At 70.3% G+C, this 55715-nt stretch carries 53 protein-coding genes and 1 tRNA gene (2 of these 54 only partly in view); 32 read left to right on the forward strand and 22 right to left on the reverse strand.

Going from position 1 to position 55715, the window contains the following annotated elements; translation table 11 throughout:
• Positions 1-61: the 3' end of a GNAT family N-acetyltransferase gene (locus ABEA82_RS18095; RefSeq protein ID WP_345662564.1), read on the forward strand. It extends 458 nt beyond the left edge of the window; the window shows 61 of its 519 coding nt (coding positions 459-519); its start codon lies off the left edge, out of view; its stop codon occupies positions 59-61.
• A 61-nt stretch (positions 62-122) separates the two neighbouring features.
• On the opposite strand, the gene ABEA82_RS18100 is transcribed toward ABEA82_RS18095, so the two are convergent.
• On the reverse strand, positions 123-908 hold the full coding sequence (locus ABEA82_RS18100) for a dioxygenase family protein (RefSeq protein WP_345662565.1): 786 nt from the start codon (positions 906-908) through the stop codon (positions 123-125).
• Between the two features lie 90 nt (positions 909-998).
• Here ABEA82_RS18100 and ABEA82_RS18105 point away from each other — a divergent pair, with 90 nt between their 5' ends.
• Positions 999-1532: a MarR family winged helix-turn-helix transcriptional regulator gene (locus tag ABEA82_RS18105; RefSeq protein ID WP_345662566.1), complete on the forward strand. Its 534-nt coding sequence runs from the start codon at positions 999-1001 to the stop codon at positions 1530-1532.
• A gap of 153 nt (positions 1533-1685) precedes the next feature.
• Here ABEA82_RS18105 and ABEA82_RS18110 read toward each other — a convergent pair whose 3' ends face one another.
• Together ABEA82_RS18110 and ABEA82_RS18115 are read right to left on the reverse strand one after the other, a co-directional pair.
• The gene (locus ABEA82_RS18110; protein ID WP_345662567.1) at positions 1686-3233 is read right to left on the reverse strand and encodes an MFS transporter; all 1548 of its coding nucleotides are present in this window, start codon (positions 3231-3233) and stop codon (positions 1686-1688) included.
• Between the two features lie 241 nt (positions 3234-3474).
• On the reverse strand, positions 3475-4119 hold the full coding sequence (locus ABEA82_RS18115) for a TetR/AcrR family transcriptional regulator (RefSeq protein ID WP_345662568.1): 645 nt from the start codon (positions 4117-4119) through the stop codon (positions 3475-3477).
• A 621-nt stretch (positions 4120-4740) separates the two neighbouring features.
• Here ABEA82_RS18115 and ABEA82_RS18120 point away from each other — a divergent pair.
• The 3 genes from ABEA82_RS18120 (at position 4741) to ABEA82_RS18130 (ending at position 7981) form a co-directional block, all read left to right on the forward strand.
• The gene (locus ABEA82_RS18120) at positions 4741-5985 is read left to right on the forward strand and encodes a M6 family metalloprotease domain-containing protein (RefSeq protein ID WP_425588539.1); all 1245 of its coding nucleotides are present in this window, start codon (positions 4741-4743) and stop codon (positions 5983-5985) included.
• Positions 5986-6099: 114 nt separating this feature from the next.
• A complete protein-coding gene (locus tag ABEA82_RS18125) occupies positions 6100-7815 on the forward strand; it encodes an IclR family transcriptional regulator domain-containing protein (protein ID WP_345662928.1) in 1716 nt (571 codons plus the stop codon).
• A gap of 90 nt (positions 7816-7905) precedes the next feature.
• Positions 7906-7981 (forward strand) — tRNA-Arg (locus ABEA82_RS18130).
• 80 nt (positions 7982-8061) lie between these two features.
• Here ABEA82_RS18130 and ABEA82_RS18135 read toward each other — a convergent pair.
• The 3 genes from ABEA82_RS18135 to ABEA82_RS18145 form a co-directional block, all read right to left on the reverse strand.
• The gene (locus ABEA82_RS18135; protein WP_345662570.1) at positions 8062-8694 is read right to left on the reverse strand and encodes a hypothetical protein; all 633 of its coding nucleotides are present in this window, start codon (positions 8692-8694) and stop codon (positions 8062-8064) included.
• Between the two features lie 4 nt (positions 8695-8698).
• Complete coding sequence (locus tag ABEA82_RS38690; RefSeq protein WP_425588531.1) at positions 8699-8866, reverse strand: hypothetical protein; 168 nt, start codon at positions 8864-8866, stop codon at positions 8699-8701.
• Between the two features lie 400 nt (positions 8867-9266).
• Positions 9267-10169, reverse strand: coding sequence for a LysR family transcriptional regulator (locus ABEA82_RS18145; RefSeq protein WP_345662571.1), 903 nt, complete (start codon positions 10167-10169; stop codon positions 9267-9269).
• Positions 10170-10357: 188 nt separating this feature from the next.
• On the opposite strand from ABEA82_RS18145, the gene ABEA82_RS18150 reads away from it, so the two are divergent.
• Positions 10358-10663: a DUF1330 domain-containing protein gene (locus ABEA82_RS18150; protein ID WP_345662572.1), complete on the forward strand. Its 306-nt coding sequence runs from the start codon at positions 10358-10360 to the stop codon at positions 10661-10663.
• A gap of 563 nt (positions 10664-11226) precedes the next feature.
• Here the strand turns inward: ABEA82_RS18150 and ABEA82_RS18155 are convergent.
• The 3 genes from ABEA82_RS18155 to ABEA82_RS18165 form a co-directional block, all read right to left on the reverse strand.
• Positions 11227-11502 carry a hypothetical protein gene (locus ABEA82_RS18155; RefSeq protein WP_345662573.1) on the reverse strand — a complete coding sequence of 92 codons (276 nt, stop codon included), beginning with the start codon at positions 11500-11502 and terminating at the stop codon, positions 11227-11229.
• A gap of 105 nt (positions 11503-11607) precedes the next feature.
• Positions 11608-11979 (reverse strand): hypothetical protein, encoded by a 372-nt coding sequence (locus tag ABEA82_RS18160; RefSeq protein ID WP_345662574.1) that lies wholly within the window; start codon positions 11977-11979, stop codon positions 11608-11610.
• 273 nt (positions 11980-12252) lie between these two features.
• A complete protein-coding gene (locus ABEA82_RS18165; protein WP_345662575.1) occupies positions 12253-12948 on the reverse strand; it encodes a DUF4190 domain-containing protein in 696 nt (231 codons plus the stop codon).
• A 414-nt stretch (positions 12949-13362) separates the two neighbouring features.
• Here ABEA82_RS18165 and ABEA82_RS18170 point away from each other — a divergent pair, with 414 nt between their 5' ends.
• From ABEA82_RS18170 to ABEA82_RS18180, 3 genes are all read left to right on the forward strand, one after another.
• The gene (locus ABEA82_RS18170) at positions 13363-14412 is read left to right on the forward strand and encodes an NADP-dependent oxidoreductase (RefSeq protein WP_345662576.1); all 1050 of its coding nucleotides are present in this window, start codon (positions 13363-13365) and stop codon (positions 14410-14412) included.
• Between the two features lie 46 nt (positions 14413-14458).
• On the forward strand, positions 14459-14884 hold the full coding sequence (locus ABEA82_RS18175; RefSeq protein ID WP_345662577.1) for a MerR family transcriptional regulator: 426 nt from the start codon (positions 14459-14461) through the stop codon (positions 14882-14884).
• A 105-nt stretch (positions 14885-14989) separates the two neighbouring features.
• Positions 14990-15214, forward strand: coding sequence for a cold shock domain-containing protein (locus tag ABEA82_RS18180; RefSeq protein WP_345662578.1), 225 nt, complete (start codon positions 14990-14992; stop codon positions 15212-15214).
• 258 nt (positions 15215-15472) lie between these two features.
• Here the strand turns inward: ABEA82_RS18180 and ABEA82_RS18185 are convergent, their stop codons facing one another.
• Entirely contained in the window at positions 15473-16159 is a 687-nt protein-coding gene (locus ABEA82_RS18185; protein WP_345662579.1) for a response regulator, read from the reverse strand.
• Positions 16160-16401: 242 nt separating this feature from the next.
• Here ABEA82_RS18185 and ABEA82_RS18190 point away from each other — a divergent pair, with 242 nt between their 5' ends.
• Positions 16402-16713, forward strand: coding sequence for a hypothetical protein (locus tag ABEA82_RS18190; protein WP_345662580.1), 312 nt, complete (start codon positions 16402-16404; stop codon positions 16711-16713).
• Positions 16714-17336: 623 nt separating this feature from the next.
• Here ABEA82_RS18190 and ABEA82_RS18195 read toward each other — a convergent pair.
• From ABEA82_RS18195 to ABEA82_RS18220, 6 genes are all read right to left on the reverse strand, one after another.
• Positions 17337-17462 (reverse strand): hypothetical protein, encoded by a 126-nt coding sequence (locus ABEA82_RS18195; protein WP_345662581.1) that lies wholly within the window; start codon positions 17460-17462, stop codon positions 17337-17339.
• A gap of 1107 nt (positions 17463-18569) precedes the next feature.
• Positions 18570-18860 carry a peptidoglycan-binding protein gene (locus tag ABEA82_RS18200; protein WP_345662582.1) on the reverse strand — a complete coding sequence of 97 codons (291 nt, stop codon included), beginning with the start codon at positions 18858-18860 and terminating at the stop codon, positions 18570-18572.
• 430 nt (positions 18861-19290) lie between these two features.
• Positions 19291-20751 carry an amino acid permease gene (locus ABEA82_RS18205; RefSeq protein WP_345662583.1) on the reverse strand — a complete coding sequence of 487 codons (1461 nt, stop codon included), beginning with the start codon at positions 20749-20751 and terminating at the stop codon, positions 19291-19293.
• Between the two features lie 442 nt (positions 20752-21193).
• Positions 21194-22822 carry a helix-turn-helix domain-containing protein gene (locus ABEA82_RS18210; protein WP_345662585.1) on the reverse strand — a complete coding sequence of 543 codons (1629 nt, stop codon included), beginning with the start codon at positions 22820-22822 and terminating at the stop codon, positions 21194-21196.
• 108 nt (positions 22823-22930) lie between these two features.
• Positions 22931-23236, reverse strand: a complete 306-nt coding sequence (locus ABEA82_RS18215; protein WP_345662586.1) for a putative quinol monooxygenase — start codon at positions 23234-23236, stop codon at positions 22931-22933.
• A 25-nt stretch (positions 23237-23261) separates the two neighbouring features.
• Complete coding sequence (locus tag ABEA82_RS18220; protein ID WP_345662587.1) at positions 23262-24248, reverse strand: carbohydrate kinase family protein; 987 nt, start codon at positions 24246-24248, stop codon at positions 23262-23264.
• A 249-nt stretch (positions 24249-24497) separates the two neighbouring features.
• Here ABEA82_RS18220 and ABEA82_RS18225 point away from each other — a divergent pair, with 249 nt between their 5' ends.
• The 7 genes from ABEA82_RS18225 (at position 24498) to ABEA82_RS18255 (ending at position 32251) form a co-directional block, all read left to right on the forward strand.
• Positions 24498-25514, forward strand: coding sequence for a sugar ABC transporter substrate-binding protein (locus tag ABEA82_RS18225; protein ID WP_345662588.1), 1017 nt, complete (start codon positions 24498-24500; stop codon positions 25512-25514).
• Between the two features lie 164 nt (positions 25515-25678).
• Positions 25679-26692, forward strand: a complete 1014-nt coding sequence (locus ABEA82_RS18230) for an ABC transporter permease (protein WP_345662589.1) — start codon at positions 25679-25681, stop codon at positions 26690-26692.
• On the forward strand, positions 26689-27519 hold the full coding sequence (locus ABEA82_RS18235; protein ID WP_345662590.1) for an ATP-binding cassette domain-containing protein: 831 nt from the start codon (positions 26689-26691) through the stop codon (positions 27517-27519). Before ABEA82_RS18230 ends, ABEA82_RS18235 begins: the two co-directional genes overlap by 4 nt.
• Before the next feature lie 77 nt (positions 27520-27596).
• Positions 27597-28619, forward strand: a complete 1023-nt coding sequence (locus ABEA82_RS18240; protein ID WP_345662591.1) for a LacI family DNA-binding transcriptional regulator — start codon at positions 27597-27599, stop codon at positions 28617-28619.
• 239 nt (positions 28620-28858) lie between these two features.
• Positions 28859-29410 carry a SigE family RNA polymerase sigma factor gene (locus ABEA82_RS18245; protein WP_345662592.1) on the forward strand — a complete coding sequence of 184 codons (552 nt, stop codon included), beginning with the start codon at positions 28859-28861 and terminating at the stop codon, positions 29408-29410.
• Positions 29407-30765, forward strand: a complete 1359-nt coding sequence (locus ABEA82_RS18250) for an outer membrane protein assembly factor BamB family protein (protein ID WP_345662593.1) — start codon at positions 29407-29409, stop codon at positions 30763-30765. Before ABEA82_RS18245 ends, ABEA82_RS18250 begins: the two co-directional genes overlap by 4 nt.
• A 304-nt stretch (positions 30766-31069) precedes the next feature.
• Positions 31070-32251 carry a beta-ketoacyl-[acyl-carrier-protein] synthase family protein gene (locus ABEA82_RS18255; protein WP_345662594.1) on the forward strand — a complete coding sequence of 394 codons (1182 nt, stop codon included), beginning with the start codon at positions 31070-31072 and terminating at the stop codon, positions 32249-32251.
• A 107-nt stretch (positions 32252-32358) separates the two neighbouring features.
• On the opposite strand, the gene ABEA82_RS18260 is transcribed toward ABEA82_RS18255, so the two are convergent.
• Positions 32359-34533, reverse strand: a complete 2175-nt coding sequence (locus ABEA82_RS18260) for an ATP-binding SpoIIE family protein phosphatase (protein WP_345662595.1) — start codon at positions 34531-34533, stop codon at positions 32359-32361.
• A gap of 582 nt (positions 34534-35115) precedes the next feature.
• On the opposite strand from ABEA82_RS18260, the gene ABEA82_RS18265 reads away from it, so the two are divergent.
• Positions 35116-35385: a hypothetical protein gene (locus ABEA82_RS18265; protein ID WP_345662596.1), complete on the forward strand. Its 270-nt coding sequence runs from the start codon at positions 35116-35118 to the stop codon at positions 35383-35385.
• 53 nt (positions 35386-35438) lie between these two features.
• On the opposite strand, the gene ABEA82_RS18270 is transcribed toward ABEA82_RS18265, so the two are convergent.
• Positions 35439-35846 carry a hypothetical protein gene (locus ABEA82_RS18270; RefSeq protein ID WP_345662597.1) on the reverse strand — a complete coding sequence of 136 codons (408 nt, stop codon included), beginning with the start codon at positions 35844-35846 and terminating at the stop codon, positions 35439-35441.
• A gap of 31 nt (positions 35847-35877) precedes the next feature.
• Positions 35878-37800: a CocE/NonD family hydrolase gene (locus tag ABEA82_RS18275; protein ID WP_345662598.1), complete on the reverse strand. Its 1923-nt coding sequence runs from the start codon at positions 37798-37800 to the stop codon at positions 35878-35880.
• Between the two features lie 194 nt (positions 37801-37994).
• Between ABEA82_RS18275 and ABEA82_RS18280 the strand changes: the two genes are divergently transcribed.
• Together ABEA82_RS18280 and ABEA82_RS18285 are read left to right on the forward strand one after the other, a co-directional pair.
• Positions 37995-39569, forward strand: a complete 1575-nt coding sequence (locus tag ABEA82_RS18280) for an AbgT family transporter (protein WP_345662599.1) — start codon at positions 37995-37997, stop codon at positions 39567-39569.
• Between the two features lie 21 nt (positions 39570-39590).
• A complete protein-coding gene (locus ABEA82_RS18285) occupies positions 39591-40682 on the forward strand; it encodes an ArsR/SmtB family transcription factor (RefSeq protein ID WP_345662600.1) in 1092 nt (363 codons plus the stop codon).
• A 70-nt stretch (positions 40683-40752) separates the two neighbouring features.
• On the opposite strand, the gene ABEA82_RS18290 is transcribed toward ABEA82_RS18285, so the two are convergent.
• Both ABEA82_RS18290 and ABEA82_RS18295 read right to left on the reverse strand, forming a co-directional pair.
• Positions 40753-41178 carry an amphi-Trp domain-containing protein gene (locus tag ABEA82_RS18290; RefSeq protein ID WP_345662601.1) on the reverse strand — a complete coding sequence of 142 codons (426 nt, stop codon included), beginning with the start codon at positions 41176-41178 and terminating at the stop codon, positions 40753-40755.
• Between the two features lie 136 nt (positions 41179-41314).
• Positions 41315-42031, reverse strand: a complete 717-nt coding sequence (locus ABEA82_RS18295; RefSeq protein ID WP_345662602.1) for a TetR/AcrR family transcriptional regulator C-terminal domain-containing protein — start codon at positions 42029-42031, stop codon at positions 41315-41317.
• Between the two features lie 115 nt (positions 42032-42146).
• Here ABEA82_RS18295 and ABEA82_RS18300 point away from each other — a divergent pair, with 115 nt between their 5' ends.
• The 9 genes from ABEA82_RS18300 (at position 42147) to ABEA82_RS18340 (ending at position 50752) form a co-directional block, all read left to right on the forward strand.
• Positions 42147-43910, forward strand: a complete 1764-nt coding sequence (locus ABEA82_RS18300) for a CocE/NonD family hydrolase (protein ID WP_425588532.1) — start codon at positions 42147-42149, stop codon at positions 43908-43910.
• 26 nt (positions 43911-43936) lie between these two features.
• Positions 43937-45586, forward strand: coding sequence for an MFS transporter (locus ABEA82_RS18305; RefSeq protein WP_345662603.1), 1650 nt, complete (start codon positions 43937-43939; stop codon positions 45584-45586).
• A 45-nt stretch (positions 45587-45631) separates the two neighbouring features.
• Complete coding sequence (locus ABEA82_RS18310; RefSeq protein WP_345662604.1) at positions 45632-46150, forward strand: hypothetical protein; 519 nt, start codon at positions 45632-45634, stop codon at positions 46148-46150.
• 103 nt (positions 46151-46253) lie between these two features.
• A complete protein-coding gene (locus ABEA82_RS18315) occupies positions 46254-46454 on the forward strand; it encodes a hypothetical protein (RefSeq protein WP_003990947.1) in 201 nt (66 codons plus the stop codon).
• Between the two features lie 157 nt (positions 46455-46611).
• Positions 46612-47277 (forward strand): HdeD family acid-resistance protein, encoded by a 666-nt coding sequence (locus ABEA82_RS18320; RefSeq protein ID WP_345662605.1) that lies wholly within the window; start codon positions 46612-46614, stop codon positions 47275-47277.
• Positions 47278-47328: 51 nt separating this feature from the next.
• A complete protein-coding gene (locus ABEA82_RS18325; protein ID WP_345662606.1) occupies positions 47329-48873 on the forward strand; it encodes a hypothetical protein in 1545 nt (514 codons plus the stop codon).
• Between the two features lie 110 nt (positions 48874-48983).
• A complete protein-coding gene (locus ABEA82_RS18330) occupies positions 48984-49481 on the forward strand; it encodes an SHOCT domain-containing protein (protein WP_345662607.1) in 498 nt (165 codons plus the stop codon).
• Between the two features lie 30 nt (positions 49482-49511).
• A complete protein-coding gene (locus ABEA82_RS18335) occupies positions 49512-49931 on the forward strand; it encodes a DUF7144 family membrane protein (RefSeq protein WP_345662608.1) in 420 nt (139 codons plus the stop codon).
• A gap of 122 nt (positions 49932-50053) precedes the next feature.
• Positions 50054-50752 carry a Crp/Fnr family transcriptional regulator gene (locus ABEA82_RS18340; RefSeq protein ID WP_345662609.1) on the forward strand — a complete coding sequence of 233 codons (699 nt, stop codon included), beginning with the start codon at positions 50054-50056 and terminating at the stop codon, positions 50750-50752.
• A 62-nt stretch (positions 50753-50814) separates the two neighbouring features.
• Here ABEA82_RS18340 and ABEA82_RS18345 read toward each other — a convergent pair whose 3' ends face one another.
• The gene (locus ABEA82_RS18345) at positions 50815-51360 is read right to left on the reverse strand and encodes a Pycsar system effector family protein (protein WP_345662610.1); all 546 of its coding nucleotides are present in this window, start codon (positions 51358-51360) and stop codon (positions 50815-50817) included.
• A gap of 327 nt (positions 51361-51687) precedes the next feature.
• Between ABEA82_RS18345 and ABEA82_RS18350 the strand changes: the two genes are divergently transcribed.
• The 3 genes in view from ABEA82_RS18350 to ABEA82_RS18360 are tightly spaced (at most 18 nt apart) and all read left to right on the forward strand, a layout consistent with a single transcriptional unit that may run on beyond the window.
• Entirely contained in the window at positions 51688-52434 is a 747-nt protein-coding gene (locus tag ABEA82_RS18350) for a hypothetical protein (RefSeq protein ID WP_345662611.1), read from the forward strand.
• A gap of 18 nt (positions 52435-52452) precedes the next feature.
• A complete protein-coding gene (locus tag ABEA82_RS18355) occupies positions 52453-54675 on the forward strand; it encodes a hypothetical protein (protein ID WP_345662612.1) in 2223 nt (740 codons plus the stop codon).
• 5 nt (positions 54676-54680) lie between these two features.
• A protein-coding gene (locus ABEA82_RS18360) for a coiled-coil domain-containing protein (RefSeq protein ID WP_345662613.1) crosses the window boundary here: on the forward strand, positions 54681-55715 show its 5' portion. It continues 486 nt past the right edge of the window; the window shows 1035 of its 1521 coding nt (coding positions 1-1035); its start codon is at positions 54681-54683; its stop codon lies off the right edge, out of view.

The following is a 55715-nucleotide window of genomic DNA, read 5'->3' on the forward strand; positions in this document are numbered from 1 at the left end:
GGAGGTCGGCCGCAAGTTCGGCCGCTACTGGGACGTGGCCTGGCACGAGAAACCCCTGTGACGACTGTAACGACGCGGCCGCGGCCGGGGTGTGACAGCGCGGCCGTGAGCCGGGAGCGGTTTCAGCCGAACTGCACGGACCGCTTCGCCAGCCCCATCCAGAACCCGTCGATCACGGACTTCTGCGCGTCCAGCTCACCGGTCGCGTCGGCCGCGCCCATGGTCACGAACAACGGTGCGAAGTGCTCGGTGCGCGGATGGGCGAGCTGCCCGGCCGGCGACTTGCGGGTGAAGTCGAGCAGCGCGTCCACGTCCCGCGCCTCCAGCGCCCGCCGGCCCCAGTCGTCGAACTCGGACGACCAGGCGGGGACGCCGCCCTGCCGGAGCGCGGCCAGGTTGTGGGTGAAGAAGCCGGAGCCGACGATCAGCACGCCCTCGTCCCGGAGCGGGGCGAGCTTGCGGCCGATCTCCATGAGCCGGACGGGGTCGAGCGTCGGCATGGACACCTGGAGGACCGGGATGTCGGCCTCCGGGTACATCTCGACCAGCGGGACGTACGCGCCGTGGTCGAGGCCGCGGTCGGGGACGTCCTGGACGGGTATGCCGGGGGCGCGCAGCAGCTTCCGTACCGACTCGGCGAGCTCCGGTGCGCCGGGGGCGCCGTAGGTCACCCGGTAGTAGTGCTCCGGGAAGCCCCAGAAGTCGTAGACGAGCGGGACGGTCTCGGTCGCTCCGATGGCGAGCGGGGCCTCCTCCCAGTGGGCGGAGATCATCAGGACCGCCCTGGGGCGCGGCAGGCCTGCCGACCAGGCGGCCAGTTCGCCGGGCCAGACCGGGTCGTCCGCCAGCGGCGGGGCGCCGTGGCTGAGGTACAGAGCGGGCATGCGCTCCTGGGTGGCGGCGGACATGCTGCGGCTCCTTCCAAAACATGGTTCCCTGACAAAACTGTACGGGCCATTTGTTTAAAGTTCAAGGAGGGGCCACGTAGAGTGGAAGACATGAAGGCACCCGCATCCGCACCGACTCAGGGCAGCACCGAAAAAGCCCAGGAGCCGCGCTGGCTCACCGACGAGGAGCAGCGCGTCTGGCGCTGGTTCATGGAGGGGGCCACCCTCCTCGACGACCACCTCGACCGTCAGCTCCAGCGCGACGCGGGCATGCCGCACGTCTACTACGGCCTGCTGGTCAAGCTGGCGGAGGCGCCGCGGCGACGGCTGCGGATGACGGAACTCGCCATGCTGGCGAAGATCACCCGCTCCCGTCTCTCGCACGCCATCGCGCGCCTGGAGAAGAACGGCTGGGTGCGCCGCGAGGACTGCCCCGACGACAAGCGGGGCCAGTTCGCCGTGCTGACCGAAGAGGGCTACGAGGTGCTGCGGCAGACCGCGCCGGGCCATGTGGACGCCGTGCGCCAGGCGGTCTTCGACCGGCTCGACCCGGAACAGCAGAAGGCCCTCGGCGAGATCATGCGGATCATCGCCGAGGGACTTCAGCCGACCGAAGCGGGTGCGGACCTGCCCTGGCTCCGCTGACGCGGGAGCCGGGCAGGTCCTGGATTCCGTAGGTACGAGGCGTCCCCTTCCCCGTGCCTACGGATGGCCCTGAGTGGGGTTCTCGGGTACGGCCGTCACACAGCTGTCCTACGCCGTCGTACGGCCGTCACACAGTCCTGGGCCTTACGACCGTCAGTGGGCGACGACCGGGACCTGCACCTCGTCCGCCACGTCCGTGTCCGAGCCGGAACCGGTCACCGTGGTGCTGCCGGGCCGGCCGGCGTTGACGAAGGTCAGGGCGATGCCGGCGGCCACGACGAGGATGCCGACGGCGAACCAGATGGCGCTCGTGTAGCCCTCGACCATGCCCTCCAGCTGGACCAGCTGCTGCTGGGACCGGCTGGTGGCACCGACGATGTGGTCGGCGATGTAGGACGTGGTGGCCGAGGCCGCGATCGTGTTCAGCAGCGCCGTGCCGATCGCGCCGCCCACCTGCTGCGAGGTGTTGACCATCGCGGAGGCGACACCCGCGTCCCGCGGCTCGACGCCCTGGGTGGCCATGGACATGGCCGGCATGAACGCCGTACCCATGCCGAGGCCGAGCAGCAGCATCGCCGGCAGCAGCAGGGCGGCGTACGAGGAGCCGATCTCCAGCTGTGTCAGCAGCAGCATGCCGAGCGCGGCGACCAGGAAGCCGGGGCCCATCAGCAGGCGCGGCGCGACCCGGGTCATCAGACGCGTGCCGATCTGGGTGGAGCCCGTGATCATGCCCGCGATCATCGGCAGGAAGGCGAAGCCGGTCTTGACCGGCGAGTACCCCTTCACGATCTGCAGGTAGTAGGTCAGGAAGAGGAACAGCCCGAACATCGCGATGATCGCGAGACCGAGGGAGAGGTAGATCCCGCCACGGTTGCGTTCGGTGACCACGCGCAGCGGCAGCAGCGGGGCCTTGACCTTCGACTCGACGATCACGAAGGCCAGGAGCAGCACGGCCGAGGCGACGAACAGGCCGACGGTCACGGCGTCGCTCCAGCCGTCGGACTCGGCGCGGGTGAAGCCGTAGACGAGAGCGACGAGGCCGAGGGTGGACAGGATGACGCCGGGGATGTCGAGCGGGGAGCGGTTGCGGCCGCCCTCCGGCTCACGGATGACGAAGTACGCACCGGCCGCGGCGACGATGGCGAACGGGATGTTCACGAAGAACGTCCAGCGCCAGTCCAGGTACTCGGTGAGGAAGCCGCCCAGGATCAGGCCGACGGCGCCGCCACCACCGGCGATCGCGCCGTAGATGCCGAACGCCTTGGCGCGCTCCTTGGCGTCGGTGAACATCACGGCCAGCAGGGAGAGCGCGGCGGGCGCGAGCAGGGCACCGAAGGCTCCCTGGAGGGCGCGGGCGCCGAACATCATCGCCTCGTTGGTGGCCGCACCGCCGAGCGCGGAGGCCGCGGCGAAGCCGCCGAGACCGAGGACGAAGGCCCGCTTGCGTCCCCACAGGTCGGCTATCCGGCCGCCGAACAGGAGCAGACCGCCGAAGGCGAGGGCGTAGGCCGTGACGACCCACTGCCGGTTGCCGTCGGAGATGCCCAGGTCCTGCTGGGCGGAGGGCAGGGCGATGTTCACGATGGTGGCGTCCAGGACGACCATCAGCTGGGCGAGCGCGATGAAGACCAGCGCTTTCCAGCGCCCGGCGTCCGGTTCCCTGGCCGGTGTGCCGAGAGTCTTCGAGGCTGTTTCAGACATGGGGATACCCACTTCGGGACTTCGTGACGGAAAAAGGTGACGAAAAGTGACGGCTCGTCCTCGGGACGACCGCAGGGACTGTCGTTCAGGTTTCAGACCGGTAGGGCGGCCTGAACTCATCGGGCTGAACCGATCGGACGTAACCGATCGGACGTAACCGATCGGACGTAACCGGTCGGACGGAACCGATCGGGCTGGGCGGTTCGGTCAGGGCGGGTCGGGTCAGGTCAGGGCGGGTCGGTCAGGGCTGGCGCAGGTCCTCCAGGGTCACTGCCGTGCCCGGCAGAACGGAGCGGGCCGGAGCCCGCAGCCCGTCCAGGAACAGCTGGAGATGGCGGTGGACGAAGCGGTCGGCGCGGAGACAGTTCGTACCGGCCGGAGGCCGGCTGAGCTGAGCCACGGCGATCATGACGTCCCCGACATCCACGTCGGAGCGGAGCTGCCCCGCCGCCCTGGCCCGGTCCATGACCTCCGCGACCTGCTTCTCGACCCGTTCGCGCGCGGCCTCCAGGTCCGGGTGGTGCTTGTCGAACGTGCTGGAGACCATCGGGCACAGCGCGCTGATCCGCTCGTCGGCGGCGGCGTGCACGAAGCGCTCCAGCGCCTCGAACGCGTCGCCGTTCTCGGCGAGCGCCTGCTCGGCCGCCGCGGCCGTACGGTCCATGACGGAGCAGACGACCTCGCGCACGAGTGCGTCGCGGTCCGGGAAGTTGCGGTACACCGTGGCGTTGCCGACGCCGGCCCGGCGGGCGACCTCGTCGAGCGGCACCTCGGGGCCGTGCTCGACGAACATCTCCCGGGCGGCGGTGACGATCCGCTCCCGGTTGCGCAGGGCGTCGGCGCGAGGCCGGGGCGCCTTGCGCTGTACGGGGGTGGCGGTCTGCACGGCGTACTCCTTGTGAGGTGCTGTATGCGGTCCGGTGGGAGATGCGTGTGAGGTATGCGGTGAGGTGATCCGGGGAGAGGCTCCCCGTTTCACTCGGACACTTGGCTAAACGGGGACTGGATCCCCGGTATTTCCCACCCCCGGTGTTTTTCACTGTGACCTGACTCACAACCCCAGCGGGGCGCTACTGACGGGAAACCCACGATCGGTCTCCTCCAACGCGCGCCCCGCACCTCCCCCGCCGCAGGGTGAGCGCAAGGGTGCAGCCGGAGACCGGAGGCTGCCGTGGCGCGGGAGGTGCCTTGCATGCAGCCGCAGCCGCAGCCTCGTCGACGCCGGCCCGGCAGCGGCACAAGGCAGCCGGGTGCGGGGCGAGGGCAGCCGGTGGGGCGAGGCCGAGGGAGAGGGCCTTGGCGTGAACATGGGCGTGGACGCGGACAGCCGACCGGTTCAGGGCGCACGCCGCCGACCGGTTCAGGGCGTACGCCGCCGACCGGTTCAGGGCGGGGGAGTACAGAGGCGCCCGACCCCGGGTCAGGTGGTACGGGCCCGCCCCATCGCGTGTCAGACGGCACGGGTCCGCCCGGCCCTGGGACACCCGGACGGATACCCGGGCGCCGTCTGGCCGCCCTGGCCTGCGTGACGACCCTGACCTTCGCCGTCAGTACCTCCGCCGGCACGGCCCGCCTCGCCCCGGACGCCTCGTCGGCCGGAGCGGGCCCGATCGCCCTGTCCCGCACCTCCGCACACGGCCCCTGCATGATCCGCGGCGCCCACGCGGTCCAGATGTCCGAGGGCATCCCCACCGCCGAGGGCTACTCCCGCTCCACCGGCATCGTCCGCGCCCTCAATCTGATGATCGACTTCTCCGACGCGCCCGGTGAGGGCGAGGCCCTGGACCGTTTCCGGGAGTTCTTCCCGCAGACCCGGCAGTGGTTCCGCACCAGCTCCTACGGCCGCCTCGACTACCGCCCCGAGACCCCGATCCCCGGGTGGCTGCGGATGCCGAAGTCCTTCCGCGAGTACGCCATAGAGCGCGGCGCCCCGTTCGACCCCGGCTACCGCGCCCTGGTCCGGGACATCGTGGCCGCGGCCGACCCGAAGGTGGACTTCCGCGCGTACGACCTGCTGAACATCCTGGTCACCCCGAACGCCGGCCCGTCCGCCCTCGACACGGTCCTGTCCGTCACCTTCGCCGGCAACCCCGAGGCCCCCACGGCCGACGGCATCCCCGTGGCCAACGCCTCCTTCGTCTACTCCCGCCAGGACGACGGCTCCGGCTCCTACGACCGCACCGGCTACCGCGTCCTCCCCCACGAGAACGGCCACATATTCGGCCTGCCCGACCTGTACACCGCGGAGGGCGGGGGCGCGGTCGGCCACTGGGACATCATGAGCGAGGACTGGGGCGCCAACAACGACTTCCTCGGCTGGCACAAGTGGAAGCTGGGCTGGCTCGACGCCGCGCAGGTGCACTGCGTGGCGACCCCCGGCACCACGGAGTACACCCTGACGCCACTGGCCGGCACGGGCGGCTCCAAGTTGATCGTCGTCCCCCTGGACAGCCGCACCGCATACGCCGTCGAGGTGCGCACCCGCGCCGGCAACGACGAGACCGTGTGCCGCCCGGGTGTCCTCGTCTACAAGGTCGACGCCGAGGTGGACACGGGCATGGGCCCGGTCACGGTCCACGACTCCCGCCGCGACAGCGGTGGCTGCACGCGGGCGCCGAACGTCCACGCGGAACTCTCCGACGCCCCGTTCGCGCCCGGGGAGACGTTCCGGGACGTACGGAGGCAGGTCGTGATCAAGGTGACGAGGGCGGAGCCCTCGGGGGGTTACCGGGTGCGGGTGACGCGGCGGTAGTCGCGGGAGGAGCCGGCGGGGCAAGGCGGTCGGCCCACCCGGCGAGGACTCGATTCCGGATTACGGTAGGCCTGCAGAGACCGCCGCACCGGAGAGCAGATGCCCGCGAAGCCCATGAACGACTCCCTCGAGACGGAAGGGCCTGCCGAGGCGGCTCCCGCGCAGGGGGCTCCTACGGAGGCGGTGACCCCGCTGATACGCGGCATCGCGGTTCTCCGGGAACTCACCGAGGCGGACGGCACGCTGAGCCTGAGCGCCCTGGAACGGGCCACCGGCCTCGCCCGCTCCACGGTCGACCGCATCACGGCCACTCTCTCCCGCATGGGCTACGTCCGTGTGGACGGCAGGGACGTACACCTGACCCCCCGCCTGATGGAGCTGGGCAACGCCTACCTCTCCGCCCTGCGCCTGCCCGCCCTCCTCTCCGCCCGCGCGGACGCCCTCGCCGACGAACTGGACGAGTCGGTGTCCCTGGCGGTCGCCGACCGCGACGGCATCCGCTTCATCCACCAGGCGACCCGCCGCCGCGCGATGTCCCTGAGCTTCCGCATCGGCGACCTGCTCCCCGCCGAACGCACCGCTCCCGGCCCGCTGTTCGCGTCGGAGTGGACGGACGCCGACTGGCAACGCTGGCGTGACCGCAGGGCGTCGGACCCGAGGGACTTCTCCTTCCCGGCCGTACCGCCGCGCACGTACCGCCCGGACGCGAAGGAGAACGAGGACTTCGTACGGCGCGCGGAGGAGGCGGCGGCGAACGGCTGGGCCCTGGACGACCAGTTGATCGAGCCGGGCCTGGTGGCGGTCTCGGTCCCGGTCCGTTCTCCCCGAGCCGACGACGGGAAAGGTAATCGCGGCCGGGTGGCCTGCGTGGCAAGCGTGGTCAGCCACACCAGCCGTCACACGGCGCACAACCTGCGCACCACCCTCCTGCCGAAGCTCCGCGCGGCGGTGACGGAGATGGAACGCGACCTGCACAGCACCCCTCCCCCGGAGCCCGGCGCACCCCCCGCGAACCTGGCGCTCTGGACGGGCGCGTCGAAGCAGAAACTGGGCCGCGAGTTCATCGAGTCGCTGGCCCGCGGCCTGACGGTCCTCACGGCCTTCGGCGAGGGCCGGCCGGAGCTGACGCTCACCGAGGTGGCCAAGGCGACGGGCCTGGCCAGGGCGACGGCCCGCCGCGCGCTGATCACCTACGAACACCTGGACCTGGTGACGAGGACCGGCGACCGCACCTTCGCCCTGACCCCCCGGGTCCTCTCCCTGGGCTTCCCACCCCTCTCCCGCACGACCCTCCCGGAGATCGCCCAGCCCCACCTGTCGGACCTCACCTCCCGCATCCACGAGTCGACGTCGGTGGCGGTGCTGGCGGACTCGGGCGAGGAGATCCAGTACACGGCGAGGGTGGCGACCGGAAGGGTGATGAGCGTGAACATCACGGTGGGCACACGCCTGCCGGCCTACGCGACGGCCCTCGGCCGAGTCCTCCTCGCCGACGCACCCGCCCCGAGCCCTCCTCTTGGCCCCCTGCGCCCCCTGACCCCCCACACGATCACGGACGCACAGACGCTGGAAAAGGCCCTGACCTCGGTCCGCTCCCAGGGATACGCCCTGGTGAACGAAGAACTGGAAGAGGGCCTCCGCTCCCTGGCCGTCCCGATCCGCGACCGGTCGGGACAGGTCGTGGCCGCCCTGAACACCGCCATGCACGCCAGCCGCCACACCCTGCGCGAGTGCGTGACGGACCTACTTCCTGCGTTGCTGGTGACAGCCACCCGCATCGAGTCGGACCTCCACACCGCCGGCCGCTTCACCCACGTCCCCCTGACCTGACCCCCACACCCACCCGACCCGTATCCGGTACGCTGACGCCTGTGGTCATCCCCGACCACAGGCACGCCGCTGCTTGCGTCCGCTGCCACTGCCTTCGTAGCTCAGGGGATAGAGCACCGCTCTCCTAAAGCGGGTGTCGCAGGTTCGAATCCTGCCGGGGGCACCAGCGCAAAGGCCCCGGACCGATCATGGTCCGGGGCCTTTGACATCTGCTTGCTGACATCAGCGTACGCGGCCGAGGGTTGCTCATTCCGAAACAATAGGGCGCGCCATGAGCACAAATTCTAGCGCAGTGTCGATTGACACAAAATCCTCCCCCTTTCCTTGCAAGTCTCTAATGGCGTCTGAGATGGAGAGGGTTGCGCCGCGAATGGGGTGCAGATACGATCCGGCGGCAAGTGATTGATAATTAAGGAAACCTTTGATGCTCACATTGCGAAGCTCAGGTTCCACAGTCAGATCCTTGACCGGGTAATAATGAAGAATAAGCTCCTCCAGGCGCTGGAGCCACGCGAGTGAACGCTCCTTCTCCCCGAGAGAGAAGAGCAGCGAGCAAAGCAGCATGCGAACCGTAAAGTCCCGACTGAGGGCGTTTAGTCTATCCATCCCGGACCCAAGCCATCGACGCTTAAATGACTCAGGTGTATGAACAGCCGCCAGTGCAGCACTGGCCGATTCCAGATGGTTAATGATTGACCAGGTCGCCGATTGCTTGTCTCGGTTGAGATCGAACTGACGCAAGGCGACACGTGTGGCTTCGAGTTCCACGCCGGCGATTTGATCCAGGATTGCGAGCAGTTGCCCCTCACCGATGAACCGATTGAAAGCGTTCTCTTCCCCGCGGACAACCTTGCCCAGGGTCGAAACAAGAATAGTCATGACTTCACCATTGAATTACGGTCGCGCCTTCCAGCCGAGATCTGGCGTGCACGCCGTCGCCATCTCCAGTCTCTCCCGCCCTACGCGGCGCTGCAAAGTAGCGAGCTGTCTGGGTGGTTCGGTCGAGCTCGACGCGTGCGTAGCCCGACGCCATCGCCGGATACGGAGCCATGCGCCGCACGCCCAAGGGGACGGGGTGGCCGCGCCGGACGGCAGAGGTGTCCCGGTCGGGAGCCGATCGGAGTGAGCGACGAAACGCCCCCCGCCCGAAGGCGAGAGTGGGCAAAAGCTCTCAGAGGGCCCGCGGTCAAGACGATGCCTCCGGCGGGGGATCGGCCGGCACCGGGATGGAGGGGGCGCCGTTCGCGGCCGCGGGTCCGTAGTGGCGTGCGCGGGGAGCTCCCATCCCGTCCGCAGCACGCGATGCCACGATCGGGAACCTGGGCGAGGGGGGTCCGTTCCTATCGGACATTCAGCAGGACCACCGTCGTCGTCATCACCGCGAAGTCCGCCGAGCGCAGGGTCTTCGGCCTTGCCACCGCAGGCGTCCGTCTCGCTTGACCTCTTGCGCGTCAGTCCGGCAGCCAGTGCAGCTCGTGCGCCAGGGTTTTGGCGACGGCACGGATGCGGCGGTGTAGTGGCGACTGCTCGCGTGGGAGGACCAGGTGGATCGTCAGGCTGGGCGCGCCTCGCAGCGGTCGCCAGGTGAGACCGGCCGGTTGTGCCGTGGCCGCGGCTTCTCCGGCCGGGGCGAGGGTGACCCCGTCGCGCAGGTCGCGCTGAGACATGTCGAAAGAGACTGCGGGCGTGTGGAATCGGGGGTGTGGTCGGGTGTCTCGGAACAGTGCGGACAGCTGATCGTGGATCACGGGGTTGGCCGCACGGTCCGGGAGTCGCAGCGGATACGCGGCCGCGTCGGCGATCTCGATCTCCGGATGTTCGGCCAGCGGATGGTGCTGCGCCATCTGGACCCCGATGCGCGCACGCCGCAGCAGGAACCGGCGCACGCCACGGCCCGGCTGTTCACCGCGGGTGATCCCGGCATCGATGCGGCCGTCGGCGACCGCGGGGGAGATCTCCGGTGTCGCCATCGGGACCGCGCCGACCTCGAGTCCGCTGTTGCCGCGAATCAGCCTGTCCACCAGGGCCGGTGCCGTCTCGGCCCCGGTGCTGAGGCTGTATCCGATGCGCAGCGTGCCCAGTTCACCGGCCGCCGCGCTCCGGGCGGTGTCCCATGCCCGGTCCAGCGCCGCCAGCGCGGGCGGCGCGGACTCCGCCAAAGCCGCACCGGCCGTGGTCAATACGACGCTACGCGTGTTGCGGACCAGCAGGGCCGTACCGAGTTCCGCCTCCAATCGGCGCATCCGGGCGCTGAGTGCGGGCTGTGCGATACCGATCCGTGCGGCCGCGCGGGTGAAGTTCAACTCCTGTGCCAGCACCAGGAAATACCGCAGGCTCACCGTATCCGGCGCCACGTGGCCTCCCTGCCGATTGATAACGATTCGTTCTGAGTCTATCCCGTACCGGTCTTTCCCTCGACCGCACATCAAGCCCTAACCTGCGCATATGGCGATTGAACTGACCGCAGTACCCGTCGCCGGGATCGATCGATCTGAGTGTCAATTCGAAGTCGGACGTGTCCGGCCGAACACAGGAGGTTTCCATGCCTAAGGGCTACTGGGTCAGTGTCTACCCCGCCATTTCCGACCCTGAGGGGCTGACTGCCTATGACAAGCTGGCCGGTCAGGCTGTCCAGGCTGGGGGCGGGCGCACCCTGTCCCGGATTCCGTCCCGTGGCGGTCGAGTCGTCGCCCACGAGGCCGGAATCACGCAACGCGTCGTTCTGATCGAGTTCGACAGCTTTGAACAGGCCGTCGCGGCATACGAGAGCGAGGCATACCAGAAGGCGCTGGTGGCCCTCCCCGACGGCGTCGAGCGCGACTTCCGCATCATCGACGGCATCGACTGACCGGCGGGCCCAGCCATCGCTGAGCATCCGTCACCTGATACGCACACGGTGCTGAACGACGACTCACGAGACGCGTTCGAAGCCATGCCCCGCGTCCCAGTTCGTCGTCGACGGCCTGATCCCTGTCGGGCGGGCCGCGAAGCGGAGTTCGGGGCAGCCGACACATCATTGCCCGACAACCGACTTGCCTAATGAACGCCCGGGACGTCCCAGAGCCCTTCCGCTGGCGTTTGTCCAAGCTCCCGACCCAATCCCCCATCGTCACGAATATCGTCGCCGTACGGGTCCGTGGAATCGATCCGCTGCCGAGCAGACGCGGCCCCTCAACGTGATGACCTTGGGCGGCCAGGTAAGCACTGACGTTCAAACACCGCCCGGCATCCGCGGTGCCCGGCGAGAGCGCCGGTAGTCCGGGCGTGCCACTCGTGTGCCAGAACAGGCGGGGAGTCACGGGGAACAGTGCTACGCACGGGCACAGTCGGCTGATGCCGCTAAGGGCAGGAAACCCGCAGGTCGCGCCGGCCGCCACCCGACCTCGCTCCTAAAGTGGTTGTCCAGCCCGCTCACCGAGTCCACACCCGCACGAACTCTTCGGCCGCGACGGCCTCCAGCGGATCCTCTTCAGGATTGATCGCTTGGTCTGTCAGGCCGCCGTGCTCGTCCTCCAGGTGCTCCCAGCTGTACCGGTGGAGTTGGCCGGCCGAAGTCAGCTCGGCTTGCTTGATGACAACCAACTCACCGCGGTCAGGTACGGCCTCGATGTACCACAGGCCGCCCTCCTCATCAGCGTGGCGGAAGTGGTGCCGCTGAGTGGCGGCTTCATCGATGTAAGGAAGCATCCTCGCCAGCGAGGCCACCGTCCTCCGGCGCGCCCCTGCATCACGGGACCAGGCACTCATTCCGGTCTGAACGCCGAGCGAAATAACCCCTCAACCTGATCAGGGTCACCCGGTCCCGGTATCAGCCTTGTGCAACATCTGGGCCAACAGCAGGGCGCCTCCGGTCGCTGCCCCCATCGCTCCCGCGGCCAGGAAACCGCGAGAGGAACGCCAGGACAGCACCGACCACCGCGACTGCGCGGAAAACAACGATCCTGTACTCAGCCACGACCCGGTTGAGATCAGCGACAGGGCGGAGCCGATCGAGCCGACCGACAGGGCGCTTCCGATCGAGCCCACTGACAAGGCCGAACCGACGGACCCCACCGACAGCACTGATCCCACTGAACCGATCGACAACACAGAGTCCTGTGACCACAAGGACAGCACTGAACCAGAGGAGGCACGTCGGACTGACCGTACGGACAGTTTTGTCATGTGGCCATCCTGCCCGCTGGTCGCTCTGTCTCGGGGGGTTGTGGACGGATGACGCGCGTCTCGGGTGAGGGCCTTCCGGCATCTGGCTCGCTGCGTGGCGGGGCAGATCCGGCCCCCGGCCGGGCCTGCGCTCATCTCTCCGCCCCGCTCCAGCCCGGCCGGCGCCCGTGCCGCGCTGCGACTCCATGGTCTCCATGATGCAGCGAGCCCCGCCGCTGCGGGGTGCGCGGCGAGGCCTGGGGGTGGGGGGTCAGCGTCGCGCGACGTCAGCGATCAGAAGTCAGTTCGAGACGCTTTGATGGTCTTGCACTCGAGCTTCTTGGCGTCCTTGATCTCGTCCGCGTTCACCAGCGCACCAGCGTCCTTGTCGGTGAACTTCTGGCCCTGGGCGAGGTTCTCGGCGGTCGACATGAAGTCGCTGACCTTCTTGCCGTCGGCCAGGACCTCGCCCTCAACGAAGTACGAGTATCGGCGGTCGCCGTTGTTGGCGTAGTCGACGTGGATGGCCATCTCCTTGATGCCGAAGTCGCCGGTGACCACGTCACACTTAGTGACCTTGAAGTCCTTCATGACCTCGGACTCCTTGGCGCCGCCGGTCTTGGACTTACCGTCGCCGACGTTGGTGGAGTCGTACGACTTGTCCAGCTCCTCACTGGCCTTGTCGACGGCGGAGAAGAACAGGGCGTTCATGGCGAAGAACATCACGATCGCTACGGCCGACGTGACGAGGCCGGTGATGCCGGCGCCCTTGCCCTTGCGGACCTTGCCCGCCTTGGAGAGGCCGATGGCACCGAAGATGATGCCGAGGATCGCGAGCGGCCAGACGACGACGTTGAGGACAGGGATGAAGCTGACTACGACGGCGATGATGCCGAGGACGAGTGCGGTGGTGGCCAGGCCGTTGCTGCCGGGCTGCTGGGGCTCGCCGTAGCCGGGCTGCTGGGTCTGGGGCGGGTACTGCTGGGTCATGGTCCCCCCTGGGACTTGCGTTGTGACTTGCGGGTGTGTGACTTGTGGAGCTGCTGTGTGGTTGCCTCGGGCTGGTGTTATTCACCTGATCGTTATGGACTGCCGGGGCTGCGAGGCCGGGCCCCGCTGCCTGTCAGTGAGAGTGAGCTTGCGGTGGGCGTGAGAGAGGCCGTTTCCGGAGGGACTTAAAGGTCCCTACGACGGCTGTCCCGTGGTGCGCCGGGAGAGCCTGGCGGAAGAACCCGCCGCGCGGGAACTCGTGCCCGCGGGACCGCCTCGGCGGCACGCTTCCAGGCCTCGGTGCGCAGGTTGCCGGTCACCGTCATGTGGTCGAGAGATCGCGGGTCGGCGCCGGATCCTCATCGGCGGAACGGGTTGACCTTCACGCATGGGTCAATGCCTAGCGTCGGCGGTATGAAGTCCTCCGCGAAGAACGGTTCGTTGCTTGCCTTGTCCAGCCCGCCCAGCACGGGTTTGGAGGTCCGCCTCGCCGCACGGCCCGTTGGGCTCCCGACCCTCGACCACTTCAACATCGTCGAGGTCGACGTCCCAGCCCCCGTACCGGGCCAGGTGCGGGTTCGTAACCTGTTCATGTCACTCGATCCCGGCATGCTCATGCTGATCGCGGGCCGGTCCTCGCTGCCGATGCCACGCTATGAGGTGGGCGAGGTGATGTACGGGGACGCGCTCGGCGAGGTGGTCGCCTCGGCAGACCCGTCGCTGAGCGAGGGAGAGCTGGTGGTGCATCGGTTCGGCTGGCGGGAGTACGCCGTCGCCGAGGCCAGTGCGTTCCGCCGCGTGGACAAGGCGGCTTACCCCAGCCCGTCCATGCACCTGGGGTTCGGGCTGGTCGCCTACATAGGGCTCATGGACGCGGCAAGGCTGCAACCCGGCGACACCGTTTTCGTCTCCAGCGCAGCCGGAGCGACGGGGAGCATGGCGGGTCAGATCGCTCGGCTCAAGGGAGCCCGCCGGGTGATCGGAAGCGCCGGCTCGGCTGACAAGGTTGCCCACCTGACCGGGAAGCTCGGGTTCGATGCGGCCTTCGACTACCACGACGGCCCGGTACTCGACCGGCTGCGCGAAGCGGCCCCGGACGGCATCGACGTCTACTTCGACAACGTGGGAGGCGAGCAGCTGCGCGCCGCCATCGAGGTCATGAAGGTGCACGGCCGTATCGCGGTCTGCGGAGCCCTCAACCGGCAGAGCACCGCTCGCCCCGACGAGGGCCCCGGTGACCTGCTGAGCGTCCTGGGCAAACGCCTGACCATCCGCGGCTTCACCCTGTGGGACCACCTGGACCGGGCCACGGAGTTCGGCGAACAGTTCCGCGACTGGCTGCGCGAGGGATCCATCGTCTACGACGAGACAGTGATCAGCGGGCTGGAGAGCGCACCCCAGGCACTCCTCGACCTCGTCCGCGGCCGGCACACCGGGAAGACCGTGGTCCGCCTCAGGAGTTGACCACAAGGTATACGTCCCGCCTGACAATCACCCCGGAGGTGGCCGCGTGTTGATCGGTGAACTGGCCGCACAGACAGGGACCACGACCCGCGCCCTGCGTTACTACGAGGAGCAGGGCCTACTGGAGTCCGACCGGACACCGTCGGGCTACCGCGTCTACGGCCCGCATGCGGTGACCAGGGTCCGAAACGTCCGCGACCTGCTCGCCTCCGGGTTCACCGTGGAGAACGTCAAGTCCTTCGTGCGCTACCTCGACACCGATCTGCCAGAGGTCTTCGAGTACTCGCCGTCGTGCGCCGACGGCTACGTCGTCGGCGCACAACGGGTGGCTGAACTGGAGGAGAAGGTCGCAGCCCTGACACGGCTGCGCGACATCCTCGTTCATCGGATGCCCTGGTTGGCGACGCCCAGTGACAGCGCGGGGAGCCACGGGGAACAGCGGTCGCTCACCGAGCACGTCCACATGTCGTGACACCGCTGCGCAGCAGGTCAGCGCGCCAATCGAGCGCTGAGGACCCAGGCTTCCCAAGCTGAGGTCCCGGTACGTCGGCGCAGCCGACACTCGTATAGTCGCGGCATGGTGACTGCGATTGTCCGTGAGTGGCACGACGAGGAAGGGTGGGGGGTACTCGACTCTCCCGAGACACCCGGCGGTTGTTGGGGCCACTACGCCGACATCCAGACGAAGGGCTTCCATACGCTGTCGCCGGGGCAACGTGTAGATCTCCAGTGGGAAGCCCCTGGCTTCAAGCAGGACGGCTACGCCTATCGGGCAGTGAACATAGTGCCTCGGCCGGCCTGACATCCACATCTGACATCAACGACGGCAGACAACAGCAGCTACGAGCGGCCCTGACGGCCATGCCTTCCAGGCATCCGAAGCTCCTGAAGCCCCGTTGATCGAACTTCTCATGCGGGTGTCGCAGGTTCGAACCCTGCCCGGGGCACCAGCGCATAGGCCCCGGACCGATCATGGTCCGGGGCCTTGTGTCGCACTGAGAAACCCGCCGGACGGCGGGGGGGTGTTTCTCGCCAGTGCCCAGGGACACCAACCGCGAGGTCAGAGTGACCCCAGCCGCACCCTCTCCATGAGATCAATAACGTAATGGACTAGTTCAACAGGCACAGTAGTTGCCGCGAAGATCCTGCGATCAACGCCCCTCTCTGGATCGAACCGCCCTGTGTAGATCAGTACGGGAACGTCGATCTTGTATTGCTCCAGCAGGCGCAGCATCTTGATCCCTGCCTGCCGGTCACCGTCCCGGTCAATGTCGCTCACGATGATGTCGTACGGCCTACGGCGAAACAGGGGTGTGGCCTCCTCAGTCGACAGGGTCACATCGACATGCATGCCGGCGGTGCGAAATAGCTCGACTAGTGGGGCATTGCTCTCAGGGCGGTCATCAACCCACAGCAACTTGCCGCCTCTCAGAACGTCGGCGGCATGCTCCAGCCTGCCCAACGCCGTACGCCTGGCAGTCGCAGTGACAGTCGTCGTGCTCTCATCCTGAGCGCGATCGAGCAACTCGCCAGCGAGCTCGACCTCAACTCCGAGTGCGCGTACGGCGGTCAACCGCGGCACCATGCGTTGAACGATTGTTCCTCGCAGAGTGAAGTACACCGTGGCGGCGAAGGCCACCCAGAGTACTGCGGGAACCGTTCCGATGAGCTTGCTCCATAAGACGTCGGACATCCCAACATCATCAGAGACGGGGACGCTCTGTGCGACCACTTCACGGAACATCATGAACTGACATCCAGTGGGCGCCGAATCGTCGCAGCAAGTGCGAGGCTCACCAGCTCAAAGTCGGGCGTTCAGCCAAGTTGCTTCGAGAAGAAGCGATCCCACGGTCAGCGGCGCTGAAGAGACGCCCTGTCGACATGCACGACCGCCAGTTTCCTCAAGGCCGTAGTGCTCCACGGCTTCGTCTCCTAACGTTCATTCATGCTCGCAAGTCCTGGCGGGCGCTTCACGTATGGGGGGGAAGCGTGATTAGGGATCTGATCTTCGTTGAAACCGCGCGTGCACAGTTCGATGCGCTGAACAAACAAAGCCAAGCCGATGTCGCCGAGGGGCTGTTGGCGCTCATTCAGCGCGCGAAGCGCGGCGGGGTGTGGCGTCACGCGGACAATCGCCGTCTGACCGTCACCTACGCCGTACATCCGAGCGGAGCACTCGTGGTGAAAGAGATCAGCACGGCTCCCGCCAAAGATGCCAGACTTCGTCAGCCTTATGTCGGCATGGAGATGCGACACGAGGGCGGCGGACGCTGGATCCACATGAACCCTCACGAGGAGTAGGCCTCGAACGGTCACCTTCGCACGAGAGTTCGTGGCAAAGGCTCCTGCCATATACATGCCAGATCGTGCGGGGAGCCACGAGGAACACCGGAAACATGCCAACTGCCCGCCGTGCCGCAGGTCAGTCCCGGAGCATGCCCCGGATACCCTGAGCCTCCCAAGCTCGCGGCTCTCATCTCAAACTCTGCGGCCCAGTGCTTAGACGTTCCGCACCTGTGGTGCCTGGTGTGACCGCCTGCCCAGAGAGGTGGCCCGAACGGGGAACCTCTCCCGTCTCGGCTTCGACGCCCATATCATCCTTGAATGACCGACACGTCCGGGGCGTTCGCTGTCGCCGCTCTCAGCTTGGCTGTGTCTACGGTGTCACTCAGTTGGCAAGTCGCTAGCCACTTCTTGAGCGGCGCCCGGGTGCGCTGCGAACTGTCGATCTCGATTCATGACGGTAGAGAGCCTGTCCCATCCATCGTCTCGGAGGTTGTCGATCGCACTACGACGGACATGCAACGCGTCCAAGGCGCAGAGTTCGAATCGTACGTGCATGACGCCTTCAGTGTGGTCGTACGCAACACTGGCCGGGGACCTGTGAGTGTGCGCGTGCCGTGCATATCCGACGGACGTCACTCCTACTGGGGCGGCGCGCCTTCTCGCGTCAGAGCCGTCGACTTCACGATGCAGGGGAGCGTCTGCCGTCTGGAGCCCGGCGAGGCGAAGACATGGCTCTTGCCCATGTGGGAGATCATCGATGCCATACGCGCCTCCCGTCCCGGTGAGCCTCTGGCCTGCCGGGCCGCAGTCCTTCTCGGCACCGGACGGTGGGTGAAGGGCAGCCGCGCCAACTCATGGCATCTCCCGGCAGGGATGACACGCCTGAGACGCTAGACGTGTGCTCGCGCTGGAGTCCTGCCCGGTTCCGGAGCTGTTCCACTGACATCCAACTCTGACATCAACACCCCCGGACGGCGGCGACACGCAGCAGCCACGTGTGGCACCGATGCACGAGGCAGATCCCACCTGGGCCCTGTGCAGATCGAATCTGACATCAACGCTGACGGTCGAGAGCTCCCCCTGCTTCGGCTACCAGCGAATCGTCTGGCCCTCCGGGGTAGCGGTGACGGTATCGGCCGGGGCATCGCCTACTGGCGAGCCGAGCTCGGCTACACCCAGTCGGACTTCGGCCACCTCATAGGCCAGATGAAACGCTGGGTGTAGGACATCGAGGGTGGCAAGGGCCAACAGGACCCGCGCTTTCGGTACTGGTGCGCGCGGCCGAGATCCTCCGCGTCCCCCTGGAGCAGTTCTTGACCGACACCTCGCCCCAGCAGCCCGCAGACAGCCCCAGCCCGTTGACGCCCCCCGCGTCATCGACGCCCTGTACGCCCCCGACCGCGACGAGACGTGCCCCCGCGGGATGTTCTGCAACGTCGCCTCGACTGCTGCGTGGCTTTCCAGGCCTGCCGCTACGCTGCGCTCTCCCGGGACCTGCCCGCACTGATCGGGGATGCGGGGCGGGCGGTGCACGCGGCGCTCGTCGGCGAGCAGGGTGAGGCGCACTCTCCGAGGCGGGGGAACCCCCAGACGTATCCCTGGGGGAAGGCGCTCGCTGGCGTTCGGCGACAGACCGACGCTCTCTGACCCCGGACACGACGAAACGCCCCCGCCCGAAGGCGAGCGTGGGCAAAGGTCTCAGGGGAACCTGGTGTGTTGTCCATCCACACCAGGCATTCACGAAAGTGGACACGAGCGGATCGCGACGGTTTCCCTTTGGGGTGGGCATGGCAACGTGGATGCGGCGGTCCAGGAACGTGAGCCGATTTTCCGATCGGACTGATAAAGCGGAGCTCGGCGTTGAGTTACCGTCACTCCGCAAAGGGAACCCGGAGCTTGGCCCAGGACTTTGCTCCCGGCCAGCCGTCCGCGTCCGCACCCCGGTACCCGAGCTTCCGCTGCCACTTGGCGTAGCAGTCGCGGTGGTGTGTAGTCCACTGACGTCCACTGAGAGGGTGGGCCGAGGGTGGGCCAGCCCGACCGAATTCGGAGCATCCCTCTTCGACCAGGCGCATTGCCATCATCTTGATGATGGGGCTGCTCGGCTCACTTTTGAACCACCCGGGACCTGGAAAGGGAACGTAGCCGTCTTCTTGACTCATGCTTGCATGTTAGGCGCGCCTACCGTTTCCAGCATGTTCACGCCTTTGCGACTGGGTAAGTTCATACGATTGGCGGCTATCTGAGGGTCGTTACCGCGGCATCCGGCTCGGCCGACAAGGTGAGCTAGTGGTACGGCATATGGAGCGAGGGCCCAGGACGTTAAAGCAGGCTCCAGACCAATCTTCGTCAGGGGCCTTTGAAAACTCCTACCGGTATCAACGCAAGCGGTCGCTCACAACCGCCCCTCCTCCGTCCCCGGCTTCCGGTCGGCTCCGCCGCGCGTGCGTGACCAGCTCTCATACGCACCCGCGCCCGCGACGCATCCCCTCACAATGCAAGAAAGGGCGCAGGGTGCCCTCCCGACAAAGAGAGGGCACCCCACGTCACTTCGGCCATGCCAAGCCAAGCCATGCGCAGCGTCCGCTGCTGCTACTGGGGCGCGGTCACGTCCTTGTGGCTTTCCGGGCGCCGGCGCTCCCGGACCAGCGCGATCGCGATCACCAGGGCGGCCACGAGCAAGGAGAGCAGTACCTGGGTCCGTCCGCCGCCCTCCTTGTCGTCGGTGAGCATGTAGAGGAGCACGAACGAGATCATCGCGATCGTCACCCACGTCAGATACGGGAACAGCCACATCCGGACGACGAGCTTCTCCGGGTTCTCGCGCGAGATGATCCCCCGCATCCGCAGCTGCGAGAAGCAGATGACCAGCCATACGAAGAGCGCGACCGCCCCGGAGGAGTTCAGCAGGAACTGGAACACCGTGTCCGGCCAGAGGTAGTTGAAGGCGACCGCCACGAAGCCGAAGGCCACGGAGGCCAGGATCGCGACCTGCGGGACGCCTCGCGCGTTCGTCCGTACGAAGGACCGCGGAGCGTCGCCACGCTGCCCGAGGGAGAAGGCCATACGGGAGGCGGTGTAGAGGCCGGAGTTGAGACAGGACAGCACGGCGGTCAGCACGATGAAGTTCATGATCTCGCCGGCGTGCGGAATGCCGATCGTGTCCAGGGCCGCGACGTACGACCCCTTCTTCTCGATCGCGGGGTCGTTCCAGGGCAGCAGGGAGACCACGATGAGGATCGAGCCGATGTAGAAGACGCCGACCCGCCAGATGACGCTCCGGGTGGCCTTCGCGACCGCCCGCCGCGCGTCCGGGGACTCGGCGGCGGCGAGGGTGACGATCTCGCTCCCCATGAAGGAGAAGACGACCAGCAGGATGCCGGTGAGGATCGCTCCGCCGCCGTTCGGCAGGAAGCCGCCGTGTGCGGTGAGGTTGCCGAAGCCCGTCGCGGCGTGGTCGGAGCCGGGCAGCACACCGAAGATCGCCAGGCCGCCGAGGAGGATGAAGCCTCCGATGGCGACGACCTTGATGCCTGCGAACCAGAACTCGAACTCGCCGAAGGAACCGACCGAGATCAGGTTGGTGGCGGTGAGGACCACCATCACGATCAGCGCCCATGCCCACTGCGGCACGGCCGGTACCCACCCTTCCAGGATCACGGCACCCGCCGTCGCCTCCACGGCGAGCACGACAACCCAGAAGAACCAGTACAGCCAGCCGATCGAGAACCCGGCCCAGCGGCCCAGCGCCCGGTCCGCGTAAGCGGAGAAGGAGCCGGAGGTCGGGTAGGCCGCGGCCATCTCGCCGAGCATCCGCATCACGAACACGACCAGGGCCGCGACCAGCGCGTACGACAGCAGGATGCCGGGCCCTGCGGCGGCGATACCGGAGGCGGAGCCCACGAACAGGCCGGCGCCGATCACACCACCGATGGCGATCATGGACAGATGGCGGTTCTTGAGACCGGCCTTCAGGCCTGCCTGCTCCGGGGCGTGACCGTCGGCAGGTGGGGCGGTGTCAGAGGCCGGAGCATCTGGGGGACGTGTGGTCATGTCGACATCCATCCGTTGAGGGGTTGGGGAGCCGTGTGGGGAGTGGCTGCCGTGGTTGAAACCGTGGGTGCTGCTTCACCGGCCACCGGCCACCGGTTCACAGATCACCGGGGCTCCGGATCACCGGGAGACCCGGGCTCCGGTCGCCTCGACGACCGCCGGGGGGACAAGCAGGCCGGCATGGCAAAGGGGAGGCCAATGGCCTTGAAGCTTCCGCAGGCGTTCAGGGTGCGACGGCGCGGTATCCGGATGCCGTGCAGGTGATGGGGTCGTCACCTGCACGGCCGCGCTGCGCTCCGCCTCCTCATGAGAAGCGGTCCGTTTCACTAGCGGGAGGAGATTTGCGCCAGCGTATGAGGAGTCATGGGGCGGCGTGCTTGTCCAGTACGACGAATTCGGCGCCGATGGCTGTACGGCCCGCCAATGCGGAGGGGAAGCGGGATCAGGTGCCGGGCGGCAGCCGCAACTGGAGCATGGCGAGCAGCCGCTGGTCAGGGCGGCTCAGGTCGAGGCCGGTCAGCTCCTCGGCCCGGCGAAGGCGGTAGCGCAGCGTGTTGGGGTGCACATGCAGCTGGGCGGCGGCCGCCCGTACGTCACCGAAGGCATTCAGGTAGGTCAGAAGGGTCTCCGCCAGGCGGCCCTGGTGCCGGCTGTCGTGGGCGACGAGGGCGGTCAGCCGTGGATCCCGTATCTCGGGGTGGCCGGACAGCAGCGTCAGCACCTCACTGACCAGTACTTCCGACTGGATGTCCGGCAACGCGGCGACCGCGGTGTGTACGTCGGCTCCCAGCATGGCGTCGAGGATGCGGTCGGCCTCCCGGCGCGACTCCGTGACGTCGCCGAGCGTGGGCACCACGCAACCGACCGAGCCGCGCAGGGGCAGGCCCAGGTGTCGGCGTACGGCGTCGGTGATCTCCTGACCCCAGCCGCGCAGCGTGGCTATGTCGATGCTGCGCGGCAACTGGGGCAGGAGCACGTAGATGCGGGGATCGAGCTGTGTGACCAGCGCGCTGCGGTGCCGGGCGGCTATGTGCACGGAGACCAGGTTGGTGACTTCGGCATGGGTCAGCGCCGGTGCGGCGACGACCTCCGCGGTTCCGTACGAGAAGCCCAGGACGGCGGCCGGGCGGGTCGCGTCGAACCCCAGGTGGGTGGCCAGCGGCTGAGGCCCGGTGTTCCCCTCCAGGAGTCCGGCCAGCAGGGTTCGGGTGAACGTCAGGTTCTCGGAGAGCTCCCGGCGGCGGCGCACCAGATGGAGCGCGGCGACCCGGGCGGCACCCAGCAGTGCCTGGCCCGAGTGTTCGGACAGTGGTGTCGAGCCCTCCTGCACCCAGATGGTCCCCAACTGCCGGTCCCCGGACCGGATGGCCACCGCGAGCCGACGGCGGATCCCCAGCTCGGGGTGACTGTCGATGCTGATCACCTCGTCGCTGGAGTGCAGGTGCTGGAACACACCCCACTCGCGCAGCTTCGCCAGATACGCCTCGGGGCCCTGCCAGCCGAGGATGGACCGCCGCCGCAGGTCGTCGATCTCGTCGGAGTCGGTGGAGCGGGAGTAGGCCAGCACCCGGTTGGCGGCGTCCTCGATGCTGACGATGCCGCTGGTGAGGATGGCGGTGGTCTGGGCGAGCGAGAACAGGTCGCTCTCGTCGGCTTCGCCGCGCTGGCCCGGCGGCGCGTCGTCGAGGGCGGCGCGGGCCAACGCGTGCACCTCTTCCCAGCGTGCTTCGCCGCGCAGCGAGAGCAGGGCGACCCCGGCCTCGGTGGCGGTCTCGCTGAGAGCCGCGGCCTGACCGGGACCGTCCAGTTTGACCACGACGCAGGCGGCTCCGTCGCGCCCGGCGGCCCGCAGCGCGGGATAGGCGGCTCGGCCACGGGCACCGATGACGAGAACCAGCTCGCCCGGCTGAGTGGCCGGCGGCTCCTCGGGATCGAGCAGGGCCACGCCACGGATCTCGACGTCCAGTCCCGCGGGAGCGGCCTGCACCTCCACCAGCGAATCGCCCAGAGCCATCAGCAACTCGCGCAGGCTGATGCCCGCGGGAAGCGGAGTTACCGCGGCCGGATCCATGATCGTCGCCTTTGCTGGGAGCCACGCCGGAGTCCTGATGCTAACCGTCCGGCGGCAGACACCGCCCTGGAGCATGTGTGGACCGCGACGGGTACGACGGCATGGGTGTCATGCGCGGGAGGGAGCACACGGGCTGAGGAACGTGAGTACGGACGCGTCCTCCTCGATCAGCGGGATGAGGGCGGCGTTGAACGGGGCGCCGTACGGGGCGTTCAGGTGGGCCTGGAAGGCGTCCTCGTCGCGGTAGACCTCGAAGATCCAGTAGGCGCGGGGGTCGGCCGCCTTGGTGTAGACGTCGAAGGCCAGGTTGCCTTCCTCTTCGCGCACCTTCAGGGCGTAGTCCCCGATCAGGCGGGCGACCTCGTCCTCCGTTCCCTCTCGGGCGGTGAACTCGGCGAGCAGGGTTTTCGTCATGGTTTTCCGTCCTTGTCAGTGGGATTCAGTGAGTGGAGTCGAGGTGCCGGGCGACGGACGGGTCCGGCGTGAGCTGCGCCAGCTGGTCCTGCCAGGGCGGGTTGGGCCCGGCGACCGAGCAGGTCAGAGCCGCGACCTGCGCGGCGAACAGGCAGGCTGCCTCGACATCGCCGAGGCTCAGGTCCGTCAGTCTGCCGCCGAGGAGTCCGTGGGTGCCTAGGTGGTGCAGCAGGCCGGCGGTGAAGGAGTCTCCCGCTCCGACCGTGTCGACTACCGGAGTCGGCACCGCCCGCACCTGGACCCGCTCCCCGTCGAGTGAGGCCAGGGCGCCGTCGGCGCCGCGTGTGATCACGACGAGCCGCGCCCCCGCCGCATGCCAGGTGTCGCAGGCCTGCTCGGGCGGCGTTCCGGGCAGGAGGAGTTCCAGGTCGTCCTCGCTCAGCCGCAGCACGTCCGCGAGGCCGCACCAGTGGGACAGGCGGGCACGGTAGACCTCGGGGTGCACCAGGAGCGGGCGGACATTGGGGTCGATGCTGATGGTGGCCCGGGGAGCTGCCGCCGCCAGGAAGTCCTCCACCGCCGCCGCCCCGGGGTCCTTGACCAGGGCCAGCGACCCGGTGTGCACACAGGCGGTGTCGGTCAGCTCCACTCCGGCCAGTTCCGCGCTCGTCCACTGCCAGTCGGCGGTGGCCTGGGCGTGGAAGGAGAACTCGGCCCGGCCCTGGTCGTCCAGCTCGGCGACGGCGAGTGTGCTGGGCTCGGCGGCCTCGACGGCGTGGGAGAGGTCCACGCCGGATGCCGCGAGGTGGGTCCGGAAGAGGCGGCCGAACACGTCGCCGGACAGCCGCGCGAGGAGGCGGGCCGGAGTGCCGAGCCTGGCCAGGGCCACCGCCGTGTTGGCGGGTCCGCCGCCCGGCAGCACGCGCAGAGCGAGTTCGTTCCGGGCACGCGCGGGTTCGGTGAACGCGTCGGCGACGCATTCACCGAGGACGGTGATCTGGGGTGGGCTCATGGCTGCTCTTCTCTCGGAACGGGCGGAGCGAAAACGGGCATGACCCGGGCACGCCGACGAACGGCTTCAGGCGGGCGACCGCCGAGGTGCGTTGCCGATTTGTGACGAGTGAAAGGCATTGACGTTGCCGGGGAACGGAGTCCATCATCCTCGCCAAGCAGTGTCAACGATGACATCAGTCATCGTTGACATCGCGGGACGGCAGGCCCCGCTGCCGGCCAATCGCCCGACATCCCGCTGGAGTCGTTCATGTCACGCACCTCTCGTCTGCCCTCCTCTCTGCTCAGAGCCGCTGCGTGCACGGGTGTCGCAGCGCTCGCCCTGACCGCCTGTGGATCCGGATCGGGATCGGGCAGCGCGAGCACCGGCTCGGGCGAGGTCAAGGTCGGCCTCATCACCAAGACCGACACCAACCCGTTCTTCGTCAAGATGAAGGAGGGCGCGGAGAAGTCCGCGAAGGCCGAAGGCGTGAAGCTCATGACCGCGGCCGGCAAGTTCGACGGCGACAACGCCGGTCAGGTCACGGCCATCGAGAACATGGTCGCCTCCGGTGTGAAGGGCATCCTGATCACCCCCAGCGACTCCAAGGCGATCGTGCCCGCGATCGAGAAGGCCAAGGCCAAGGGAGTCCTGGTCATCGCCCTGGACACCCCGACCGAGCCGGAGAGCGCGGTCGACGCCCTCTTCGCCACCGACAACCTCAAGGCCGGCGAGTTGATCGGCGAGTACGCCAAGGCCGCCATGAAGGGCAAGACCGCGAAGATAGCCGCCCTGGACCTCGCGCCGGGTGTGTCCGTGGGCGTTCAGCGGCACAACGGATTCCTCAAGGGTTTCGGCGCCACCGACAAGGACGTCGCCTGTGCTCAGGACACCGGCGGCGACCAGTCCAAGGGCCAGACGGCGATGGAGAACTGCCTCCAGAAGGAACCCGGCATCAACGTCGTCTACACGATCAACGAACCGGCCGCGCTGGGCGCGTACACCGCGCTCAAGGCGAAGGGCCGGGAGAAGGACGTTCTGATCGTCTCCGTCGACGGCGGCTGCACCGGCACCCGGGCCGTCAAGGACGGCAAGATCGCCGCGACCTCTCAGCAGTACCCGCTGAAGATGGCCGCCGAGGGCGTCAAGGCCGTCGTGACCTACGCCAAGGACGGCAAGAAGGCGTCGGGTTACACCGACACCGGGGTCACCCTGATCACCGACAAGGCGCAGGACGGGGTCGCCTCCAAGGACACCGCCTACGGCCTGGAGAACTGCTGGGGCTGAGCCGCCGCCTCCAACTGCCCCTGTAACCGCCTCCGTTCGACCCGCCTCAGTGGGGCGGCCGGCCTCTCCTCCCCGCCGTGGGGCGGCCGCCCCCTCGTCCTCCTGCCGCCCTACGAGGACGGACGGGACGGACAAGGACTTCTGTCTTCCGACAAGGACCTCGCATGACTGCCACGTCCACGCCACCCTCCACGTCCACGCCGTACGCGGAGCTCAAAGCGCCGACCACGGTCCGCAGACTGCTCACGCAACCGACCACGGGCCCGCTGGTCGCCCTCCTGCTGGCCTGTGTCTTCTTCTCCGTCTCGACCGACCAGTTCCTCACCGGCGGGAACTTCTCGCTGATCGTGCAGCAGGTCATGGTCGTCGGCACGCTGGCCATCGGCCAGACCCTGATCATCCTGACCGCGGGCATCGACCTGTCCTGTGGGGCGGTGATGGCGTTCGGCAGCATCGTGATCGCCAAGACGGCCGCCGAGGGTTCCCTGCCACCGCTCGCCGCCATCGCGCTGGGCCTGGTCGTCTGCGGCGGCTTCGGCATGCTCAACGGGGCACTGGTGAAGAAGATCCCGCTGCCGCCGTTCATCGTCACCCTGGGCATGCTCAATGTGGCGTTCGCGCTGACGCACATCTACTCGGAGGAGCAGACGGTCAGCAACCTGCCCGGCCCGCTGACGGCCCTCGGGCAGACCTTCCCGCTCGGCAAGACCGACATCACGTACGGCTCGCTGGTCACCATCGCCCTGTTCCTCCTCCTCGCCTACGCGCTGAGCAGCACCAGTTGGGGCCGTCACGTCTACGCCCTGGGCAACAGCCCGGAAGCGGCACGGCTGAACGGCATCCGCACCTCCCGGCTGACCATCGGCGTCTACACCACGGCGGGTGTGCTGTACGGCATCGCCGCCCTGCTGCTCATCTCCCGCACCGGGGTGGGCGACCCGCAGGCCGGGCAGACCGACAACCTCGACAGCATCACCGCCGTGGTGCTCGGCGGCACCAGCCTCTTCGGCGGACGCGGGTCGGTCCTGGGCACGTTCATCGGCGTCCTCATCGTCGGCGTCTTCCGCAACGGGCTCCAGCTGATGGGCGTCGCCTCGATCTACCAGACCCTGATCACCGGTGTCCTGGTGATCCTCGCGGTGACCGTCGACCAAATCTCCCGGAGGAAGGCACGATGACCACCACCGAGACCCCCGTTCTGCAGGCTCGCGGTCTGGTCAAGCGCTACGGCCATGTCACCGCCATCGACGGCGCCGACTTCGACCTGATGCCCGGCGAGGTGCTCGCCGTCATCGGCGACAACGGCGCCGGAAAGACCAGCCTCATCAAGGCCCTCACCGGCGCGGTGGTGCCGGACGAGGGCGAGATACGCCTCCACGGCAAGCCGATCCAGTTCTCCGGCCCGCAGAGCGCGCGCGCCCACGGCATCGAGACGGTCTATCAGGACCTCGCCGTGGCGGCCTCCATGGACATCGCCTCGAACATGTTCCTCGGCCGCGAGCTGCGTCGCCCGGGCATCCTCGGCAGCGCCTTCCGCATGCTCGACAAGAAGCGCATGCGCCAGGAGGCCGCCGAGCACATGGCCGACCTGAAGATCGGCCTGCGCTCGCTGACCCAGTCGGTCGAGACCCTCTCCGGCGGACAACGGCAGGCCGTCGCGGTCGCCCGCGCCGTCGCCTGGGCCCGCAGTGTCGTCGTCATGGACGAACCCACCGCCGCCCTCGGCGTCAAGGAGTCCGGTCAGGTCCTCGACCTGATCCGCCGCGTCCGCGACAAGGGCATGCCGGTCGTCCTGATCAGCCACAACATGCCGCACGTCTTCGAGATCGCCGACCGGATCCACGTGCACCGGCTGGGCCGGCGCGCCGCCGTGATCAAGCCGTCCGACTACTCCATGGCGGAGGTCGTGGCCATCATGACCGGCGCGCTCACCGTCGACGAGTCTGGAGATACTGTCGTAGCGGATTCCGAGGCCGCGAAGGCCGCCGGAGTACAGGCCACCTGACGGCGCAACCCGCTCTCGCACGTTCCGGCCGAGGCCGCGGCCCGGAACCCGGGAGCACTCAGGAGACGGTTTCCTCCATGGCAGCGAGCCGCCGCCCCACCTTGGCCGATGTCGCCCGGGAAGTAGGTGTCAGCGCCAAGACGGTTTCCCGAGTCCTCAACGAGGACGGGCCCGTCTCGGCGCGGACCCGGGAACAGGTACTCGCCGCGGTGGCCAAGCTCGGCTTCCAGCCGAACCTCATGGCCCGCAACATCCGCGTCGGCGGTCCGGACACGACCGTAGGGCTGGTCGTCCCCGACCTGGCGAACCCCTTCTTCGGAGCCGTGGCCCGCGGTATCGAGGAAACGGTCCGGGACCGCGGACTGACACTGCTCATGGGCTCGTCCGCGGACGACCCCGAGCGCGAACGCGCCCTGACGGCACAGTTCCTCGCCCGGCGCGTCAGCATCCTGATCGTCGTGCCGTCCGTCGGCGCCGACCACTCCGACCTCAAGTCGCACCGTACGGCGGGGCTGCCCGTCGTCTTCCTCGACCGGCCCGGAGTCGGCCTGACCACCGACAGCATCGTCAGCTCCAACCGCGCGGGGGCCCAAGAGGGCGTCGCCCACCTCATCGCGCACGGCCACCGCCGCATCGGCTTCGTCGGCGACCTTCCCACCAAGCTGTACACCCGCCGCGAACGCCTCGCCGGCTACCGGGCGGCCCTGCAAGAGGCCGACATCCCCTACGACCGGTCGCTGGTCGCCAGTGCGCACGACCAGCAGGGGGCGGAGGCGGTGACGGCTCAACTCCTCGAACTGCCCGATCCCCCCACGGCGCTGTTCGCCGGGAACAACATCATGGCGCTCGGCATCGTCGCCGAACTCGCCCGCGGCAAACGCAAGGACGTGGCCGTCGTGGCCTTCGACGACGTGTCCCTCGCCGAAGCACTGGAACCGGCCCTGACGGTCGTCGCCCAGGACCCAGGGGAAATCGGCCGCAGCGCCGCGGCCACCGCCCTGGCCCGCCTCGACGGCGACCGCTCCCGTGCGCGCACCATCACCGTGCCCACTCGCCTGATCGTCCGAGGGTCGGGGGAACAGCCGGCGCCCAAGCCGTAGGCGGCCCGCGGTCTCGGCGGTGAAGACTTCCGTAATGGACCAGGGGCCGGTCTCCTCCGAGCAGCCGCCCAATCCCACCCCTCGGCACCCACGGGAAGCGCGATGAAACGGGCTGGTCAGCGCATCCCCGCGAGCGGTGGGGACGCCGCATTCGACTGCCCCCGGTGAACAATCTCGCTCTCTGAGGGATAGCACCGGGCGGCTCGTCGCGTCGTGGTCGTTTGAGAAGGGGAGGGTCGATGAAGGCCTCGAATCACGACGAGTTCCGGGAGTTCGTAGCGATGCGCTCCACCGCGCTGCTGCGGCTCGCGGTGCTGCTCACCGGAGGGGACCGGCATGCCGCGGAGGATCTGCTGCAGATCGCGCTGATGAAGGCTTACGGGCGCTGGGCGCACATCGAGCAGCACGAGGCCTATGTCCGCAAGGTGATGTACCGCCAGCAGGTCAACCGCTGGCGGCTGCGCAGGCACCGTGCCGAGACGACGGTGCCCGTGCTGCCCGAGTCCGGCACGGACGCCGACGCCGGGGCGGACTCCGAGTTGCGGATCGCGCTGTGGGCGGCGCTCGGCCGACTGACGAAACGTCAGCGGGCCGTGGTCGTACTGCGTTACTTCGAGGATCTGCCGGAAGCCGAGGTCGCGGCGCTGCTGGGCTGTCCGGTCGGCACGGTGCGCAGTACGGCGCACCGGTCGCTCGCCAAGCTCCGGGCGCTCGTACCGGAGCTCGGGCCCGAAGGGCCCGCGGAACAGGTCCAGTCGGTCGGCTACGCGCCGAAGGAGGTCCAGGGATGACGACGGAGCGAGTGGAGCGAAAGGTCCGGGAGACGCTGGACGCGGTCGCCCTGGACGGGGTGCGGGCGCCCGGGGACCTGGTCGAGAAGGTGCTGCGGCGGCGCGGTCGGCGCCGTTTCTCGCAGGCCGCGGGGGCGGCGGTCGCCGTTGCCGCGATCACCGTGGGCGCGGTGGTCGGCATCGGGGGCGGCGATACCGGCGAGCACGACCGGCCGGTGCGGCCGGCGGCGTCGCCGGCGACGCCGCCGGAGGGCTGGAAGCCGTGGCAGAGCGGCGCCCCGGGCGACAGCGGGCGGGGCTGTCTGGTGGCCGGTTCCGCGCTGTACTGCGCCGGATCCAAGTACGACGTCGCGAAGTTCGACGCCAACACCGGCAAGCGGCTGTGGACGGTCACGGTCAATCGCGAAGGCGACGGGATCGACCATCCGTTCGCCGCGCGCGACGGGGTGGTGTACGCCTACCGCAACCACACCGCGGAGAACCTGCCCGACGGGGACTACGCCGGCGGTACGGACCTGATGGCCGTGGACGCCGACAACGGCGAGGTGCTGTGGACGGTCGAGATGCCGCAGGACGACCGTACCGGCCAGGCCGCCATGCTCATCGACGGCGCGGTGCTGGCGAACACCCCGTCGGTCCGCTCGGTGTCGGCCCTCGATCCCCTGACCGGCAAGGAGAAGTGGCGCCACACCTGGGACAAGGGCATCGTGTGCCAGCGAGCCGTGCTGAGCGGTGCTCCCTATCTGCTGTGCACGCGGGACACCGAGAAGCCGGACGACACGGACGTCTTCCGTCTTGACCCCGCCACCGGAAACGCCAGGAAGGTCACGACCGTCCCGGGCAGGGCGGAGCTCATCGGGACCTCGGAGGGGCGGATGGTCCTGATGGCGGCGAAGGGCGCGGCAGGCGAGGACCTTGAGCTGATCACCATCAGCGGCTCCGGGCAGCGGACCTCGCACCCCTATCGGAGCGAGGGCGCGGTGGCCGCGTCGGAGATCTCCGGGGACCGTCTGATCTCCGTGTCCCGGCAGGGGAAGGCCTCGGCCTACTCGCTGACCACGGGGAAGACCCTGTGGACCCGCCCGGTGGGCGTCAAGGTGCCCGGTCAGGACACGATGCAGAGCATGGCGTCTCCCGCAGTGTCGGAGGGGCAGGGGGTCGTGTACTTCTTCAGCCCGACCGGAGACCTGTCAGGGCTCGATCTGCGTACGGGTGAGCAGGTCTGGCGCGGTCACGTCGACACCGGCAAGCCGAGGCCCGGCTTCGGGGGCCGGCCCCAACTCCTGCTCTACGAGGACGTGCTGGTCGCCCAGGACGGGGGCAAGGTCTTCTCCCTGCTGCCGCGGGTCGGCTGAGCCGAGCCGAGCTGACTCGACTCGACTCGACCCGACTCGACTCGACTCGACAACGGAAAGGCCCCGGACCGATCAAGGTCCGGGGCCTTTGCGGTGTGTGTGCCGATTCACGCACCCAAAGTCGGCCCAAGTTGCCCAGGTCACAGCGGAAATGTCCTTTTGGTGTCCATGCTCGGATCGCACGCCGGGGCGCCCGAAGTGAAGCGCACCGGCATCGACTTGGTGCGCCCCTCTTCTCCTCCCCCTCTTCTCCTCCCCCTCTTCTCCCCCTCTCCCCCTTGCTCCCCGCAGAAAGGTGCCAACCGTGGCCGCTTACCTGTGTCCTCCTGCCGTGATACACGGCCGGCACACCGTGAAGACCAGCCAGATCGTGGCGGAAGTGCGCGAGCGGCACCCGCACGCGGCGTGGGCGCCGCGGATCGACGGCATCGCGGCCAGTACGGGCATCGAGGCCCGCGGGTGGATGCTGCCGCTGGAGACCGCTGTCGCGCCCGGCGAGGGGAGCGGTCTGGCGGCCGGGGTCGGGGCCGCCCGAGAGGCGCTGGCCCGCGACGGGTTCGCCGAGCCGGACGTGGACCGCGTGATCGCCTCGCTCGAGGCGATACCGGTGCCGCAGACCGTCCAGGAGCGCACAGCACCGGCCTGGGCGGCCGTGCGGTCCTACGGGGAGCAAGCGGCGCGTGGGGCTCTGCAGATCGCCGGGCTGGACCCCGCGGACGTCGACTGCCTGATCACCAGCAACTCCACCACCCCGGCGCTGCCGGGCCTGGACGTCGCCCTGGCCGACAGACTCCCGCTCCGCCAGGACGTGACGCTGCTGCCGGCCACGCAGTGGGCGTGCATCGCCGGGACTCGCTCCCTCGCGCTGGCGGCGGATCTCGTGGCCGCGGACCCCGACCGGGTGGTGCTGGTCGTGATCGCGGAGGCACTGAGCACGACGTATCAGCCCGCGGACGACACGCTGGAGTCGTTGATCGTCCGGTTGCTGTTCGCGGACACCGCGGTCGCCGCGGTGGTCACGGGCCGCCCGAGGCCCGAGTCGGTGCTGCGGCTGGACGCCGCCTGGCACCACACCCTGCCCGGCACCCAGGACCTGCACCGCCTGGAGACACGGGCGGACGGCACCCACTTCGTGATGGACCGGCGCGGGCCGCGCGCCGTACAGGAGACCGTCACCGCCATGTGGGAGTGGCTGCGCACCCGACACCAGGACGATCCCGGCTCCTGGCACCCCGACGTGCTGCTCGCGCACCCCGGCGGGACCCGGGTGCTGGAGTACATGGAGCAGACGATGCCCGACGGGTGGCCGTCGGGGCTGCTGGACCACAGCCGGGACAGCTACACCAGCGGCAACCGCGGCGGCGCCGCCGTGTTCGACATCCTGCGCAGGGCGCACGACAGGGGGCTGGAGCCGGGCAGTCGTGCCGTCCTGTACGCGGCGGCCCCGGGGCTCACGGCCACCGCCCTGGAAGGGGAGTGGCTGTAGCCGTATCGGCGGTCGGGCCGAAGGGCAGCGGCTGTTGCCCGCATCAGCGGTCGGGCCGCCCGGCTCGGCTTCGGGGGCGGGCCGCCCGGCTCGGCTTCGCGGTCCCGTCACCTCGCGACCGCCGCCCAGACCACCTTGCCGGTGTCCGTCCACCGCACCCCCCACCGGGTGGTGAGTCGGTGCACGACGTGCAGACCACGGCCGGCGTCGTCGAGGAGCGCGCCCGGGCCCAGCCGCGGCCTGCCGTTGCCGGTGTCGCCCACCTCGCACAACAGCCCGTGACCGGTTCTGATCAGCCGTACCGTGATGGGGCCGCGGGCGAAGCGGACCGCGTTGGCGACCAGCTCGTCCACCACCAGCAGCACGCTGTCCCTGGTGTCGTCCCTGGTCCGCCATCGCTTCAGCAGCGCGGCGACCAGCGTGCGGGCCCGGGCGGCCGCGTCGTCGCGGGCGGGCAGGCGCCAGGTCGCGGTGTCCTCCTTGCGGTAGCCGATCATGCGGGCGAGCAGCAGGGTCACGTCGTCGCGCCGCCGCACGGGCGCCAGCTCGGAGACCACGTGCCGGGCGGCCTGCTGGAGGGCGTCCCAGGGGTGCACCGCGGACACGGTGTTCGCCAGCCTGCCGATGCCCTTGTCGATCGACACGGCGGGATCCTCCACCAGGCCGTCGGTGTAGAGGGCGAGCAGCGAGCCCGGGGGTGCGGCGAACACGTGCACGCCGAACGGCTCCCGCAGCGCGAACTCGGCGCCCAGGCCGGGGTGGGGGCGGACCGCGACCGGGCCGGCCGGTCCGTCCGGGGGCACCAGGACGGGCGGGAGGTGGCCCGCGCTGGACAGCGCCACGCAGTGGCTGACCGGGTCGTAGACGGCGATGCAGCAGGTCGACCCGAGGGCGCTGTAGCCGGCCGCCAGGCCGGACTCCGCGTCGTCCAGCAGCGACACGGTCTCGTCCAGATGCTCCAGCACCTCGTCGGGCGCCAGCCCCGCGGAGAGCAGCGCGCGGGCCTCCATGCTCAGCTGTCCCATGGTCGCCGCGGCCCCCAGGCCGTGCCCGACGACGTCTCCGACCACCAGCGCGGTACGGCCGTCCGGCAACGGGAAGCTGTTCACCCAGTCACCGCCGACGCCCGCGCTGTCGGGGGTCGCTGGCTGGTAGACGCTGGCGGTCTCGATGGTGTCGCCGCCGGTCCGCGGCAGCAGCCGGCGCTGCAGGGCCAGCACCTGCGTGTGCTCGCGCTGGTGGCGGCGGGCCAGGTCCACGTGGTGAGAGGTCCTGGTCACCAGTTCCTGGAGGTCGAGCAGCTCGCTGTCGTCGAAGGGGCGGTCCGCCCGCCGCCAGATCTCCGCCACGCCCAGGACGACGGGCGGCGTGCCGTCCAGGATCAGCGGTATGCACGCCACGCCCGCCGCCTGGTCGCCGGGCACCAGCGCACGTACCAGGCGCGGGCTGCCGAGTACCCGCTCGATCGCCGTCCGGTCGGGCAGGACGAGGGCCTGAGCGTCGTCGTCACGGCGTATCGCCTGCGAGAGCAGGCGACTCGCGTCGCTGGGAAGGTCGTCGCCCGGGGTCACGTAGCCCTCGGGCCACGCCCGGTCCGGCACCAGGGCCGCCCGCCGCAGCCGGATGCGCCCGTGCGGCCGCTCGGTGACGCCCTCGCCCGTCCACACGGCGAAGTCGAGGTCGACGGCGGCGACGTCTCCCCAGGCCAGCAGGGACTCCGCGAGCGACTGGGCGGTCTCGCCGATGTCCAGCGAGGTGCCGATCGCGGTCTCGGCGGCGTACAGATGCAGCCTCCTGGCCATGGCGATCAGGGAGACGGTCAGGCCCTCCTGGGGCGGCGCGGCGGCCAGGATGCTCATCGAGACCACCAGCTCCGACCCGTCGCCGCGCCGCAGGCGCTGGACCCGGGCGACGTGCGGCTCACCGGTTTCGAGGACCTGCCGCAACCGCCGGGTGACCGTCGGTACGTCCCCGGGAGGCAGGAGATCGACGAAAGGGCTTCCGGCCACGGCGTCCAGCCCCGCGAATACGGGGGCGGCCAGGTTGTAGCCGGTGATCCTCAGGTCCTGGTCCAGGTTGACCGCGCCGAGGATCTGCTCCTGAGGGCCCGGGGCGGGGTCGGCGGTCAGGCGTCGGCGGGCGGGGCGGTCGGGACGCGGGCCGGGGGAATCGGTGGCGGCTGCCGCTCCGCCGCGCGGGATGTACCGCCCCAGGGCGCTGCTGACCGTTTCGAACGGTGACGAGGACGAAGGGGGAGGAGAGGGGGAGGGTGTGGAGTCCATGCGGCTCTCTCAAGCTCGCTCACCGACCCCGGCACGGTGCCGGGGCCGTATCAGCCCACGTGCGACAGGGGCCCGACGTTCCTGATCGGACATTTCATTCAATAACACCCGGGGCTGCTTCGCCTACATCAGTGGGTCGCGAGCCGGATGCGCAGTGATGGGGCGCGACGCTCGGTGACCACTAACCCTCATCGGTGAGCCGGTCAACCGGATTCGGCGCGTATGGCCGATATCCAGTCAAGTCATTGCCGTTTCTTGTGCGAGCACGTTCGCTTATGTGAGGCTCTTGATCGCCAACCGGGGGAGGTGTCGACCGCACGCGTTTATCGCCCCTCGGGAAAATCACATCGGTTCGAGGGGGACGAATTGAACGTCAAGCCGCGCGGAATCTTTCTGAAGTCAGCCCTGTGCGCCGGTGCGGCCCTGATCGCCGCACCGTCCGTGTCAGGAGGATCGGCAGCGGCCACCACCGGTGGTGCGGCGGCCGGGCCCGTGGCGTGGTCCGCGACGCACGGAACCGCCACCGCGGCGGGTACACGATGGACCGAGGCGAGTGACAGCGGAGCACCCTTCTCAGCCCTCGTGATCGAAGGCGAGCTGCGCAACAGCGGATCCGAGTGCTACTCGGTGTGGGTGCGGTGGATGCGTGACCTCGTCCCGGGGCCCTACACCAAACAGGCAACGCAGTGCGGCACCGGCTCGGCGCCCGTGAACATCCGGCTGGGCGCCTACTTGCCGACGACCACCGGCGACCTGAAGGTGTGCCGCGGAAACCAGGACACCAAGGACTGCGGGGAGCCGGTGTCCCTCACTTCCTGGCCGGTCACCGGCACCTCCCGGGCGGCCGGCTGACCGCGTGGATGAAGGCCGCCCACGGATCTGTGCGGGCGGCCTTCATCCGAGTCTCAACTCCTGTCTGCGATCCAGTCGGCGGACCTCACCAGAGTCGGACCACTGACTTCTTCGGCACCGGAGACGTATGCGAGCCATCGGAGTTCGTCACAGGCGAAGAAGGATTCGCCCCATGTGTCGACCCAGATCCGCACCTGATGGTCTCCTGGTCGGGTCAGGTCCCACCAGGCCCACCCTCGGAACTCGGAGTCGGGGTCGAACTGGTACAGCCATTCCTGTAGATCCCACGTGCCCTGCCCGATCGCGGCGGCGTAGCGCTCAACACCTCGTGACGCGAAATCGGGGACCGGCCCGGGTCCTCCCCCGCTGACGGCCGCGAACCAGTCCGGAATCCCGCCGACAGGCAGGTCCTCCCCTTCGAACGACTGCGTGACCGCCAACTGAAGGGCGGGGTCGAGCACGCACGTTTGCTGATCGCGGTGTGCTGCCCGGTCATCGCAGCGCGGACGCTCCCCCCTCCAGCCACACCCGCAGGTGGGAAGAACGCCCCGCGTCCATGTGGACCGTGTTCGTCGCTGTCCTGGTGCGGCGCGCCGTTGCCTCGGGTTCGCCGGTGTTGGTGTTGACGTCGAAGCGGGGGAAGTTGCTGGAGGAGATGTCCAGGCGGATGCGGTGGCCGGTGGCGAAGAGGTTGGCCGTGTCGGGGGCCGTCACCTCGATCTCGTAGATCGTGCCGGGGGTGAGCGGCTCGGGGTGTTCCCAGGAGCGGTGGAAGCGGCAGCGGACTATGCCGTCGGTGAGGTTCATGGCGAAGCCGTGGGGATAGTCGGCGTTGGGTGGGTGGACATCGATGAGTTTGATGGTGAAGTCGGTGTCGGGGGCTGACGTGGAGATGTGGAGCCGGGCCGAGACCGGGCCTGCCAGGACCACGTCCCGCTCCAGGGGCGGTGTGCTCAGGCTGATCACGTCCGGGCGGGAGTCCAGGGGGAGGTAGGGCTCGCGGGCTCCGTGGACCCGGGCGTCCGGGGCGTTCTGGTCGTACGCTCCGCCCGTCATCACCGGTTCGCCCGAAGTGACTTGGCCTCCCATGGTGGGGACCGGGTGGCGGGGGTCGAAGTCGTAGGTGACGGCTGCGACGGGGGCGGTGGGCGGGGTGGTGGACAGGGCGCCGTCGGTGGTGAGGTACAGGTTCACCGGGGACGTCGACTCCGGGGGCCAGCTCGTGTCCGTGCGCCAGGTGCCGCCGTGGCGCATCCGGCCTGCCGCGTCGCGTCTGCCGTCGCCTCCGCCCATGAGGAAGTACTGGACCGCCGGGAGGTCCTCTCCGGTCGCGTCCTGTCGGCCCAGCGCCCTGTCGAACCAGCGGCGGCGGAACTCCAGGTACGAGGGTGCCAGGTTGCCGTCGAGGGTCGAGCGGGGGCCGAAGTCCACGTCGCCGGAGTGCGTCTCGCACCGGTGGCCGTGTGTCCACGGGCCCATGACCAGGTAGGAGGGGGCCGACTTCAGCTTCCGCAGGGCGGTGAAGTTCTCGATCGTGGAGCGGACGTAGGGGTCGTACCAGCTGCCCATGTGCAGGCTCGGCGCGTCCGGGAAGCGGTCGTAGAAACCCCGGCCGTAGATCGCCGGGGTGCGGTAGTAGTCGCCGAACGTGTCCTGGCGCCACTGCTCCAGCAGGTAGTTCTCGTACGCGGGGAGGTGGCGGAGGGGCGTGCAGCCGGGGCGCCACGGGAGTGCGCCGAACCAGCCCGCCACGTCCACCCGCAGCAACGCCTCCGACAGCACCGGGTCCGAAGCCGCCTCCGGGCTGCTCAGCGCCTGCCGCAGGGCCCAGGTCACCTGCTTCAGTTCGAAGGCGCCGCCCATGCGCAGCCCCGCGTCGTACGCCGAGGAGAAGCCGCCCGAGTCCTGGAACATGGCCGCCGGGCCCGAGGTGCCCTCGGCGGCCGCGGCGGCCTGGCAGTGCGCCGAGTAGGAGACGCCCGTCATCACGACCCGGCCGTCGCACCACGGCTGTTCCTTGATCCAGGCGATCGTGTCCGCGCCGTCCGGGCCCTCACCCAGGTACTTCACGAAGGTCCCCTCGGAGTCGCCTCGGCCCCGGCAGTCCTGTCGTACGACGTGGTAGCCGGCGTCGGTGAAGTGGCGGGCGATCTCCTCCGGCCTCGGGAGCGGCGCGTCGGCGCGGTCCTGGTCCGAGCCTCGCTGGGCACGCCGGCCGTAGGGGGTGCGCTCGAGGAGCACCGGGAGCGCGGTCGTCTCCGGTGCGGGTGAGGCCGAGTACAGGTCGGCGGCGAGGGCGACTCCGTCCCGCATCGGGACGTGGAGCGTGCGGCGCCACAGGGCGCCGTCCTGGAGGGTTTCCGGTCGGCCGGTGCGGGTGGTGGCGGTGGCGTGGGGTGTGTCGTACGAGGTCACGCTCGTGACGCTATGCAGTCGCCCGGGGCGGGGGCGATCACTTGACGTCATGAGGTCAACTGTGGCGCCGAACGGTGACGGGAGCGGACACGGGTCCTACTGTGCAGCGCAAGCAGGACTGCCGTCCTGATTTCTCCCTTTCCTCCCCTTCCCGCCTCCCTTTCGTGTCCTCCCCGTTCCCACAGGAGACCGCCATGAGCACACCCGTCCACCGCACCCCGGAGGTGCGGGCCCCCGAGCCCGGCGAGGAGGGGCGGGGCTCCCGGCTCCTCGACCTGGTCGAGCGTGCGGGAAACGCGCTGCCTCATCCGTTCTGGCTGTTCTGGATCCTGGGCGGGGTCGTCGCCCTCGTCAGCTGGGTGCTGAACGTGTCCGGGCTCCGGGTCGAGGATCCGTCCTCGGGTGATCTGGTGGGCGTGCGCAGCGCCCTGTCGGCGGACGCCGTGCGGGACCTGGTCACCGGCGCCGAGGAGTCGTTCGTGACCTTCGGCCCGCTCGGCATCGTGCTGATGGTGATGCTCGGCGTGGCGGTCGCCGAGCGTTCGGGGCTCTTCGAGGCGCTGGCCCGCCGGACGCTGTCGGGTCTGTCGCCGCGGTCGGTGGTGCTGGGGGTGGCTCTGGGCGGCGTGCTGGGGAAGTTCCTGTCGGACTCCGCGTACGTGGTCCTCATACCGCTGGGGGCGGTGGCGTTCCGGGCCGTGGGGCGCTCCCCCATGCTCGGCATGATCGTCGCGTTCGTCTCCATCAACGCGGCGGGCGACGCCAACCCGCTGATCGCGCCCGGTGACGCGCTGTTCGCGTCGGTGGCCACGGAGTCCGCGCAGCTCGTCGACAAGGACGTGGTGGTCCGCGCGACGGACAACATGTACTTCACCACCGTCTCGGCGTTCCTGCTGGCCGGCACCATCGCCCTGGTCGTGGACAAGATCCTCGCCAGACGCGAGCACCGGCTGGTCCCCGACCCGGACCTGGAGGCGGCGGCGGCCCGGCAGGTGGTCGCGGCCGGGGTCGACGACGCCACCGAGCTGCGCGCCCTGAAGCTGACCGGAGTGGCCGTGCTCGGCTACGCCGCGCTGATCGTGCTGGCGATGGTGCCCGGCTCGTCGCCGCTGCGCGGCGAGGGGGGCGCCATCGTGGAGTCCACCTTCATGGACGCCATCGCCGTCTTCCTCACCGTCTTCTTCCTGATCGTCGGCACCGTGTACGGGCGGCTCACCGGGCGGATCAGCGGCAGCCGCGCGATCCCGGAGTTCATGGCGGACGGGGTGCGTTCCATCGCCCCGCTGCTGGTGCTCTTCTTCGCCGTGTCCCAGTTCCTCGCCCTGTTCAAGTGGACCAACATCTCCACGGTCGTCGCGGTCGAGGGCGCGGACTTCCTGAAGCGGCTGGGCGCGCCCACGCTGCTGCTGTTCACGCTGCTGATCGTCGTGGTCGCGCTGATGAACCTGCTCATCACCTCCGGCTCCGCCCTGTGGACCCTGGTCGCCCCGGCGCTGGTGCCGATGCTGATGCTGCTCGGCACGCAGCCGGCCACCACCATGGCGCTCTACCGGATCGCCGACTCCTGCACGAACTCCATCACCCCGATGAGCACCTCGTTCATGCTCTGCGTCGGCTACCTTCAGACCCTGCGCCGCAAGGCCGGCATCGGCACCCTGGTCTCCTTCACGCTGCCGGTCGCCATGATCATGCTGGCGGTGTGGGTGCTGCTGTTCTTCGCCTGGTACCTGCTGGGCATCCCGCTCGGCCCGGGGGCGCCGGTGCGGTGAGTTCCGCCGTACGGTGACAGCGTGAGCATCGTCCTCGACCTCGGAGGACTCGGCCCGGCGGATCTCGTGGCCGGGCCCTGCGCACTGTCGGAACTGATGGCGAGCCTGCATGTGCTCGCCGAACCGGAGCACCACCCGGAGGCCGCCGGCTGGGCGGCCCGCGCGGGCGCGGCGGACCCCGATCTGGGTGAGGAGCTCCTCTTCTTCGCCCCTCTCTGGGCCCGCTTCCGCTGCCGCCTGTTCTTTCCCCGGGCCGTGCCGCTCGCGGCGGGCCTGGACGAGGAGCTGGCGGCGATCGCGGCGCTGCGGGCCGAGGAGTTCCTGGAGCTGGTGGCGCCCGGGGTCCTCGGCACCACGGCGGTTCCCGTGCCGCCGGCTCGCGAGCTGCGCCCCGGCAGTGCCGCCGCGCAGGAGTACGCGCGCCGCTGCCTGCGCCGCTCCTACGCCCGCGGTGAGCTGGCGCGACAGCTGGTGGCTTCACCTCTGGAGCTGCGGGACCGGCTGCTGGCGGTGCTGCTGGCCGCCGACACGGCGTTCTTCGCCGAGGACTGGCGGGCGCTCCGGCCGGTCCTGGAGGAGCACGCGCGGGAGGTACGCCGCCGGCTCGCGACCCGGTCGCCCGCGGACGTTCTCGCCGAGCTGCTGCCGACGGCGGACCGGGTCGGGCCGGGGGAACGGGTGCGGCTGGACAAGTTGCAGATCGACGAGGTGAAGGTGGCCCCGCGTCCCCTCGTGCTCGTGCCGTCCGCCCGGGTGTGGCCGCATCTCACGGTCAAGAACGAACACCCCTCGTGCGTGGCGGTGCAGTACCCGGTGGCGGCCGCCGACCCGGGCGGGCAGCTGACCGTGCGGGATCTCCAGGACCGGCTGATGGCGCTGACCTCGCCCGCCCGGATGGAGCTGTGCCGCCATCTGCTGGGCGAGCCGATCACCACCTCCGAGCTCGCCGCCCGGCTCGGCTCCAGCGAGCCACAGGTCTCCCGCGCCCTCAGGACGCTGCGCGAGGCGGGCCTCGTGCGGTCGGCGCGGGAGGGCAAGCTGGTGCGTCACCGGCTGGCCACGGATGTCATCCGGCGGCTCGGCCACGATGTTCTCGCGACCGTGGCCCGGTGAGGCCGCGCTGCCGCCGCCGAGCGGGATCAGGCAGCGACCAGGCTTCGATCACACCGCGACCACGCCGCGATCAGGTCTTGGCGGTCCGCTTCCCGGTTGTGCTCCCGCTGGTGGTGGTCGTGCCGCCGCGAGCGGGCTTGGCGGGCTGGTTCTTCCGCTTCGTGGAGGTCGCCGCGCCCGAGGCCGTCCGCGACGGTGCGGTCCGGGTCGAGGCGGTCCGGGTCGAGGCCGTCCGGGTCGAGGTGGGACGGGTCGGTGTGGTCCGGGGCGGTGTGGTCGGCCATTTGAACTCGAGCTCCAGCTCGATCTCGCCGTCACCGATCTCGACCTCGATCTCACTGCGGAGGTCGTCGGGGATCCGCAGGCTCACCGTTGCGGAGCCGAGTTCCAGTTCGGCGTCCTCGCCTTCCCGCAGTGCGGCTGCGAGTGCCGTGAGTTGGTCGGCCGCCTCGCGGCGGGTCAGTGAGCGCTTCTGCTCGAACTTGAGGTCCGCCATGGGTGCCTCCGATCCGCCAGGAAAGGCAGGTCCGCCAGGAAAGGCAGGAAGGACAGAAAGAACTCGGTGACTCCATTCTGGTGCCAGTTGCGGCACGGGGCCTCCCCGTGGCGGCGCTCGCCGCACCCCGGGCGGGTCAGTCGGTGCCGAGGCCGTCGATCAGGCGGTTGAGGAAGCGGGTGAAAGTGGCGTCGGGGGTGAGGGTGCGGGCGGGGGCCGCGAGGGCTTCGGCCAGTTCCGGGTGGTGGCCGTCGGCGGCGACCACCGCGAGGTAGCGGGCTTCGGCCGCGACCCGGTCGGGGGACCGGACGGCTGCCGCCTGCATCACCTCGTGGGCGACGTGCCCGGCGACGAACGCGGTGAGCTGGGCGAAGACCTCCAGCTTCGCCGCGCCGTCCAGGCCGGTGGGCCGCAGGGCGGCGAGGGCGTGTTCCAGGAACGCCAGGGTGTTGGGACCGAGGCTGCGGCGGGTGGAGAGGGCGGCGGGCAGCCAGGGGTGGCGGAGCATGAGGTCGCGCTGGTGGTGGGCGACGGCCGTCAGGTCGGTGCGCCAGTCGCCGGTGAGCGCGGCCGACGTCGGCAGTTCGCCGCTGACGTGATCGACCATCAGCTCCAGCAGCGTCTCCTTGTCGGCGGCGTAGCTGTAGAGCGACATGACCGCCGTCCCGACCTCCGCGGCCACCCGTCGCATCGTGACCGCGTCGAGCCCCTCCGCGTCCGCCAGGGCCACCGCCGCCGCCGTGATCGCCTCGCGGCTGAAGGCGGGCCTGCGGCCTCTGCGGGGCCGGCCGGGGCCCAGCCACAGCTGTTCGGGGTCGACGCCGGTGGCACCGGACCCGCCGTCACGCGTCACGGGCGCTGCCCTCCTTCCGACGATCGCCTGGGCCCGATCGTCGCGGGCCGCCGTGGAGGCCATCCAAGCATCCTCTATTCTCGTACACTGTACGTAAAAGCGAAGAGGGGGAACCATGGCACGCACCCACGACGCCGCGGCGAGGCCGGCCTGGACACCGTCCGCCCGGAAGCCGCCGCTGTCCTCACGGCTGATGAGGTCGATCTGGCGCGGCCTCCCGGCCAAGCGGTACGACGTCGGCTGGGAGCCGGGGCTGGTGGTGCCGGCCGGCGACGGCAGCCCGCTGGTCACGGACCACTACTTCCCCCGCGCGGACGGCGACTTCCCGACGCTGCTCGTGCGTTCTCCCTACGGCCGGGGCCTGCCCTGGTCTCCCCAGTACGGCGTGCTCTTCGCCGAACAGGGCTTCCACGTGATCCTCCAGAGCTGCCGCGGCACCGGCGGCTCCGGCGGCGCGTTCCACTACTGGCGCAACGAGGCCGCCGACGGCCTCGCCACGGTCTCCTGGCTGCGCGACCAGCCCTGGTTCGACGGCACCCTCGGCACGATCGGCCCCAGCTACCTGGGATACGTGCAGTGGGCGCTCGCCCTGGACCCGCCGCCGGAGCTGAAGGCGATGGTGGTGCAGGTGGGGCTGCACGACCCCCACGCCCTGTTCCACTCGGGCCGTGCCCTCCGGCTGGAGAACGCCCTCCTCGTCGGCGTCGGCGTGGCGCACCAGCACCGGGGGGCCGTGCCCTTCGCCAAGGCCGCGCTGCGGCTACAGCGCCGTATGCGCGACATCGTCGGCGCGCGGCCGCTGCGCGGGGCGTACGCCTCCGCCCTCGGGGACGTGCCGTGGCTGGACGACGTGATGACGCACCCGGACGCCGGCGACCCGTACTGGGACGGCGCGTCCCTGGCACGTGCGGCCGAGGGGCTGAGCGTCCCCACGAGTCTGGTCACCGGGTGGCACGACGCCCTGGCCGACCAGACCTTCGAGCAGTACGCCCGGCTGCGCCGGACCGGGGGCGAGACCGCCCTGCTCGTCGGTCCCTGGACCCACACCTCCGCGCTCCAGCAGGGCTGGCCCGAGGTCTTCGCCGAGAGCCTCGCCTGGCTGCGCGCGCATCTGTGCGGCGATCGCTCCGGGCTGCGTCCCACCCGCGTGCGCGTGCACGTCGGCGGCGAGGACGCCTGGCGGGACCTCGACGACTGGCCGCCGGCCGCCCCGCCGTCCCCCGACGCCACCGAGGCCACCGAGGCCACCGACCGGTGGTTCCCCACGCCGGACGGGCACCTGACCCGGAGCCACCCGGCAACCCCTGAAACGCCCGCAGCCCATGAAGCCCCCGCAGGCCCCGCGGGCTCCTCGTCCGCGACGCCCCCGCCCCTCGCGTCCTTCCGCTACGACCCGGCCGACCCGACCCCCTCCATCGGCGGTGCCCTGCTCTCCCGCACGGCCGGTCCCCTCGACAACGGCGACCTGGAGGCCCGGGAGGACGTCCTGACGTTCACCGGCCCGCCGCTGGCCGAACCCGTGGAGATACTCGGCCCGGTCGCCGCGCGGCTGCGCGTCTCCACGGACACCGGGTACGCCGACGTCTTCACCCGCCTGTGCGACGTGGACGAGCGAGGCCGCTCCACCAACGTCTGCGACGGGTTCGCCCAGCTGGAGACGGTCGGGGAGGAACCCGCGGAGGTCACCGTGCCGATGAGCGCCACCGCCCACCGCTTCCCGGCCGGGCACCGCATCCGCTGGCAGGTCAGCGGCGGTGCCCATCCGCGCTACGCCCGCAACCCCGGCACCGGAGAGTCCCCGATGGACGCCGTCGGCCTCGAACCGACCCGCATCACGCTCCACACCGGCTGCGCGCTGCTGCTCCCCCATGACGGGTGAGGCGGAAACGCCGGGCTTCGGATGCCATGGACACCGTGACACGCTGGCGTGCGCTGATCGTCCTGGGTACGGCCCAGTTCCTGATGGTGCTGGACACCTCCGTCATGAACGTCTCCATCAGTCAGCTGGTGGAGGACTTCGACACCGAGGTCACCGCCATCCAGGCCGTCATCACGCTGTACGCGCTGGTCATGGCCGCGTTCATGATCATCGGCGGCAGGCTCGGGGACATCCTGGGGCGACGCCGTATGTTCCTGCTCGGGCTGGTCGTCTACGCCACGGGCTCGGCCGTGACCGCCGTGGCGCCGACCCTGTGGGTCCTCGCGCTCGGCTGGTCCGTCGTGGAGGGGCTCGGCGCCGCCATGGTGCTGCCCGCCATGGCCGCCCTCGTCGCGGAGTCGTACCGGGGGCGTGACCGGGCCGTCGCCTACGGGGTCATCGGTGGTCTGGCCGGTGCGGGGATCGCCGTCGGACCGCTGCTGGGCGGCTGGGTGACGACGTACCTCACCTGGCGGCTGGTGTTCGCCGGTGAGGTCGTGGTCGTGGTGGCCGTGCTGTGCGCGCACCGGGTGATCCCGCGGACCGACCGGAGCGGGCCGCGCCCCCGGCTGGACGGCGTCGGAGCCGCGCTCTCCGCGGCCGGGCTGGGGCTCGGGGTGCTCGGCGTGCTGCAGAGCAGCACCTGGGGGTGGGTGGAGCCGCGCAACCCTCCCTTCACCGTGCTGGGCTTCGCGCCGACGCTGTTCGTGGTCGGGGCGGGGATCGCCGTGCTGGTCGTCTTCCGGTACTGGGAGCGGCGGCGGGCCGAGCGGGGCGCCGATCCGCTCGTGCACATGGCGCTGCTGGGCAGGCCCCCGCTGCGCGCCGGGCTGATGACGCTGCTGAGCCAGAACCTCATCCTGCTCGGGCTGTTCTTCGCCATCCCGCTGTACCTCCAGGTGGTGCAGGGGTTCGACGCCTTCGAGACCGGGCTGCGGCTGCTCCCGGTGTCGGCCGCCATGCTCGTGGTGTCGCTGTGCGGGTCCTCGCTCGGACGGGTGGCGGGGCCGCGCAGGGTGGTGCGGCTGGCCCTGGTCACCCTGGCCGCGGCGGTCGTGTGGCTGCTCGCCACCATCGATCCCGTCATCGACGACGCGCAGTTCGCCGGTGCCATGGCGCTGCTGGGTGTGGGCATGGGCCTGCTCGCCTCGCAGTTGGGCAACGTCGTGCAGTCCAGCGCGAGCGAGGACGAACGCAGTGAGGTCGGAGGGCTCCAGTTCACGGCCCAGAACCTCGGCTCCGCGCTGGGCACCGCACTCATCGGGTCGATCCTCGTCGGCGCGCTGGCCCACGCCTTCACCGCCCAGGTCGCGGACGACCCGCGGCTGTCCGAGGAGACCCGGCAGCAGACCGGTGTCGCGCTCGAAGCGGGCATCACCTTCGTCTCCACCGACCAGGTGCGCTCGGCGGCCGAGCGGGCCGGGCTGCCGCCGTCCGAGGTCGAGGCCGTCACCGACTCCTACGCCTCGGCGCAGCTCGACGGCCTCAAGGCGGCGATCCTCGCCACCGGCGGCATCGCGCTCGCGAGCTTCACGGTCACGCGGCATCTGCCGTCGGGCCCTTCCCGGAAGCCGGCCGGGGCCGGGGCCGGGCCCGAGGCCGGGGCTCCGGTGGGGGCCGGTGGGCCGACACGCTGAGCATCGAGGCGCCGGGCAGCGGGGCGCCGACCGGAGGAGGCAGTGGTGCGCAGGACCGAACCCGCGGCGGCCACTGCCGCCCGTGCCGAGCGCAGGGCCCATGTGAACTACACGGGCGGTGTCTATGGTTCCCTGCTCGCCGCCTCCGTGGTGATCGGCGCCGGCACGCTGGGCGACTTCCCGCGTGCCGAGCTGGTGGCGCTGCTGTTGCTCACCGGCCTGGTGTTCTGGGTCGCGCACGTGCACGCCCAGTTGTTCGGGGCGCGTCTGGCCGAGCAGAACCTGGACCGCCGGACCGTGCTGCACGTGTGCCGCGACGAGTGGCCGATCGTCAAGGCCGCCGTCCCGCCCGCCGTCGCCGTGGCGATCAGTCCGCTGCTGGGCCTGGACGTGCAGGGCGCGGGGTGGCTGGCGGTCTCCGTGGCCGTGGCCGGGCAGGTCGGCTGGTCCGTGGCGGCGGCGCGGCGGGCCGGGGCACCCTGGGGGCTCGTGTACGGGACGGCCTCGGTCAATCTGGTCCTCGGGCTGCTGATCATCGGCTTCAAGCTGGCGCTGAAGCACTGAGGTCACCTCCGCCGGGTGAAGCGGGCGCCGAGGCCGGGGCCGACGATCGGGAGTAGCGGCTTCGGTCTCCTCTCCCCTACGGCCATCCGCGGGAGAACAGCTCATGCGCTACGAGATCCGCGTAGAGGGACACATGTCGGAAACGCTGACGAAGGCGTTCCCCGAGCTGGGTCACGTGACGATGTCCGGGCAGACCGTCCTGTACGGCCCTGTCGTCGACGAGGCGCATCTGTACGGGCTGCTGGCCCGCTTCCAGTCGCTGGGCCTGCGCGTCGTGGAGATGCGGCAGCTGCCCGAGCTCTGACACAGGGCCGCGCGGCTATCACCCGTCAGGGGTGACCCGGGCGACGCGGTGGCGCCGGACGCTGAGCTTGTCAGGTTCCCGTACACCGCCCGCCCGGCGGTCCGGGGACGACCGGCTCGATCGCGAGACGAACGCGAGACGACCGCGAGGAGGAGCCATGACCTCGTCGTCCGGCCCGGCACCGCGTACCGGCCCCGAAGCCGGCGTCGGCGGCACGGGTTTCCCTCCGGCGGGCGACCCCGCGGAGCTGCTGGCGCGCCTCGGCCGTTCCTGGACCTGGATCATGGGCTCGGCTGTGGCCACCCTGATCCCGGGCATCCTGATGCTGGTCTGGCCGGATGCGACCCTGCACGTCCTGGCGGTCCTCCTCGGCCTGTACCTGCTGGTCACCGGCGGGTTCCGGTTCGTGGCCGTGTTCGGCCGGGAGGAGCACGGCGAGCGGCTCCCGGAACTGCTGCTGGCCGTGCTCTGCATCCTGGCCGGGGTGCTGTGCCTGCGGCACCCGTTGCAGACCATCGCCGCGCTTTCGTTGATCGTCGGCGTCGTCTGGCTCGTGTCCGGCGTCCTCACCCTCTACACGGCCGTCGTCGCCAGGGACCTGCCGCATCGCGGCATCCTCCTCGGCGTCGCGGTGATCGGGATCGTCGCGGGGATCGTGGTCCTCGCCCTGCCCACCGAGTCGGCCCGGGTCCTGACCCGGCTGCTCGGCCTGTGGCTGGTCCTGCTGGGCCTGGCGGAGGTGGCGGTCGCCCTCACATGGCGGGCCGCACTGCACCGGGCGGGCATCAGCGGCGGGCGGCACGGTCCGGCCGACACGGCCTGACACGGCCTGACACGGAAGTGACCGGGGGCGCTCACGACGAGGGGAGCACCCATGGCCCCGAAGGCGGCCCCGGCCTCGCCGGACCCCGCAGGGGCGGGACACGCCGGTGACGACGGCCGTGCCCTGTCCGCCGAGCAGCACGCGGAGTACGTGCGGCTGCGGCGGGCCGCGGCCGTACGCCACCGGGGGCTGCGCCGCGTCGGCGCCTCGCTCCTCCTGCTGGCGGCCCTGCTCCTCGCTCCCCTGGCCGTCGTCGCGGACTGGGTCGACGACACGGTCTCCGACACCGGCCGGTACGTGAAGACCGTCGCGCCGCTCGCCTCCGACCCGGCTGTGCAGGACGTCCTGATCGACCGGCTCACCGACCGCGTCGTGCGGAACGTGGACGTGGCGGCGGTGACGGCGGCGCTCGGCAGGCAGCTCCAGGAGGCCGGGGCGTCGCCCCGCGTCGTGGCGGGCGCCGACGCGCTCACGGAGCCGCTGCGTTCCGCGGTCAGGAGCACCGTCGACCGCACCGTCACCGGCGTGATCACCAGCGAGGCCTTCCAGCAGGCGTGGGAGGGGGCCAACCGGGGGGCCCACGCCGCGGTGTTGCGGATGCTCACCGGTGAGGGCGGTGGGGCGGTGCGTGCGGAGGGCGCGAACGTCCAGCTGGACGTGGGGGCGGTCGTGGACCAGGTCGAGCAGCGGCTCGTCGACGCGGGCTTCGGCAAGGCCGCCGCCATCCCGGAGAGCGACCGGACGATCACGCTGTTCCGGGCAGAGGAGCTGAGCCGGGCCCAGGACGCGATGCGGGTGCTGGACGTCGTCGGCCTCTGGGTGCCCGTGGTGACCGTGCTGCTCGCCGCGCTGGCGGTGTGGACCGCGCCGTCGCACCGCCTCATGCTGATGATCACGGCCACGGGTACCGGCGTGATGATGGTGCTGCTGCTCGTCGCGCTGGCCGTCGCACGCCGGGTCTACCTGGATTCGGTGCCGCCGTCGGTGCTGCCTCCCGACGCGGCCGCGACGATCTACGACACGTTCCTGCGCTTCCTGCACAACAGGGCGGTCACGCTGCTGGTCGTGTCCGTGATCACGGCGCTGACGGCGTACCTGTACGGTCCGGGGCGCCTCGCGCGCGCTGTGCTCGGGACGTGGGGGCGGGGCACGCGGGCGGCCGGTGGCGCGCTGGAGCGGGCCGGTGTGCGCACCGGGGCCCCCGGGCGCCGGCTGGCCCACCGCCTGGGGTGGACGACCGCCGGGGTCGTCACGGCCGGCGTCCTCGCACTGCTGCTCTGGAACGACCCCACGCCCGGCGTGGTGGCCCTCGTCCTCTGCGTCATGCTCGCCGCACTGATCGCCCTGGCGGTGCTCGCCGCTGCGACGGGGCCGGCAGCCGGGCAGGCCCCGCTGGGCGGCGAGGCCCCGTCGGGCGGGCCGGGTGGCGAGCCTCCGGAGGGCGGACCGGGCCCTGAGCCCCCGAAGGGCAGGCCGGACGGCGAGCCCCCGAACGCCGGACCGGGCGGCCGGCCTCCGCAGGGCGGGCCAGGCGGCGAACCCCCGCAGGGCGGGTCTGCGGAACCTTCCGGCAGCGGCCCCGGGAAGCTGACGTGAGCCGTAGCGCAGGCTCACCCCCGGCGGGTGAGGCGGTGGGGACTTGCCGTGGGCACGCTGAGAGTCGGCGCGGCAATGCTGCCGCCGGGCGCTCGGAACGGAGGACGGACATGAGCGCGCAGACCTACCTGGCGTACGACTTCCCCCTGTTGAGCGCCTTCTGGACCATGCTCTGGTTCTTCCTGTGGATCATGTGGTTCGTCCTGCTCTTCCGCGTCGTCCTGGACATCTTCCGCGACGACGACCTGGGCGGCTGGGCGAAGGCCGGCTGGCTGGTGTTCTGCATCGTGCTGCCCTTCCTGGGCGTGTTCGTCTACGTGATCGCCCGCGGCAGGAGCATGGGCCGCCGGGAGGTCGCTCAGGCGCGGGCGCAGCAGGAGGAGTTCCAGGCCTACGTCAGGGAGACCGCGGCCGGCGGCCGGACCAGCAGCGTCGACGAGCTCTCCAGGCTGTCCGAGATCCGCGCCCGCGGTGACATGACGGACGAGGAGTTCCGCCGGGCCAAGGAACTCGTCCTGGCCGGCCACGGCCAGGCACAGGAACCGGGCGGGGGCCATGATCCCGCGGGCCACGCGGGCTCCCCCACCGTCCCCTCTTCCGGTCGCTGACCCTCCGGACAACACGAAAAGAGGTGCGCCATGGCCGCGACTCACACTCGGCCGGCTCACACGGCCAAACGGGAATGGGCGACCGGCATGACCGTGTTCGGCGCCGTGATGCTCTTCCTCGTCGGCCTGCTCGACATCTTCAGGGGCGTCATGGGGATCGCCGAGGACGACGTCTTCGTCACCACGCCCAACTACGTGTTCGCGTACGACCTGACCGGCTGGGGCTGGATCCACCTCATCATCGGCGCGGTCGCCGTGATCATCAGCCTAGGGCTGTTCCAGGCCGCGCCGTGGGCACGGGTCCTCGGCGTGGGCATCGCCGCCCTCGTCATCATCACCAACTTCCTCTCGCTGCCGCAGTACCCGGTCTGGTCGGTCGTGATGATCGCGATCTCCGGCTTCATCATCTGGGCCCTGTGCACGGTGCGGCGCGACAGCCTCGCCCGGTGAGCGTGCGGCGCGGTCGGTGAGGGGGGCGTGAGCACCCTGTGGGTGGATTCCCCCCACCCGGGGCACGAACAACGGGCAGGATTCAAGGACTCGTGGTTCGCCGTCGGCCGGGGGAGGCTGCCATGCCGTACAGCTCCGTGGAGTGGCCCGCGCGCAGTCTGCTCGGGGTCGTGGCGCCCGAGGCGCGGCGGGAGTTGCTCGAACTGGGGGTGCCGGCACGGTTCGAGGCGGGGAAGGTGCTGCTGACCGAGGGCGCCGGCACGCGGCACATGCTGGTGCTGATGTCCGGCTTCGCCAAGGTGACGGCACGCGTGGAGAACGGGGAGGAGTCCCTGCTGGCGGTCTGGGTGGGCGGGGACAGCGTCGGTGAGATGGCCGCCCTGGACGGGTCGCCGCGCTCGGCCACGGTGACGGCGTGCGGCCCGCTGTCCGCGCTGGTCGTGCAACCGGCCGCCCTGCACGCCCTGCTGGCCCGCCGCCCGGAGGTGCACCTGGCGCTGACCAGGATCCTCGCCGACCGGCTGCGCTGGGCCAACCGGCGGCGGCTGGACTTCAAGGGCTATCCGGCGAAGGTGCGGCTGGCCCGGCTGCTGGTGGAGCTCGCCACCCGCTACGGGCGCCCGGTCGGCGACGGCACCGTGCTGGGCTGCCGGCTGACCCAGCCCGAACTGGCCGCGCTCACCGGCGCGGCCGAGACGACGATCCACAAGGGGCTGCGCGAACTGCGCCGCGAGGGCCTGCTGGAGACGGGGTACGGGTCGACCGTCATCCGCGACCTCGACCGGCTCAGGGAGATCGGGGACCTCGCGCCCGGGGACTGATCCCCACTCGTCCCGCCGCGCACATCCCGTCCCGCCGTGCGCGTCCCGTCACGCCGCGCGCGTCACTCCAGCACCGGCCGCAGCACCACCAGCAGCCCGGCGCTCGCCCCCATCACCGCCGTACACACCACCGCCGCCGTCACACACCGGTACTTGCGCACGGCCACCTGGGACAGGAACCGGATCGTCTGGGACAGTTCCCCGCGCTCCCGGTCCGGGTCGCCGTCGCCGTCGCCGGTGCCGTCGCCGCCGGCGCTGCGGGTGGGCAGTATGTCGGGGCCCGAGGCGAGGTGGACGAAGCTGTAGCGGTTGACTCCGGTGGGCTTCAGGACCCGGGGGCGCAGGGTGGCCGCCAGGAAGCCCGCGCCGCCGAACATCGCGCCGAGGAACAGGGCGAGCAGCAGCCCGGCGAGGACGCCCGCCGGGCCGCCCTCCGAGGCGGCGCGCAGCGCCGGGGCGCTCCAGTAGCCGGCCGTGCCGACGAGCGCGGCCTGGGCGGCGGCGAGGATCCCGGCCTTGGTGTCGGCGTGCTGGTGCGTGGTCTGCAGGGCGGTGAACATGAACTGCGCGGGACGGCTGTCGGGGCGGGCGCCGGTGGACGACGGCATGCTGCTCCTTCTGGGGCGGGTGGGCTGACCGGGTCTCCAGTACGCCCCGAAACCGGCCACGGAACCTGGGATTTCTGCGGGATTCCGGGCGCCGATCAGTCACGTTTCACGCCAACTTGCCGAACCCGTCCGTAACTTGCGGCTACCGCTGTATGTTTCCGCACCTTTCCGCATCCCGTATTTCGACGGGGTTCGCGGCGGACGGCGCGTGTAGGACTGGCCTACCGGCGTCCGCGTGTGGGGGGAGCGGACGCCGGTGTCTGCCGGAGTGCGCCCCCGGCCCAGATCCCGGGGTGCGGCTCCATTTCAGTGAGCGGGGAGTCAGGCATGGGAACGTTCGGTCGCAGACTGCTGCTGGCGGTCGACGCGAAGGGATACGGCGGCGTCGACGTGGTGACGCAGCGCGAGTGGCAGGAGGCGATCCGGCGGCTCCTGGAGGAGGCGGCCGGTGCGGCCGGGCTCGCCTGGGACCAGTGGGCGACGCAGGTCGGCGGGGACTCGGTGTTCGCGGTGCTGCCGCAGGGGGCGTCCGAGCCCGCCCTCGTCGACCCGTTCATGCGGCAGCTGGAGTCCGGGCTGCGCATCTTCAACCGCAACCGGCGTGACGAGGCCCGGCTGCGGCTGCGGGCCGCCGTGCACTTCGGTACCGCCTCGCCCGCGGCCAACGGCTTCGAGGGCCGGGCCCCGGTCGAGATCGGCCGGCTGCTGGACAGCCGGGTGCTGAAGGCGGCGCTGGCCGCGGCGCCGGACGCGCCGCTCGCGCTCGCGGTCTCCGCGACCGTCTTCAACGACGTGATCGGCGAGGCGTACACGACGATCCGGCCGCAGGAGTTCCGTGAGGCGCGGATCGCGGAGAAGGAGTACGCCGGACGGGCGTGGATCCGGGTGCCGGGGTACGACGTGAACGCCCTGGACCTCGGGGACGCCGAACCCGGCGCGCAAGGGGGCGCAGGGAGCGCGGCAGCTATCGATGCGCGCCCCACGAGCGCCCCAACTGCCCCCGGTGACACAGTAGTTCAGGAGTTCAACGGAACCGTGCACGCCCAGGGTGCCGTCTTCGGGATCTCCAAGTGACCTGAGTGACGGCCGAGGATGAACGAGGAACACGAGGAACACAGCGAGCAGAGCGCTGCGCCCCAGGGTGAACCGGAGGCGCAACCCTCGCAGGACGTGCCGGACACCCCGGCCCAAGCGGAATCGCCGGCAGAGCCGGAAGCGGAATCGGAAGCTGAATCGGAAGCGCAACCGGAGTCAGAACCGGAACCGCGGAAGACCGGCGAGTCCGAACCCCGGCAACAGGACCCGCCCGAGAAGACGGACCCATCGGCCCCGGCCACCGCGGCCACCCCTTCGGAGCAGGTCCACCACAACAGTGTCAACCAGTACTTCTACGGCGAACTCAACGCCTCCGGCGCGCAGTTCGGCATCGGCACGGCCGGTTCCGACAACGCGCGGCGCCGGGCCGTGGGACGTCTCGACGCGGGCGAGGCGGACGCGATCCTCGCGCCGTACGTCAAGCCCGCCTGCTTCGAGCGGGCCGCGCTCGCCCTGGAGCAGGACGGGGTCGTGGTCCTGGTCGGGCCGCCGGGCACGGGCAAGCGGTCCGGGGCGGTGGCGCTGGTCGACGCGCTCGCGGACGGGTCGGAGTACGTCGTGCTGTCGCCGGGCCGCAGCCTGGACGACCTCGCGAGCGGCCGGGTCGCCTTCGAGAAGGGCGTCGGCTACGTCCTCCTCGACCGGATGAGCGACGACACCTCCCAGACCGCGGACTTCGACTGGCGGCGGGTCCGGGACACGGTCCGCGAGCACGACGCCCGTCTGGTCGTCACCACCGTGCACCCCGTCGACGGCGGTGTCGTCGAGTCCGTGCGGCACGTGTCCTGGGAGCTGCCGGACCTCACGGCCGTCCTGCGGGTGCGGCTGGTGCGGGAGGGGTGTGCGCGGGACACCGTGGAGGGGGCCGTGTCGCGGATGCCCGACGGCTGCCGGATCGCCGAGGTCGCGGCGGCCGCCGAGCGGATCGCCCGCGGGGCCGCGCCGGACGAGGTCTGGCGGGACTACGGCAGCGGCGCGGCCCAGCCCGTGCGCGACTGGTTCGCCGAGGACCGTACGCCGCAGGAGTGGGCCGAGGTCACCACGCTGGCCTTCGTCAACGGGGCCGGCTACCGCGACTTCGAGACCTGCCAGGAGCGGCTGGAGAACTGGGTGCAACCGGCGTTCGCGGCTCCCGTCACCGAGGAGGAGCAGGCCGCCGCGGCCCGGCGGGCCGTCAACCGCAGGCAGTCGCTGTCCCACAACGATCTCGTCGCCGTGGAGCAGCGCAAGAACGGCGCCCTCACCCGCACCGCGCTGGTCTTCCCCCACCCCCAGTACCGGCAGTGGGCGCTGGAGGAGCTGTGGACCCGGCTCTCCACCCCGTACTGGAACGGCGTACGGGACTGGCTCACCGAACTCGTCGGCGCCCAGCCGGGACTGGGGCTCCAGCTGTCCGTCGCGCAGGGGCTCGCACTGCTCACCCGGCCCGCCTTCGACGAGGTCGCCGACAACTATCTGCACCCCTGGGCGGGCGGCGCCGCCGGCCCCGCCGGGCAGTCGACGGCCACGCTGGTGTTGCAGTGCATGTGCCTGGACGAGAGCCTCGCCGCCACCGCGCTGGGCGTGGCCCGCGGCTGGGCCCGTTCCTACGACCCGGTGCTGCGGTCGACCGCGGCGGCGGCGTTCAGCGGGGCGCTGGGCGTGCGCTTCCCGACGGACGCCGTCACCATCCTGCTGAAGATGATCGTCCGGCGCGGCGGCCTCCCCGTGGACGCGGCGTTCGCGCTGGCCGGTCTGGTCGCGGTGCTCGCCGAGTGCGGGCAGGACACGGGGGCGGTGTTCCGGCCGCTGGCGTACCGGCTGCGGGCGCAGCGCGAGACGCTGACCGGGCAGTACAAGGAGAACCTCCTGGGTGCCACCCTGACCGTGCTGCGGGCCCGCGACGCGCGGACCGGGCGGCTGGTGTGCGCCTCGCTGCTGGAGCGGGACGTCCGCCGGACCGCCACCATCGGCGAGCTGTGGGCGGGTGTGCTGGACAACCTGCCGCGCCGGGGCCGGGCCCTGGCGGCCCTGAACGCCACCCTGCGCGAGCTGCCGGCCGTCTCGGAACGGCCCGAGCAGGTGGCCGAACGATTCGGCGAGGCCGTGGGCGAGGCCCTGCCGCCGGACGACGGTCCGCCGCTGGCCGCGGCCCTGCGGCAGGTAGCCGCCCGCGCCGACGAGCAGACCACCGCCGTGGTCGAGATCTTCCTTACCGCCGTACTGAGCACGAAGGGCTGACAGGCATGGCTGAGAAATACCCGCTCGTCGAGCAGCGGGAGTACGGGCGGCCGGAGAAGCGCGGCGGCATCTGGCGCAAGCGGATCACGCGCGCCGACGAGGAACTGCCCCGGGTCGCCGCCCACCAGGTGCGCGTCTTCCGGGTCGGCGAGGAGTACGTCGAGGACCACGGGCAACTGCGCGCCGACGACCCGGTGGTGGTGGACGCCAGCTCGGTCACGGTCGTGGACCGGCGCATCGAGGTGCCCGTCGTCGTGGAGACCCGCATCCCCTCGGCCGAGGCGGGCGACTTCACCGTCCGGGCCTGGTTCCACTGCACGGTCACCGACCCGTGCGCGGTCGTGCGTGACGGTGTCACCGACGTGGAGGCGCTGCTCCTCGCCCATCTGCGCGAGGTGCCGGGGCTCACCGAGGACGGCAGCGACCTGCCCGTCGTCGACACCGCCGCCGTACGCGCCCGGATCGACGCCCGGCTCACCGCGTACCACGAGATGCGGCCCTCCGTGGTGTCGGGGATCCGCGCCCGGCACGGGGTGATCGAGGTCCTCACCCCCGAGGAGATGTCCGCGTACGTCGCGGAGCTGGAGCGGACCCGCCGGGAGCGCGAACGCGACCGCCAGCGGGAGGAGATGGAGCAGCAGGCGGCGCTGGACCGGGCCCTGCGCGAGGCCGAACTGGAGCTGAAGCGCGAGGAGATCCGCAACCTCCAGGCGGTGCGCAAGGAGCGCAACCGGCAGGAGGAGGAGACGCTGCGCACGGGCTACGAGCGCGGCGCCGGTGTGGAGCAGCAGGACTACGAGCTGGCGATCGAGCGCCGGCGCAACCGTTTCACCCGGGACGAGATCACGGACGACCTCCAGCTGATCGGTTCCGACCCGCTCTCCGCCGACTTCATGGCGTGGCGCAACGGCGACATCAGCGCCGATGAACTGTCCAAGCGGCTGCACGCGGCCGAGGAGCGCCGGGACACCCGCCAGGACGACCGGCTGCGGCTCGACCGCGACTACGAGTTCCAGCGCCACGGCCTGGACCGGGACGAC

This window comes from Streptomyces venetus (assembly GCF_039540295.1).
GTDB classification, from domain to species: Bacteria; Actinomycetota; Actinomycetes; order Streptomycetales; family Streptomycetaceae; genus Streptomyces; species Streptomyces venetus.

What these genes read in the sequence shown, in the direction of transcription:
- ABEA82_RS18100 (WP_345662565.1), bottom strand. Translation starts at nt 908, where the DNA reads ATGTCCGCCGCCACCCAGGAGCGCATGCCCGCTCTGTACCTCAGCCAC.
- ABEA82_RS18105 (WP_345662566.1), top strand. Translation starts at nt 999, where the DNA reads ATGAAGGCACCCGCATCCGCACCGACTCAGGGCAGCACCGAAAAAGCC.
- ABEA82_RS18110 (WP_345662567.1), bottom strand. Translation starts at nt 3,233, where the DNA reads ATGTCTGAAACAGCCTCGAAGACTCTCGGCACACCGGCCAGGGAACCG.
- ABEA82_RS18125 (WP_345662928.1), top strand. Translation starts at nt 6,100, where the DNA reads ATGAACGACTCCCTCGAGACGGAAGGGCCTGCCGAGGCGGCTCCCGCG.
- ABEA82_RS18135 (WP_345662570.1), bottom strand. Translation starts at nt 8,694, where the DNA reads ATGACTATTCTTGTTTCGACCCTGGGCAAGGTTGTCCGCGGGGAAGAG.
- ABEA82_RS38690 (WP_425588531.1), bottom strand. Translation starts at nt 8,866, where the DNA reads ATGGCTCCGTATCCGGCGATGGCGTCGGGCTACGCACGCGTCGAGCTC.
- ABEA82_RS18150 (WP_345662572.1), top strand. Translation starts at nt 10,358, where the DNA reads ATGCCTAAGGGCTACTGGGTCAGTGTCTACCCCGCCATTTCCGACCCT.
- ABEA82_RS18155 (WP_345662573.1), bottom strand. Translation starts at nt 11,502, where the DNA reads ATGCTTCCTTACATCGATGAAGCCGCCACTCAGCGGCACCACTTCCGC.
- ABEA82_RS18160 (WP_345662574.1), bottom strand. Translation starts at nt 11,979, where the DNA reads ATGACAAAACTGTCCGTACGGTCAGTCCGACGTGCCTCCTCTGGTTCA.
- ABEA82_RS18165 (WP_345662575.1), bottom strand. Translation starts at nt 12,948, where the DNA reads ATGACCCAGCAGTACCCGCCCCAGACCCAGCAGCCCGGCTACGGCGAG.
- ABEA82_RS18170 (WP_345662576.1), top strand. Translation starts at nt 13,363, where the DNA reads ATGAAGTCCTCCGCGAAGAACGGTTCGTTGCTTGCCTTGTCCAGCCCG.
- ABEA82_RS18180 (WP_345662578.1), top strand. Translation starts at nt 14,990, where the DNA reads ATGGTGACTGCGATTGTCCGTGAGTGGCACGACGAGGAAGGGTGGGGG.
- ABEA82_RS18185 (WP_345662579.1), bottom strand. Translation starts at nt 16,159, where the DNA reads ATGATGTTCCGTGAAGTGGTCGCACAGAGCGTCCCCGTCTCTGATGAT.
- ABEA82_RS18195 (WP_345662581.1), bottom strand. Translation starts at nt 17,462, where the DNA reads ATGGCATCGATGATCTCCCACATGGGCAAGAGCCATGTCTTCGCCTCG.
- ABEA82_RS18200 (WP_345662582.1), bottom strand. Translation starts at nt 18,860, where the DNA reads ATGAGTCAAGAAGACGGCTACGTTCCCTTTCCAGGTCCCGGGTGGTTC.
- ABEA82_RS18205 (WP_345662583.1), bottom strand. Translation starts at nt 20,751, where the DNA reads ATGACCACACGTCCCCCAGATGCTCCGGCCTCTGACACCGCCCCACCT.
- ABEA82_RS18210 (WP_345662585.1), bottom strand. Translation starts at nt 22,822, where the DNA reads ATGGATCCGGCCGCGGTAACTCCGCTTCCCGCGGGCATCAGCCTGCGC.
- ABEA82_RS18215 (WP_345662586.1), bottom strand. Translation starts at nt 23,236, where the DNA reads ATGACGAAAACCCTGCTCGCCGAGTTCACCGCCCGAGAGGGAACGGAG.
- ABEA82_RS18220 (WP_345662587.1), bottom strand. Translation starts at nt 24,248, where the DNA reads ATGAGCCCACCCCAGATCACCGTCCTCGGTGAATGCGTCGCCGACGCG.
- ABEA82_RS18225 (WP_345662588.1), top strand. Translation starts at nt 24,498, where the DNA reads ATGTCACGCACCTCTCGTCTGCCCTCCTCTCTGCTCAGAGCCGCTGCG.
- ABEA82_RS18230 (WP_345662589.1), top strand. Translation starts at nt 25,679, where the DNA reads ATGACTGCCACGTCCACGCCACCCTCCACGTCCACGCCGTACGCGGAG.
- ABEA82_RS18235 (WP_345662590.1), top strand. Translation starts at nt 26,689, where the DNA reads ATGACCACCACCGAGACCCCCGTTCTGCAGGCTCGCGGTCTGGTCAAG.
- ABEA82_RS18240 (WP_345662591.1), top strand. Translation starts at nt 27,597, where the DNA reads ATGGCAGCGAGCCGCCGCCCCACCTTGGCCGATGTCGCCCGGGAAGTA.
- ABEA82_RS18245 (WP_345662592.1), top strand. Translation starts at nt 28,859, where the DNA reads ATGAAGGCCTCGAATCACGACGAGTTCCGGGAGTTCGTAGCGATGCGC.
- ABEA82_RS18250 (WP_345662593.1), top strand. Translation starts at nt 29,407, where the DNA reads ATGACGACGGAGCGAGTGGAGCGAAAGGTCCGGGAGACGCTGGACGCG.
- ABEA82_RS18260 (WP_345662595.1), bottom strand. Translation starts at nt 34,533, where the DNA reads ATGGACTCCACACCCTCCCCCTCTCCTCCCCCTTCGTCCTCGTCACCG.
- ABEA82_RS18280 (WP_345662599.1), top strand. Translation starts at nt 37,995, where the DNA reads ATGAGCACACCCGTCCACCGCACCCCGGAGGTGCGGGCCCCCGAGCCC.
- ABEA82_RS18290 (WP_345662601.1), bottom strand. Translation starts at nt 41,178, where the DNA reads ATGGCGGACCTCAAGTTCGAGCAGAAGCGCTCACTGACCCGCCGCGAG.
- ABEA82_RS18300 (WP_425588532.1), top strand. Translation starts at nt 42,147, where the DNA reads ATGGCACGCACCCACGACGCCGCGGCGAGGCCGGCCTGGACACCGTCC.
- ABEA82_RS18305 (WP_345662603.1), top strand. Translation starts at nt 43,937, where the DNA reads ATGGACACCGTGACACGCTGGCGTGCGCTGATCGTCCTGGGTACGGCC.
- ABEA82_RS18315 (WP_003990947.1), top strand. Translation starts at nt 46,254, where the DNA reads ATGCGCTACGAGATCCGCGTAGAGGGACACATGTCGGAAACGCTGACG.
- ABEA82_RS18320 (WP_345662605.1), top strand. Translation starts at nt 46,612, where the DNA reads ATGACCTCGTCGTCCGGCCCGGCACCGCGTACCGGCCCCGAAGCCGGC.
- ABEA82_RS18325 (WP_345662606.1), top strand. Translation starts at nt 47,329, where the DNA reads ATGGCCCCGAAGGCGGCCCCGGCCTCGCCGGACCCCGCAGGGGCGGGA.
- ABEA82_RS18330 (WP_345662607.1), top strand. Translation starts at nt 48,984, where the DNA reads ATGAGCGCGCAGACCTACCTGGCGTACGACTTCCCCCTGTTGAGCGCC.
- ABEA82_RS18335 (WP_345662608.1), top strand. Translation starts at nt 49,512, where the DNA reads ATGGCCGCGACTCACACTCGGCCGGCTCACACGGCCAAACGGGAATGG.
- ABEA82_RS18340 (WP_345662609.1), top strand. Translation starts at nt 50,054, where the DNA reads ATGCCGTACAGCTCCGTGGAGTGGCCCGCGCGCAGTCTGCTCGGGGTC.
- ABEA82_RS18345 (WP_345662610.1), bottom strand. Translation starts at nt 51,360, where the DNA reads ATGCCGTCGTCCACCGGCGCCCGCCCCGACAGCCGTCCCGCGCAGTTC.
- ABEA82_RS18350 (WP_345662611.1), top strand. Translation starts at nt 51,688, where the DNA reads ATGGGAACGTTCGGTCGCAGACTGCTGCTGGCGGTCGACGCGAAGGGA.
- ABEA82_RS18355 (WP_345662612.1), top strand. Translation starts at nt 52,453, where the DNA reads ATGAACGAGGAACACGAGGAACACAGCGAGCAGAGCGCTGCGCCCCAG.